A 57,172-nucleotide genomic window follows, 5' to 3' on the forward strand; every position below is an offset into this window, starting at 1 on the left:
GTCGTCAAGCTGACCCGCGCAAAGTTCGAGTCGCTCGTCGAAGATCTGCTGCAGAAGTCCATCGGACCCTGCAAGCAGGCGATGAAGGATGCCGGCATCGATGCCTCCAAGGTCGATGAAGTCGTTCTCGTCGGCGGCCAGACCCGCATGCCCCGCATGCAGGCCCTGGTCAAGGAGCTCTTCGGTAAGGATCCGCACAAGGGTGTGAACCCGGATGAAGTCGTCGCGATCGGAGCCGCGGTTCAGGGCGGCGTTCTCGGTGGCGAAGTGAAGGATCTGCTGCTGCTCGACGTGACCCCGCTGACCCTGGCCATCGAAACCATGGGCTCGGTTGCAACGGCCATGATCCCGCGCAACACGACCATCCCCACCAAGAAGACGGAGACCTTCTCCACCGCTGCGGATTCGCAGACGGAAGTGGAAGTCCACGTCATCCAGGGCGAGCGTCCGCTGGCTTCGCAGAACCGTACGCTCGGCAAGTTCAAGCTGAGTGGCATTCCTCCCGCACCGCGCGGTGTGCCGCAGATCGAGGTCACCTTTGACATCGACGCAAACGGCATCCTGAACGTGACGGCAAAGGACAACGCCACCGGCAAGGATCAGAAGATCACCATCACCAGCTCCTCGGGTCTCAGCAAGGATGAGGTCGAGCGCATGGCGAAGGAAGCCGAGGCACACGCGGGCGAGGACAAGGAGAAGCGCGAGGAGATCGAAGCGCGGAACCAGCTCGACAGCATGGTCTACAACGTCGACAAGATGTTCAAGGAGAACGGCGACAAGATCAGCGGCGACGAGCGTCAGCAGGTCGAGGAAGCTCTCAACGACGCAAAGACGACCCTGACCGGATCGCCCTCCGCGACCGAACTGAAGGCAGCCAATGAACGTCTGACCGCGGCAAGCCACAAGCTTGCTGAGGCCATGTACAAGACGGGTCAGGCCGGCGCGACCGGTGAAGCAGACGCTACTGCCGGTACGCACACCGAAGCACCGAAGGATGAGGGCGTGATCGACGCCGAGTACGTAGACGTCGACCACAAGTAAACGCGGGGAGGGGCACTAATGCGGGTGCCACCTTCGCGAAAGCTAAGGTGGAGATCGCGCGATGCGTGACCTTACGCCGAGGCCTGCAGACCCCAACAAGTGGAGCCGGGCATAGCATTATGCCCGGCCTCCTCCGCAACAAATGTTGTAGCTCGCTGGAACGAAAGTGCGAGTCGAAACGTAAGAAATCGTGTCTAAATAGATAGGAGAAACGCTGCTGCAATCAGCGGATTCTTCCTAGTCCGGCCGGGCACAACTGGCTCACCGGCATGATCACACCGCCGCTGCAATCGGCGATGCGTATCGCAATCACGACGGGGCGCTCGAGAGTCGCAAAGCGCATCGAGCGCCCTTCGTGTATCGAGACTTGTAAACAGAGCAGGGTAAGGGTCCGAAGGAGGAGAAGGCCATGAATACAGTTATCTGGAAGTGCGAACAGTACATCGCGGGCAAGCTCCACGAGAAGACGATCTTCGAGAGTGAACAGCAGGCAAGAGACTTCGCCCGCAAACTCTACGACGTCCGCCCGGACACCATCCTCCGCATCGAGCCTATGCCCATCCAGCACGTCTGGAACTAACGCGATCCTCCAAAAGTGTATTGGGTCCCGGTGAGTCACTCACCGGGACCCAATGCTTTGTAGACTGGTCTGCATGCAACGAGTCTGCTTCACCCTCAAACTCCGCGAGTCCACGCTCCCCGAATACCTGGACCGGCATAAGAACGTCTGGCCTGAGATGCAGGAGGCCCTGCGTGCCACTGGCTGGACGAACTACACCCTCTTCCTTGGGCCGGACTCCACGCTGATCGGCTACGTCGAGGTCCAAGACTTCAACGCCGCGCGCGAGGGCATGAAGGCCTTTCCAGTGAATGAACGCTGGCAGGCAGAGATGCTGCCCTTCTTCGACTCGTCCGCAAAGGCGGACGACGCGATGCAACCCCTCACGGAAGTCTTCCATCTCGACTAAAGAATGGTTCTGCGCTGAATTCGCACAGGACGCATGCTAGGGTTTTATTGTGCAGGGTTCTATCCATTACGGCATGAAGCGGCGCATTGAGTGGAGCGCGCTACTTTTGTTTGTGCTTGGGCTGTGCTCTATGGCGGCGCCGCACAAGATGGTGCATGCCACGGTTCACCACCAGCAGATGCCGTCTTCCGGTTCGGGCGGGACGCGCACCTCGCGCACGACACGACAGAATGGCCGGTCCGCTCGCGGTGGCATGACGACCGAGATGGACCACCACGGCGCTGACACGGATCGCGCCTTACGGGGCGTGCGTCCCCGTGAAGTAATCGTGGTTGCCATCAGCACATTGGGTGCGATGGTCACGCCACGCTTTTTGCTCGCGCCATCACCCGCGCGCGGATCGATCGCACCTGCAGACGATGCTGCGGTTGCAATCTCGTACGATGCACTGCCTTCCCGCGGCCGGGCTCCTCCAGCGCTGTAACCCCCTCCCCACCATCCAGAGTCAGTGCCTGTTGCGCCGTGCTTTCGCCGTGCGTATCCAGCGGTGCGACTGTCTTCCCTTCCGTGAGAGGCACAGTACTGCGGCGCGAAGACACTGGTCTGGAAACATCAGGGAAGTGAACCAGCAATGGAGTGAAGCAGATGCAGAATTTGTTAGAGGGTTACAAGAAGTTCCAGATTGAGGTTTTCCCGAAGCGCGCAAACCTGTTCAAGAGCCTGGAGAGCGGCCAAAAGCCGTCGACGCTCTTCCTGACATGCTCCGATTCGCGGATCGTGCCGGACATGATCCTTCAGAGCGATCCCGGCGAGCTCTTCATCTCGCGCAATGCCGGCAACATTGTGCCGCCCTACGGCGAGGTGAACGGTGGTGTGACCGCCACGATCGAATACGCCGTACTTGCACTGGGTGTGCAGAACATCGTGGTCTGCGGGCATTCTGACTGCGGCGCCATGAAGGCGGTTCTCAGCGGCAAGCAACACGCGCAGATGCCCACCGTCGATAAGTGGCTTCAGCACAGTGCCAGCGCCATGCAGATGGTGCCGCCCGTGAGCGACAACAGCATCGCAACCCCCAAGGAGCGCCTGCGCACCCTGACCCGTGCCAATGTGCTGACGCAGTTGCAGCACCTGCAGACGCACCCCTCCGTGGCCTACGCCACCAGCCGTGGGCAGCTACAACTGTTCGGTTGGGTCTATGAGATCCATACCGGCTCCATCGACACCTACGACGCGGAGTCCGGGCGCTTCCTGCCACTGACCGACGCCACGCTCAGGCCGTCGGTCGCACCGCCACGGCTGGAGCTTCTCGCATCGTAAGCGGTCACCTGTGTGCTGATGACTCGTGGCGATCAAGAAGGCGCGAAGATCTTCGATGATGTGAAGGCCTGTGCGGTTCCACTGAGGGAGAGTGGGCAGGGGATGCACCCTTTGCCTGCTCTCCCTCGTCTCTTTTATCTGGAGAACAGGAATGCCAGAGGGCAATGAAGTCCATCGATGGGCGGAGCGTCATACCGCCGCGTTTGCAGGCCGCAAGCTGAATGTTTTGCCGGGACCGAACCACCGCTTCAGTGACGCGCATCTGGTCGATGGAAAGAAGCTGCTGAAGGTGCATGCGGTGGGTAAGCATCTTGGCTATGAGTTTCCCGGAGAGCTTTATCTTCATGTCCATCTGGGTCGTTTCGGCGACTTTACGGAGGGTTGTGGTCCGCTGCCGGAGCCCAAGGGGCTGCTACGCGCGGTCATGCAGAGAGCGGATAGCGGCAAGGCATCGCGTTCGCAGAAGGGGCAGCCGCACAACCTGACCTGCGCGAAGGATGACGGCACGCAGCCCTTCCCCGCAGAGGATGTTGACTGGTGGGAGCTGCGTGGGCCCACGGACTGCTCTGTCTACGACGCGAAGAAGTGGCAGGCCTTGCTCGATCGTCTTGGCCCCGATCCGCTGGCCGATGAGCCGAATGGACACGACGATCCCAAGCGCGCATTCGATAAGATTCTCTCGAAAAAGAGCTCTATCGGCGAGCTGTTGATGGACCAGACGATCCTCTCCGGCATCGGAAATATCTACCGCGCGGAGCTCCTGTTCCGGCATCGCATCAACCCGTTTACGCCCGGAAACGAGATGGCGTTGAAACGTCTCAAAGAGATCTGGAAAGATTCGATTCCGCTGCTCAAGGCGGGCATGATCGATCGCCGAATCGTCTGCACGGAGCGCAAGGATCGGCCCAGCAAAAAGGCCCTGGCGGAGCGCGGCGAGGAGCACTATGTCTATCGCCGGCACGGCAAGCCCTGCTTTGTCTGCGGCGAAACGATCCTGCGCAAAGACGTCGCGGGCCGCACGCTCTACTGGTGCCCCAGGGACCAGGGAACCACGGCCGCTGAGAACGATTCCGCCCTGAGACAGGGCACCAGCCTCAGGGCCAGCCGGGCCGCAGCGAAGCGGCGGTGATCTGTTCTGCAACATCGGAACCCTGAGTGGGGAAGACTCATCTAATCTAGTAAGAAGACATGGCACCCACACCCAGCAAGGACTACTACGGCGCGCTTGGCATCAAGAAGACTGCCACGACGGATGAGATCCGGAAGGCCTTCCGCAAGCTCGCGCGCAAGTATCACCCGGATGTGAATCCGAACGACAAGAAGTCCGAGGAGAAGTTCAAAGAAATCTCTGAGGCCAACGATGTCCTGAGCGACGAGAAGAAGCGCAAGATCTACGATCAGCTCGGCTTCTACTCTGACAACATCGACCCTGCGCAAGCGGAGGCCGCGGCGCGTGGCGGCTACGGCGGTGGCGCGAATTACGGCGCGGGCCCATCCGCGGACGCTGGCGGCGTGCCGTTTGATTTTGGCGGCTTCGACTTTAGTGGCGGAGCCTCGCAACAGGGCGGCGGTGGCTTTGGCTCGTCCTTCCGCGATATCTTCGGCGGCATGTTCAATGGTGGCGCCGCGGGCGGAAGGCAGCAGGCGCAGCGTGGCCCACGTGCCGGCACCGATCTGGAATACCAGGTCGAAGTCGATTTCTGGACCGCGATTCGCGGTGGCACGACGCGCATTGAGATCACGCGGCAGGAGCCGTGCGGGACATGCAAGGGCGCGGGGGTGGTGGGACCACCGCAAAGCTGTCCTCAATGCAACGGCACCGGCCAGGTCACGCAGATGAACGGCCGCATGAAGTTCAACGTGCAGTGCCCGCGCTGCGGCGGTTCGGGCCGTATCCAGCAGGGATGCCCCACATGCCACGGCGAAGGTACCGTGACACGCCGCGACTCGCTTGAGTTCCGTATCAAGCCCGGCACGCGCGACGGTCAGCGCATCCGTTTGGCAGGCAAGGGCAATGCCGGCAGTATGGGCGCGCCCGCCGGTGACCTGTACCTCATCATCAAGGCGGGATCGCATCCCGTCTTCACGCGAACGGCTGACGACATCCGTGTGACGGTGCCCGTCATGGCCTTCGAAGCGGCGCTTGGGACGAAGATCGACGTACCTACTATCGACGGTCGTGCGCAGTTGAAGATCCCGCCTGGCACACAGACCGGGCAGAAGCTGCGCCTGCGTGAGAAGGGTGTCCCTTCGGCTGCAACGGAAGGTCTGCGTGGCGACCAGATCGTCGAAGTGCAGATCGTTGTGCCGAAGATCCAGGATGAGCGTTCGAAGGAGATTCTGCGCGAGTTGGCGAAGCTGAATCCGGAAGACCCACGCGAAGCGATGTTCTCGAGGGTCTAGCAAGGCAGGGTGCCCGATTCCTGCGCAAGGTTCGCGCAGGAATCGGGCACCCTATCTGTTGCTATTGCTTTGCTTCGATCTCGGCGCCCGTCGTGGTATCGCGGTTGCCGTTGGCCGCGGGCAGGCCGAGGTGATTCACCGCTGCAGCGAACTGTTGTGAGAAGTTCGGAGCGAGCCCGACCGCGCGCGCACCCAGCCATGCCTGCGGCGTAATGGTGATCTCCGCCTTACCGGCGACGGTGGCTGCAAAGATCTTGCGAGCTGCGGCGCGCGCACTGATAGAGACCAATGGAGCCTCTGCTCCAAATTTGAACCACGCATATTCTTTCTCCGCATTGCCGGCGAACTTGACCCCGCTCTCGGCACCCGTGCGCATCAGACCCGGGCAGACTGTCGTAACGCGGATGCCTTTGTGCCGCAGCTCGGCATGAAGACCTTCGCTGAAGCCCACCAGCGCAAACTTGCTGGCAACATAGGGCAGCATGTGCGGCACGGCGATCTTGCCGCCTACGCTGGCAATGTTCACAATGTTGCCCGAACCACGCTGCAGCATGTGCGGCACCACCGCCTGGATGGCATAGAGGGCGCCGAAGAAGTTGATGTCCATCGCCTTGTGGAAGGCCTCGGTGGTCATATCCTCAAAGGGCGCAACCTGCATGACAGCGGCACAATTTATCAGCACATCCACGCGACCGAAGCGTTCCATTGCGCTTGCGATGGCGCGCTCGCAGTCTTCCTGCCTGGAGACGTCTGCGACGACAATGTGGGCTGCAGCGCCATTGGGGATAGCACCCTCCGCCTGCAGTTTGCCCAGCGCATTGCGCAGTTCCTCTTCGTTGCGTGAAACCAGGACAAGGTGTCCGCCGCCGAGACCGAACTGCCTCGCGATCTCCAGTCCCAGGCCTCGGCTACCGCCCATCACAACGACGATCTTGCCGCACATCGCAGTGGCTCGCTGCTTCGCTTTATAGGCCTCGTTCGCTGTGATCGCTGCGCCCAGCAGGCCCAATGCGATGGATGTCTCCGTGCGATAGCCGCGCGCCGTGCGCTTGGCTGCCCACCATGTGGCCTTTGTGCCTAACGTTAAAACCTTTGCGATCATGCTTAGTAGGACGCACGATGAAGACGCGGCTGTTGCTGCATCGGCAAAACGATTCCTGTCCTGACAAAGTAGGTGACTGTGCACCACGAGTACAGCCTGTTCGAAGAAGTGCCGGACCCGGTGACGTTCTGCCAGCTTCGGGTTGATGCCGGCATGTCGCCGCGCAGCATCGAGGCCGCTACTGCGGGATTGCCGCGAACGATCTTTGGTGTCCTCGTAAGACATGCGGGCAAAGTGGTGGGGATGGGACGCGTTGTCGGAGACGGAGGGCTTTGTTTTCAGGTCTCGGATATTGCGGTGCATCCCGATCATCAGGCGCGCGGTCTGGGCAAAGCGCTGGTGAGTCGCATCGTGGCATATCTTCATGAAAACGTTCCCGCCGGGTCATTCGTCAATCTCCTGGCGGATGGTGAGGCTCACAGGCTCTATGCGCAATTCGGTTTTCGTCCCACTGCACCGGGTTCGATCGGCATGGACCTGGTCATTGATCGAACGACACGGGCAGCCAAACCAGTAAGATAGGGCAGAGCAAACGCTATGGCTACCAAGCGACGCAGCAAAGGCGCCTACATGATCTCTGCCGTGGCAGAGATGTACGCCATTCATCCGCAGACGTTGCGGCTGTATGAGCGTGAAGGACTTCTGCGCCCATCGCGGTCTGAGGGCAACACGCGCCTGTATACCGACGAAGACCTGGAGCGGCTGGAGTTCATCCTGAATCTGGCGCGCGATCTTGGCGTGAATATTGCCGGGATCGCCATCATCCTGCAGATGCGGGAACGCATGGAGCAGATGAACAGCGACATGCAGAACTTCGTCAGCTACATGCGGGACGAGATGTTGAGCCGCATGCAGCAACCGCCACGGTCCGAGGCGGGACTGGTGCCGATGAAACGCACCGTCGTGGTTGGTAAGACGGTCCGCAAGCGTTGATCATGTGTCACCTGATGCTTGCTGCCGCCACTCCCATGCACCTGGGCGATGTGCTTTTCTGGACCGCCGTTCTCGGGACCGTGACATCGCTCGTCTTCTGCGGCCTTGCGCTTGCGGCGGCGCTACGCTTCCATCGCCGCCGAGTAGTCTCACTTCGTACTCCCGCGACCTTTACTCCGCCCATCAGCCTGCTGAAGCCATTGCACGGCACGCAGCCTGGTCTGGAGACGAGCATTGAAAGTTTCTTTCAGCAGGACTATCCGGCGCCCTATGAGATTCTCTTCTGCGCGCGCCACCTTCAGGATGAGGGCATCCAGCTCGCGCATTCGATTGCGCAGCGCTATCCGAATCAGCCGGTACGGTATTTCGCCTGTGGCGAGCCGCTGTACCCCAACCCCAAGATGTTCTCACTGGGTGTGATGAGTGAGGGCGCGGCCTACCCGCACCTGGTAACAAGCGACGCCGATGCACGCGTGTCTCCGGACTACCTGCTGCAGTGTGTCCAGGCGCTTGCACCGGGTCACACCGTCAAGGGAAGACAGGTTGAACTGGCATCGTGCCTTTACATCGGTCACGTGGACAAGGGTGGCCTCTTCACACGACTCGACGCCGTCGGGAAGACGGTCGAAATGGGGTCCGGCGTGCTGGTCGCCGACATGCTCAGCGGCACAGATTTCGCGCTGGGCGTGACCATGGTTCTCCAGAAAAGGACCTTCGCCGATGGTGGCGGTTATGCCGATCTTGGAAATCACTGGGCGGAGGACTTCGTGCTGGGCAATCGGCTCGCTCACGCGGGCCGTGGCGTGGAGATGTCCACGCATGTGATCAAGCTGATTGTGGCGGACCAAGGTGTGGTCCGGTCGTTTCGCGATCAACTGCGGTGGATGCAGAGCACGCGGCGCTCGCGGCCCGCGGGACATCTTGGAACAGGATTGACGTTTGCCATGCCATTTGGTCTGCTCGGATTTGCAGTGGAGGCGGCGCGAGCGCATTGGGGCGCAGCGTTTGCGTTCCTTGCCATTGCAATCGTCAACCGTATGCTGCAGGCGTTTACCATGCTGCGCGTGCTGGGCGCTGAGGACGTGGCATTTCAGACGCTGATCTATCCACTGCGCGACCTGCTGGGATTCATCGTCTGGTGCAGCAGCTATCTGCCCGCGGACACCAGCTATCACGGCACCAGGTTCCGCATCATGCCGGACGGCACGTTGAAGGCGGACGGAGCGCAGCCTTAGACCTTGAGCATGCCGCGAAACCCCCTGGCGCGATAGAACGACTGTGGCGTGTTGTGATACACAAACACGCGACCGAAGCGGCGATCTCCAAAGATGCCTCCACCCAGTTTCGCGACCTCTGAGGGTGTCTTGAGCCAGCTCTGGGATTTGGTGTCGAAGCTTCCCAGAGACTGCAGCAGCCCGTAGTGTTCTTCATCCAGCACCTCAATTCCCATCTCTGCGGCCATGCCAAGCGCGCTGCCTGAAACGGGAAGGCCTTCGTCCCTTCTTTTCTCGTAACCCCTGGGGTCGTAGCAGATGTTTCTGCGTCCCTCCGGGCTCTCCGCCGAGCAATCGCAGAAGATGTACTGCGCGGAGTCCGCGTCCTGGCCGATGACATCAGGCTCTCCGCCCGAAGCTTCCATCGCGCTCAGGGACCGCAACGCTTCCGGCTGGGCTTCGAGTCTTACCTGGACATCGGCCCAGCTGAGTCCTTTGTGGCGCGCCTCATGCTTTGTAAAACGATCTTTCAGGATCGCGAGGAGTGCGTCCTGTTGCTTCTTCGAAAGCTTTCCTGCGGGCACGGCTCCGTCCTCTGACCGCGTCATTCTCCGAGGTGCATCGCAACGCCGTCAGGCAATGGAATATCACCCCGACATCGCACAGGCAACGGCAAACTTCTCCCGCCTCAGGGCTTGTTGGTGAGAATCATCTTGCCTCCGGAGGAGGCGAAGATGCGCACCGGCGCGAATCTCTGCAGGTCCGCGATGCGCGGCTTCTCATAGGTCAGCAGGTACACGCGTTGCGGGCTCGCCCATGCGCGGTGCAGGCTGGCCTCGTCTTCGAAGATGTGTGGCGCGTCGGGCCAAAACGAACCAAACCACGGTCCGTTGACGCGGCCATTCACCAGTTGCAGCGGGTGCCGTGTGTAGAAGAGGATCGTCGATCCGCTGGTGAGTTCTCCGTCCAGCATAACGGCGTCCTCCGGCTTTACCACCGTGGCCAGCTGCGTCCCCAATCCCTTCGATCCAATGATGGGATAGAAGCGTGCAAGGCCGGCGTGCACGCACAACAGGACACCGCACATGCTGACGGCGAGCACGGAATTCGCGGTACGTTCGCGATTGGCATTGCGCCGGTTGCCGTTTCGGCGCAGCCACCAGGCGATGGGCCCAACGCCGAGCATGCAGACAGCCATGCCCAGCAAGGGTGCGCGGAAGAAGCCCATGGCGCGGGTCGTCAGGTCATGCAGATGGCCGAGGGCCAGGTTGTACTGGTCGGGATTGCTTGTGAGCAGTTGCGAAATGTCGGCACCCGCTGGTGCTGACGGCGAGATGATGCCGAAGACGCCGCAGATGACGGCGATCACCGTGCAGAGTGGCAGCAGGAACCATGTGCTGGCGCGAAGAATGTTGCGTCGCAATCCTGCATCGCCATGCTCTGCACCGGCGACGACACCACCAGCCATCAGCGCCAGCGCGGGGAGCGCAGGCAGCGAGTAATACTCCTGCCGCGAGGAGAGTGTGAAGAAGCCAAGCACCATGCCGCTCCACAGCAATACTGTCAGTGCGGCCTGCTTGCGCTTGCTGTTGTCCAGGGAGCGGTCGCGCCACAGCCGCGCATACTGCGTCCATGCTGCGGGCAGGAAAGCAACCCACGGCATGAGCCACAGGAAGAACATCAGCCAGAAGAGCGGGATGGGCACCTGGCCGTAGTCATGCGGAATGCGCAGGCCGCGGAACCGCATGAAGTGCTCATTGATGATGTAGAACCAGAACCATCCAGCGTGCTCCGGGAGGCCGGTGCCTGCGGGCATGGCGATGGCAGGATTCCGTAATGCGGCAAGCACGTGCCACGGCAGAGCGATCGCTGCAAACATGGCCAGCGCGCTGAAGAGGGGCAGGCTCACCATGCGGCGCGTCTGCTTGGTCAGCAGTGCGTACAGCACCACGAAGCCGATGGGAAAGACGATTCCGATCAGGCCCTTCGTCAACAGATTGAGCGCCATCACTGCGGCGAAGGCCAATGTTGCCCAACGTGCCGCAGTGGCCTTTCCCGCCTGCGCGTGGTCGAGTGCGATGAGGAACAAGTGCACGCCAAGCGTCATCCACAGAGCGTTAAGGATGTCCGGAATGTAGAAGCGTGTGAAGAGGTACGGGCCCAGGCTGGTCGCCATGGCGAGCGCTGCGTAGAAGCCTCCTCGCTCGCCGAATAACCTGCGGCCCAGGGCATAGACGGCGAGGAAGAGTCCGAGTACCGCGAGGGACAGCGGCAGACGTGCGGCCCAGTCATAGGGGCCAAAGATCTTCATGCCGGCGGCTGCCATCCAGTACATCAGGGGTGGCTTGTCAAAGAAGCGTATGCCGTCGACGTAGGGCGTGACGTAGTCGTGGCGCTGCAGCATCTCGCGCGCCACTTCAATATAGATGCTGTCGACATCATCGAGCAGGCCGGGGGTAAACAGGCAGCCGAGGTGCAGCACAAGCCACACACAAACCAGGACCGCGAGAGAGCGGCGGCGGAGTTGTCGAGCGGGCGCGGTGGTGATGGGTGATTCGAGGCTGGAAGAAAAGGACATCAGTGCCTTCATCTGTACGGCAACAGACGTGTGGTGCGCAAGTCGATCCTGTGTGTGAGGTTAATTCTGCGGATGCAACGGACGATCCGTGATGAGAGCCTTGCCGGAGACTTCGGACATGATGATCCCGCGTGTGCCCAGCAGCCGGTCCACGACCTGGCGCTTCTCCTCCGGCACAAACAAGACCTTGCGCGGACCTTTCCCCCAGTTGCCGGTGAGGTCGGCGTTGGAAAGGAAGATGGGCGGCGCGTCCTGGAACGTCGATCCGAACCACATGGACGTCGAGCGTCCTTCCACAAGGGGCACGATGCGTCCGGTGTAGAAGGGCAGTGTGGAGCCATATGCCTGGTCGCCATAAAGCATCAACTGTGTGCCTGGCTCGATCACACCACTGTGTTCCGCAGCTATGTAGGTATCTGCCAGCGCAGCGGAAGACAGCATGGGTGCGAAACGAATCAGCGCGATATGTGCGGCAATCAGGAAAACGCCGGAGGTGAGCGCGACCGCAATGGTGCTCTGCACGGCCTGACCGCGACGGCGGAGGAACCACGCCAGCGTTGGCCCAATCGCGAAGACTACCGCAGCCAGCGCGGCGGGCAGTCGCAGTGCGGCGAAGGACGGTCCCGTGAGATCGAAGAAGTGGGACATGGACAGCGTGTAGTCGCCCACACCACGGTGAGCCAGCAGCGCGCCGATATCCGAGACGTAGGGCAGATGGCGAGAACTCCATAGGCCCGAGGCGAGTGTCGCCGCAATGGCCAGTCCAAGCACTGCGAATGCCGCGTGGGCAGCGGTGAGCCAGCCACGAACGCGTGCATGCCGCTCAGCCGCAGTCAGTCCTGCTGCGGTCAGTACGGCAAGCGGCAGGTAGGCCGGGAACGTGTAGTACTCCTGGTTGGTCGAGATCGAAAAGAACACCAGGATCAACGCTGCGAAGCTGGTCAGTAGCAGGAGCGTGCGGCCTTCATAGGTATGCCGCAGGCCCGAAAAACGGCCACGGCGCAGCCACGCAACAGCAAAGCCGGCCGGGAAGAAGAGGCTCCATGGGAAGAGCCATGCCAGGTGCAGCAGCCAGTACAGGCCACCCGGCAGTTTGTTGTAGTCATGCGGGATGCGGCGACCCAGGAAACGCATGAAGTGTTCATTGACAAAGTAGAACCAGAAGAAGCCATGGCCGCCGTACGCGCCGGTGTTCCGCAACCCCGCAAGGATGTGCCAGGGGGCTGCGATGGCCAGGAACAGCAGCGTGCCGGTGACCAGTCGAAGCTCGCGCCAGCGCCTCCACTCAGCCATGATCGTGGCATAGAGCATCAGCGCGCCGCCAACGAAGACGATGGCGATCAATCCCTTGGTAAGCACTGCAAGGGCGAGGAATGCCCATGCCGCGTAGATGTGTCTAGGACTTCTTTCTTCGAGGCCTCGCTGTACGGCATAGAGCGTGGCCGCGAGAAACAGGCTCAGCAGCACTTCCGGGATGAAAACGCGCGTAAAGAGGAAGACGCCGACCGACGTAAGGACCATCAGTCCCGCATACAGCGCGGTGCGTTCGTTCCACGCACGGCGCGCCCAGCGGTACGCCAGCAGTGCCAGTAACAGGACGCCCAACGCCTGGGGCAGATGGACAGCGAACGCATTGAAGCCAAAGATTCGGAAGACCCCGGCCACAAGCCAGTAGGGCAGTGGCGCTTTTTCCAGGTACCGAATGCCATCGACGCGCAGGGTAACGAAGTCGTGCGTCAGAAGAATGTTGCGCGCGGCACTCGCATGCGTGGCGTCGGCATCATCCAGCAGCGGTGGAGCAAAGAGCGCTGCTGCGTAGACTGCAATCCAGAGAACAACCAGAAGAAGCACATGCCTGCGGGCGGGCGTGGAGCTGGCCGCAGCCGTCACCGCCGGGGTCGATGCTATCTGTGCGGTGCTGGACATTCTGTTGGTTCGACGCCTCGCGATGCTTTCTGTGTACAGCATGAAGATGCAATGTCGTACGCGAAGTTTCATGCTGATTCGCGTCATAGCTACATCGTGTAGAGTGCAGATGTTGCACCCGGAAGCGCCGGCGGAGGTCGCCGTACACCCAGTGCAGGAGGAAGCGTTGCCCACTTTTGCAGCAATCGACATCGGGTCCAATTCTTGCCGGCTCGCCATTGCCACGGTGGAACAGCACAAAGTAAAGGGATTCCACGAGGACAGAGAAGTTGTCCGCCTGGGCGACAGTGTCTTCGAAACGGGTGAAATCTCCCCCGATGCGATGGCCAACACCATCCGCGCGCTGAAGCGATTTCAGAAGTCTGTGCAGGCGCAGCCTGTGGATCGTGTGCGTGTTGTCGCGACGTCCGCCATGCGCGATGCGCGCAATGCCGCCGCCTTTATTGCCTGGGTGAAGTCCGCGACCGGATGGGTTGTCGAGGTCATCTCTGGTCTTGAAGAGGGGCGTCTGATCCACTTGGGCGTGGTCACGCATGAGCCCGGAGCCCGAGGCCGCTGTGTCCTCATCGACCTTGGGGGCGGATCGTGCGAGGTCACCCTGTCCGATGGCGGACGCATTCAGAGCATGGTTTCACTGCCGCTTGGTTCCGTGCGTCTGCAGCAGGAGTTCCTGCACAACGACCCGCCAACGGCCGATCAGCAGAGCCAGCTCCACAGCTACATCGATCGCGAGATGCGCAAGCTGGAACGCAAGATGGGAAAGCCTGGCGCGCCGCTGGTGATTGCAACCTCCGGTGCGGCAGCTGCCCTGGCAGAGGCGAGCAAGCACCCAAGCATGTTGCCAAAGGCACTCGCCAAAGCTGCCAAGATGGTGAAGAAATCGACCATCGCACGGCGCGTCTCCACGAAGATCGTCCCACTGGAGACGGATACGGCTTCCGTTCGCCGCCTGGCCAACAAACTCGTCAAGATGAAGAACAGCGAGCGCCTTGTGATTCCGGGCATTGGACCGAAGCGCAGCGAGATCATCATTGGCGGCGCGTTCGTATATGCCGACATCCTGGAGCGACTGCACCTCAAGGGATTCCGCTACTCACCGCTGGGTCTACGCGACGGCATCCTCGCGCAGATGCTCTCGGACTCAGACGAGCGTGCGTCGGTCCATAAGGCTGTCGAGCAGGAGCGGTGGGAGGGCGTGCTTGAGGTCTGCCGCCGTTACAACATCGATCCCAAGCGTGCCGACTCGGTACGCGCGGATGCGGTGCGACTCTTCGACGCTACCGAGCGCGTGCATGGTCTGCCTGAGGAGTATCGCGAGCTTCTGAGTGCCGCAGCCATGATGAACGAGGTGGGCAAGTTCATGAACCACCAGGGCCATCACCGGCACACGCAGTACATCATCGAGAACTCAGAGATCTTCGGCTTCTCATCCGGTGAGCGTACGACCATGAGCGCCATCGCACGTTACCTGGGCAAGAGTCGTCCAGACCCGATGGATCGCCCCATGCGCAGCATTCCCGTGGAAGAGCATTCGAATGTCGGTCGCGCCATTGTGCTGCTGCGACTGGCCGTAGCGCTCAATCAGAACCGTGCGACAGAAGCGCTGCAGGTAGCAGTTCGCGTATATCCCAAGCGCGTGCTGGTAGAGCTTCACGCCGGCAAGAACGGCGCCGAGCTGGAGCGCTGGATGTTGAAGAAGGAAGCCGCTTACTTCCGGGAGATCTTCCGGCGCGACCTGATCGTCGAGTTGGCGTAGAGCGTACGCACCACGCGCGGATCCAGCATCCACTGCAGCGTGGCGGCGCCGCGCTCAAGGTTCAGCCTTGCAATGCCGCCCTTACGCAGGCGGACGCTGGCTGGCGGCCGGCTCGCGGTGGTCGGCTGCGCGGGCTGCATCAGCAGACCCAGGTACTGCACAAGGTTGGGACTGTGCCCGACGACGAGCAGTGACTCGTGCCCGGCGCATTCCACCAGCAGCTTCTCGAACTGTGCGAAGGTGGCGGATGGTGCAAGCGCGTCCGATAGAAGAATCTTCTGCTCGTAGCCGGTCTCCGTGCCGACGAGTGACGCGGTCTGCAGGCTGCGCTTGAGTGGACTGCTGACGATGAGGTCGAAGCTCACATTCATCGATGACAGGGTATTGCCCAGGAGCAGGCAGTCGCGCTTGCCTGCCTTATCCAGCGGGCGCTTCACGTCCAGCACGGGGTTGGAACGCCGCTGGCCAGCCGATGCATGTCGAAGCATGTAGAGATTCATCACCTACGATTCTAGCGGTTCCGGCCGTACCTCACAGCGCCACAGCTCGGCCGTAAGCAAGCCGCCCAGCATTACGGTCTGATCCTGCAAGACCAGTCCGTATGCCGACAGGGCGCTTCGATAGTCCGGCAGTTGTTGTGCCCTCAGGCCCGTAAGCAAGCGAAAGCTGAGGTAGAGACCGCGCACGACGATCCACGCGGGGAGCCGCATCGCACCGCGTGTTGGCACTGCAAACTCTGAGATGATCCACCGCGCATCCGCGGTCATGCGGGGGCGTACGTCTGCCACGAGCCGCTTCACCTCTTCGGTCGTGAGGCAGTCGAGGAAGAAGTGTGTCGTGATCAGGTCGAAGTGCTCTCCTCGGAGCACATCCGGCATGCCTTGCGAAAGATCGGCGACGTATGTTGCGAGCAGGTTGTCAGCGAAAGCACAGCGTGATCGAAGCAGCGCGAGCATCGCTGCGCTGCTGTCGACGGCTACGACTCGTCTGGCTTTTGGAGGCCGCGTCTCCTGGGCGAGACTTGGATCACCCGCTTTGGAACTGGGCGCACCGTGATCGACCAGTGCGCGTAGCAAGCGTTCTGCGAAGCGGCCGTCGCCATCGCCCAGCAGCAGGGCATGTCGCGTGCTGGCGAGTTGCGGCAGGAAGTAAAATCGGCACCGCTCGAGTGCGCGGCCGAAGGAAAGGTATTCCATCCACCGGTAGGGCCTTGAAAGGCGATCGAAGCCGCTCATCGAGAGAGCAGATGCAGCAATGGCCAGGTGAGCACTGGTGTGAGGAGTGCCGCATCCGCCAGCGCACGAAGATGTACAGGATTCCAATGCCGACACAACCTGTCCAGTAAAGCCAGCGCAATGCAGGCCAGGGCAAGGGGCACGGCGATTGCCGCTAAATGCATTGCAAGCAGACTTATGCCTGCAACGGCTGCGAGTGCGAGGCAGGCGATCTGCAGATGCTGCGATGCCCACGCAGTGCCGGCATCCATCGCAGTCCTTGGCGTGCTCTCCCATCGCGCAAGAGCGGCGCAGTTCAGCCAGCACAGCGCCCCGAAGAGCACCATTGCGACGATCGTCACAGCCGGTGGATCAACGAGCAACGCCGGCATGAAACAGGTGACTGCGAAGAAGATGCCGACCAGATGTTCCTTCGGCACGCGTGGCAGGCGCCATGCGTGCACTGCCGCGACATAACCAGCAAGGGGTAACGCCTGCAGCATCCATGCGAGGCGAAGCGTTCCGGGCATCAGGATCAGCAAAAACGCCAACACTGGGACCGCGCCCAGCATGGCGCCAAGGAAGGCATGGCGGTGGACCTGGTGAAAGTGGTGGCGCTCGCGCAGATCGGTACCGCGTGCTGCGTCGGCCACGCGGTCTGCCGCATAGAGCATCCAGACCGCAACCGCAAGAGCTGCCGGCGCTGTCCAGGGCAATGCCACACCGAAGCAGCGTGCCAGATAGACAGTCCAGATCGCAGCGACTGTGGGTGCATCCAGGCTCAGCAGATGCCAAAGGGCAAGCGGTGACCGCGCCTTCGAACCCGTCTGCTGCGCGGCGATAAGTGCGGTTGCCACACTTCAAGTCTACCGAGAGCTGTGGATTTACCGGGGAAGTCGATGCCGACGTTTAGCGCCCGTCGGCATCGGGACCCCGCAAAGACATCAGGCCTGAGGCTGCCATGCCGATGTCTTCAGATCGGCGAACAGGCAGTCTTCCGCCTCCATTTCGGCCAATCGGGCGGCATCGGTCTCTGCGAGCGATCCATTGGCCAGGAAGGATTCCCATGCCGCATGGGTCGCAGAGAAACTCTCAGCGTGGTATGCAAATCGCTTCTCCGCATAGTCTCGAGCGGCGCCCGTAGTGATCAGTGTCGGCCAGTCGCTGGATTCCATCAGCAGCAACTCACGGCACATCTGTCGCGCAATGCGCTCGCCCGTTCCGCCGTCGGTCCATGCGGCCTGTCGTGACGCAGCACGCACCGAAAGCTCCGCGGCGTACATGCGAGCCAGCAGGGAGGTGGTGTCGCCGTTGAGCCAGACGCTGTTGTCTCCGTTGGCTCCCCATGAACCTTCCGGCATGCGTATGCGCCCGTCCGTGCCGAATTCTTCGAGGTATGCAGCGCAGGTTGTGGGCCGGACTCCATGCTTGCCATCCGCCAGTACGCGCGCCACGTTTTCAAGGAACAGCATGCCTTCGTGCCACCAGTGGCCGAAGAGCTCCAGGTCAAACGGAGCGCACATCAGGGGCGGTGTGCCGTCCACCGTCGGTTGGGAGCGCAGCGTCTCCGCGACCATCTCCACGAAGTGCTCGGCGTGGGCGCGGCTGCGTTCCATGGCAGCTTCGGGGTAGTAGGGCTCCTTCGACTCCATGCCAAGACCGGCGCCGGTGACTCGCCAGTAACGATGGCCACCGGGCCACCGCTTCTTGTGGAAGTCGAGATAGTGAAAGTCGCCGGGATAGCCGTTCTGCGCGCTCCAAACCTGTACGGCAGTGAGAGGATCACGCGCGAAGACGGCGACGTCGCTCGCATCGATGCGGTAGGGCCGGTAAAGCGACTTCGCGTCGGTCGTCGGCGTGATTGCGACGGGCTTGCCTGCGCGGTCTGCCGGCGGCAACTTCTCCGCACCTTCCACGAGGTGGGTGTCGACAAAGGTGAAGCGCAGACCAGCTTCTGCCAGTGCCGTCTCAACGCCCACACGAGCGCGCGCAGGCTCAATCTTCGCGTCGCCCGCAGGAGCTACGGGGAACCGCCACAGACCCGCCGGACGGTATCCACACTCAGGCAGCCATACGCCTTGCGGAACGGTGCCAAGGTGCCGCTGATGTGCCCGCACCGCTGTCTGGAACTGGCCGCGGATGCTCTCATCGGTGCCCAGCAGCGGCGCGTAGCCGTGCGTCGCGGCAGAGGTCAGCAGATGCATGGAACCGGTCGCCTCTGCCTGCCGAAAACCAGCGATGAGGTCGCCTCCAAGGGCGTTGAGGTCATCAAGCGCGTCCTGGAAGAAGCGCTCCCAATGCTGGGCCAGGTAGAGCAGATGTTGTTCGTCGGCCTGCTCGAAGAACGCCGCATCTTCGCGGGCTGATGTGATCTTGCGCTGAAGGTAGTTGGGTAGCTCTGCGAGAAAGTCGGGGTGTGCGAGTTGCTCCAGCAGAACGGGAGAGACGCTGACGTTCAGGCAGAGGGGGATGCTCTCGGCATGCAGATGGCGGGCAGTGCGCAGCAGTGGCAGATAGGTCTCCGCTGCGGCCTCCAGCAGCCACTCCAAACCGTGGGGCCAGGTGCCATGATGCAGAACATAAGGCAGGTGCGCGTGCAGGACAAAGCTGAAAAATCCGGCGCTAGCCGGCAGGGAATTCTTCATGCGAACTTAAGTCTCTTGGTCACACCGGCGCCCTGCGGGGATTGGGCTACTTGTGACGGGTAGGGGCCCGAACGAAAGCTGCGCGGGCGGTTCAGAGGGAAATGTTAGCACTGCGAAGGAACAGTTGTCGTATTGCACTGTGTCGCGCAGGGACGGCCAGGAACGACAAAACGGGCCGGTGCGATGGGCACCGGCCCGTCTCGTGACTGCGCGAATCCTACTGGCGATCCTGCAAGGAAGGCGCGCCGTTGTATCCGCCTGCATGGGTCGAGGTGCGCACCGCGACCGAATTGGTGATGACGAAGCGCACGACAGATTCACTGGGAATCTGCACCTGCTGGCCGCGCGTGACGGCGTTGATACCCGCGCCGGTTCCGCCACCGGCAGCCGCGCCGATGGCCGCTCCTTTGCCGCCACCGAAGATGCCGCCGAGGACTGCGCCCGCCGCGGCTCCGACGCCGGTCTTCACGGCCGTGTTCTTTCCGCGGCCCTTACCTTCCACGCTGTACGGCTGCGTGGCCAGGGAGATGCGTTCGCCCCGGGCGTTCACACCGGTCAGTTCTACGGTCAGCAGTGAGGAGCCGCTGAAGTGACCTGCCTCGTGAACCTCGGTGACGCGACCCGTAACGGCGGAACCGCGCGGGATGATCAGCATGTCGTCCTGGACGATGTCGGTCGCGATCGCGCCCGTGAAGGTCTCGCCTGGCTGCGTGGTGGCGGAGTCGAGCGTCTGCGTCACGCGGACGGGAAGCGTGCTGCCGGCAGGGAGTGTCACCACACGTGCGACGGGCGGTGGCGGCGGCGCGGGCTGCTGTTGCTGTGGCGGCGGTGGCGGCTGCACACGGGCAATCGGCGCCGGTTGCTGTTGCTGAGGAGGTGGCGGCGTGTAGCGAGGCGGAGGCGGAGGAGCAGCAGCACGCACGCGCTCGCGAGGCGGCGGAACCGTTTGAACGGGAGCCACCGGCAGCGGTGTCGTCGCGGCCGCCGTGACGGGGGCTGTTGCCGCGCTTACCGTGATGTTGTTGATGACCTGTGTGACACCGGATACCGCCGCGGCGTCATTGGCCGCGAGACTGCGCGCGGCGGCATTGCTTACCGCTCCGGTCAAGGTCACGGCACCGCCCTGCGAGATGACCTGGACAGGTTCTGTCGCAAGTGCGCTATCGGAGGCGATGCGCTGCTGAACCTGCGAGGTCAGTGTGGCATCGTCCACCACGGGAGCCGTCTTCTTGCAACCCACGGCGCCTGTCATCATGACTGCCGCGAGGGCAAGTGCCGTCCCTCGCGATGCCTTCCTCATTGCCATTGTGTGCTTCATATCATCCCTTCGTTGCATCGGTTTCCGGATGCCGCGGTCTGGGCTGCCGGCTACCGACATGACTCGCTCTCATAAGACGTGTATCGGGCGTATGTCGTTACTGCAGCTACCGATACTCTCCCACCTGCCGCCTTATGCGGCAACCAGAATCCGATGGGCCGCATCCGTCCTGATAGGTGCGGCGAAGTCCCTGCGGCCTGCTTCCGTAAGATGAAGCGGGCGGCTCCGATGACAAAGCCGGCACAGCAGTGCACGGCCGTCCGTGCTCCGGTTTTTGAAGTTCACATTCGTTCCACAGGAGAAAACGAGATGGCAGACGAAAGCTCGATCAGCGGTCTGGGATGGTTCCTTGCAGGACTCGGCATTGGTGCCCTGGCCGGCGTTCTGTATGCGCCGAAGAGCGGCCGCGAGACCCGTGACGAACTGGCTGCACAAGCCAAGGACGCGAAAGAGAAGGCTGACCAGTACGTCGGTCAGACCAAGGACCAGGTCAATGAGTACGTTGATAAGGGCCGTGAGTACTACGACAAGGGCCGCACCCAGTGGAGCCAGTACGTCGACAAGGGCAAGGATTTCGTAGCCCAGCAGCAGGATAAGGTTGCGTCTGCTGTCGATGCCGGCAAGCAGATCTACCAGGAAAAGGTCGAAAGCCAGACCTACTAAGTTCCTTTTGATACAGAGGCCCGCGATGTTTTGTCGCGGGCCTCAGTATGTTTCAGGTCAGCTCGCGCCGGCTGATAGGCTTGCATTCACTCGCGCGAACGACCAAGACGATTTGCGCTACACGAAAGAGCCGCTGCCATGACTGAGTCGCAATTTCACTACCTGCTGATCTTTATCGGAATCATCGCGCTCGGCGCAGTGATCCAGGGCATTGCATTGCTGGCGCTCGGACTCGCCGGCGCCAAGCTGCTGAAGCAGGTCGCAGAACTGACCGCAGAAGCAAAGGGAAAAGTCTACCCATTGCTTGAGAGCGTGCAGAACATCACCGAGAAGGTAAACGACATCTCGCAGGTAGCGCGCGATGTTGCCATCGACACGGCACCCAAGATCCGTCGCGTCACGACCAACATCGCTGAGACGAGCGACGTCTACCGTGCGAAGCTGGCCGAGGTCGACTCGTTGATTACGGACACTACCGGCAAGGCGCGTCGCCAGAGCGATCGCGTCGACGGCATGGTGACCGATGTGCTCGATAAGACGACCGAGGTGACGCACACCGTCGCGCACGCGATCATGGTTCCGGTGCGGCAGATGGCCGGCCTGGTCAGCGGAGCGAAGGTAGGCATTGAGGCGCTGATCGCAAACTTTTCGGCCAAGCCTAAGACGCCCAAACCCGTGGCCTTTGAGGGCGAAAGCGTCTACACCGGCTACGAAGACGACTATCACGCGTAAACTTCACGCCTGAGCTTGAAAAAGGGGATGCGCGTTGCGCATCCCCTTTTAATTGTCTAGGAATCGCGACGCTAAACCAGCCAGCCGCCGCCGACCACCACATCGCCTTCAAAGAACATGGCTGCCTGGCCTGGCGTAATGGCGCGCTGTGGCTCGTCGAACAGGATTGCAACGCGACCGCCCTCCATCGGCTTGATGGTGGCTTCTGCGGGCTGATGACGATGGCGTACCTTAGCCTGCACGCGCATGGGGCCACGCAGTGCTTCGATGCTGATCCAGTTCACGCGGTCGGCAACGCCGTGGCGCGTATGCAGTTCCGGCTCCTGCCCCACCACGATGCGATTGGTCGCGGGCTCAATACCCAGAACGTAAAACGGCTCAGCATGGTGCTTGTGCAGCTGCTGTTGCACACCCTTGTGCTGACCGACGGTGAAGCTGTGGATACCCTCATGCGAGCCGACGACTTCACCGTCTGCCGTGACCATCTCACCCTTGGTCTCGGGCATCGTGCGGCCCTGCTCCTGCAGATATGCCGACAGGAATGCCTTGTAATCGCCGCCGGGAATGAAGCAGATCTCCTGCGAGTCAGGCTTGTGCGCGACGCGCAGGTTGTGCTCCTCCGCCATGGCGCGCACGGCGGGCTTTACCATCTCGCCCAGCGGGAAGAGCGTGCGGCTGAGCTGTTCCTGCGTGAGGCCGAAGAGGAAGTAAGTCTGGTCCTTCGAACGGTCGGCGGGGCGCAGCAGCAGCCAGCGGCCGCGTGCTTCGTCGTATGCGACACGCGCGTAGTGGCCAGTAGCAACGCGCTCCGCACCAATGCCGCGCGCGGTCTTTAGCAACTCGTCGAACTTCAGATGGTTGTTGCACAGCGTACATGGGATGGGCGTGCGGCCGGCCAGGTACTCGCTGACAAACGGCTGCACCACGTCCTGCTCAAAGCGCCGCTGTTGATTGACGACATAGTAGGGGATGCCAAGCTGCTCGGCGACGCGGCGGGCATCGTAGACATCGTCCAGCGAGCAGCAGCGGCCGGTAACCTGTTCCGGGATGCCGCCCTTGCCCGCGAGTCGCCGCTGATCCCATAACTGCAGCGTCAGGCCTACCAGCGTGTGACCCTCCATCTGCAGCAGTGCGGCTACCGCAGACGAGTCGACGCCACCGCTCATCGCGACCGCGATGGTGCTCGCAACATCCGGAGCCATTGGCGCGGCAGCGGAAGCGGCGTTCGTCGGAATGTCGATCGCAGCGATCATCAACCTTTATTTTCGCAGGTTTCGCAAATCCGGGTGGATGGCTTACCTGGAATCAGAGGGAGCGAAAGCGCGTTACGGCTGCCATGAGGATTGCCGTGGCTGCCTCGACATCCTCCTCGGTGCTCATACGAGACAGCGAAAACCGAACGCTGCTGCGGGCATCCGCTTCGTCCAGTCCCATGGCGCGCAGCACGTGCGAGGGTTCGATCGCGCCGCTCTGGCAGGCGGATCCACCGCTGATGGCCAGCCCTTGCAGATCGAGTGCGATGACGAGTTCCTCGGCGTTCACGCCGGCGAAGCGCAGGGATGCGGTATTCGGCAGGCGGTCAACATGCTCGCTGTTTACGGCCATTCTGGCGATGCGTTCGCGCAGGGAACTTTCAAGCCGGTCGCGCAGCGTCTGAAGCCGCTGCATTCCGCCCTCGAAAAGCCAGGTGCGGGTCATCGCTGCGGCGGTTCCAAAGCCGACGATGCCCGGAACATTCTCAGTGCCCGCGCGACGCTGGCGCTCGTGGCTGCCGCCGTGCAACATCGGCCGCAGCGTCAGGCCGCTGCGCATCCACAGGGCGCCCACACCTTGCGGGCCATGCATCTTGTGTGCGGACAGGCTCAACAGGTCGCAGCCCAGCGACTTCACATCCACGGGGATTTTGCCACCGGCCTGTACGGCATCCGTGTGCAACAGCGCACCCGCCGCATGGACGATGTCAGCGATGGCACGTATCGGCTGTATGGCTCCTGTCTCATTGTTCGCGAGCATAACGCTCACCAGCTTCGTGTTGTCGCGCAGCAACGCGGAGACAGCGCCAGGATCGACCACGCCACGGGCATCGCATGGAACACGTGAGACGATTACTCCTGTTGCTTCCAGCGCGTCCGCCGCGTGCAGCACGGCATCATGCTCGATGGCGCTGACGATCAGGTGATCCCCCAGATGCAGCGTGCCGAAGAGAGCGAGATTGTCGCTCTCCGTGCCGCCGCTGGTGAACGTAATTTCGCTGGCCTTGCCACCGATGAGCGCGGCTATCTGTTCGCGTGCACCGTCGATCGCTCCACGCGCACCCCGGCCAAAGCCATGCACGGCGCTGGCATTGCCAAAACGGTCGGACCAGAACGGTTCCATCGCGGCCACCACCTCCGGCAGCACGGGCGTGGTCGCGTTGGCGTCCATGTAGATACGGCGCATCGTTTGATTCTATTGGGCGGCGGATGACGAAATGAAATCAGCGAGATCTCGGCAGCCGCTGCGGACTGCGCAGCAGGAACGTGAACGCGAAGCCGACCGTATCTTCGTGCAGGCGGAAGCCGTGGCTGTAGAAGCCCGACCACATGGCGTGCGGCGCCACGGGTACGTCAAGGGACAGATTGACACCGTTGTCCTCAGCGAGACCGCTGTTGGTCTGTACCGTGGCCTGGCCTGGCCTGCCGCTGCGCGGATCGGTCTGGAAGACGGTCTGCGATCCCAGCGGCAGTTGCTCGTAGCCCTCCAGGTAGATGGTGGAGGCTCGCGGCAACTCCAGGCTGACGCCTGCGCCCAGGTTAAAAAGGTTTCCCCGCGAAGTCTGGGAGCGCTGCAGCCGCTGGTTCTGCAGACGGCTGGTGGTTCCAATGCCCACATCGATATAAGGCGCCAGGAACGCATCTGACTGCACGTGATCGGTGAAGTTGTAGGTCACCTTGCCTGCGCCGATGCCATCCTCGGACGATCCGGTGGGTGCCGATAGCGATCCGGTCAGCGTGTTGCCGAAGCTGCCTGCCTTGCCCATGTCGAAGTGCTTCGAACTCCAGTGCGCGGCCATTACGGTGTCTCCCGGGACGCCGTGACGAATATCCGTGAGGCGGGTGAAGGACGGAGCCTGGCCGGGAATCGTCGTATCGACCGTGTGTTGCGATCGCAGGTAGAGAAAGATGGGCGCGGATACGTCTGCGCTGAAGTAGCGGTTGAAGCGATAGGCGAGACTCGGCGTAAGTACGTTCGCCCAGCCGGTCACGGTATCGAACTGCGAACTGGTGATGATGCTGGCGTTGAAGCCGCTGCGAAAGGGGATGATGCCGGACGGGCCCAGGCTGCTGGCGACAGCCAGCGCCAGCTCATCGTCAGACATTGCGTGCCTCGTCTCTGCGGTCGTGGCGGATGGATCCTGCTGCGCGAAGCACGGTGACGCAGCCACACACAGCAGCAATGCCATGGCTGGAGTCCAACATCGAGAGAAACAGAAAGGCCCTGACCGCATCAGCGTAAGCCTATCGGTCAGGGCGATCTATGGCAATCAGGTGAGCGGCGATGCTCAGGAGCGTGCGCTCACCGGGATGTACGGTGCGGGATAAGCCGGGCCGGTGTAGTCGGCGCGCGGGCGGATCAGGCGATTGTTATCGTGCTGCTCAATCACGTGGGCAGCCCATCCGGAGATGCGGCTGACGGCGAAGATCGGTGTGAACAGATCCATGTCAATACCCAGCGTCGTGTAGGTCGATGCGGAGTAGAAGTCAACGTTGGCGTTCAGCTTCTTTTCGCCCTTCACGAAGCCTTCGATCTTCTCACTCATCTCGTACCACTTCGCATTGCCGGCGGCAGTGCCAAGGTCCTTCGACATACGCCGCAGGTGCGTTGCGCGAGGGTCTTCCGTCTTGTACACACGGTGGCCGAAGCCGGAGATCTTCTCCTTACGAGCCAGCAGATCGCGGACATACGTGACGGGATCCGCACCGGCAGCGTCGATCTGGTACAGCAGCTTCATGACAGCTTCGTTCGCGCCGCCGTGTAGTGGTCCTTTGAGCGCGCCGATGGCGCCCGTAATAGCAGAGTGGACATCGCTCAGAGTCGCTGCGATCACGCGCGCGGCAAAGGTGGATGCATTCAGTTCGTGGTCCGCGTGCAGGATCAGCGCCACGTCAAACGCGCGCTCTGCTTCATGAATCGGCTTGACGCCGTTCAGCATGTAGAGGAAATTGCCGGCGTGGCTCAACGACAGATCCGGCTGGACGATGTCCTTGCCCTTGCGGATGCGGTCGAAGTAGGCCACGATCATGGCGATCTGGCTGGTCAGGCGAAAGCTCTTGCGGACGTTGGCGTCGTGGCTGCTGTCTGCGTCATCCGCGTCGGTCATGCTCAACAGGCTGACCGTGGTGCGCAGGACTTCCATCACACTTGCATCCTTGGGCAGGCTCTTCAGAAAGTCGAGGACACTCGCGTCCATGATGCGGGAGGCGGCAAGGGTCTTCTTGAAGTCTGCGAGTTCTGCTGCAGTCGGCAACTTGCCGAACCATAGAAGGTAGGTACTTTCTTCGAAGGTCGACTTCGCCGCGAGTTCGTGGATATCGATGCCGCGGTAGGAAAGAACACCCGCGTCGCCATCGATCCAGCAGATTCCGGAGGTAGTTGCGACAACGCCTTCAAGCCCGCGAGGGGCAACTGCCTGCGACATGTGTGGGGTGCTCCTGATGCGAAGAAGGATAAGCCTATAAAACGCGTTTATAGCGGATGGATTGTGCGGTTGTCATCACGCTTGCGCGAATATCGCCTTCGCCCCCTGTCGCTCCTAGGAAACTACCGTGTCAAAGCGGTCCGGGCGAAAGGCCGTGAGTTCCACCGACGTCTCCATGCCCAGCATCAGTTGCATCATCAGGTGCGCCGTTGCGGGCGCCAGCAAGATGCCGTTACGGAAGTGTCCCGCCGCCACAAACGCGCGCGCATCCGTCTGACCCAGAATGGGAAGGTGGTCCGGCGTGTCGGGTCGCAGTCCTGCCCAGCTTGCAAGTTCCGGAGCGTTGGCGAGTGCCGGCAACAGATCGGCTGCTTCCGCGCGAAGATGCCGTAGGTCCGGCTCGTAGACGCTGCGGTCGAACTGCGCATCTTCAACGGTGGCGCCAACGACCACGGAACCATCCAGCCGCGGCACGAGGTAGACCCCCTTCGTGCGAATCACGACGTTTCCTACGGTTCCGGAAGCTAACGCACCGGGTGCGTGTACGCGCAGCATCTGACCCTTCGCGGGAGAGACCGCTGCGCTCCATGCGCCGGAGCAATCCAGGAACGTACCGGCGTGAATCGTCCCGTCCGGCACGCGAACATTGATGCTGGCGCCGCTCTGGTAGGCGGCGCGTACGGGAGAGTTTTCGATGACGACCACACCGGCAGCGGTTGCTGCGGCTCGTAGCGCGGGTACCAGCTTGCGAGGGTCCACGCTCGTCTCGGGCAGTCGTCGATAGCCTGCACCCTGCAGCGCCGGCAGCATGGCGCAATGATGCCGCCAGCCCGCTGCGGCTTCCAGCGTCCAGTGCGTTTCAAAGGGCACGCGCAGACCGGTGAGCGTCTCGATGCGATCGAGCAGCGCTGGGTAGAGCGCCACGCTGAGGTCGGCCATGGGGGAGAGCTGTCGCGGATTGGAGGGATCGTGCGCAGCCAGCATGCCAGCCGCCGCCCAGGACGCCTCGCGACCCGCGCTGCCTCGTTCAACCACAACTACCTGGAGGCCGCATTCCTGCAGCTCCAGTGCGCAGGTCAGCCCCGTGATACCCGCACCCGCGATCACTACGTCCGGAGAATGCATGCGTCTATTCTAAGTTTGCTTTCGTAACCCCGCTCGGACATGCGCGGACGCTGTGCGCCGTTCTTCATGCCGAGTGATTTCTGGAGGATCTGATGAACGATCTACGCTCGACCCAATATGTGGAAGTCGAGAAGAAGCCGTCGCCCCTGCTTCTCGGCACGGCAGTCGCCGCGGTGCTGCTTGCCATCGGCGGCCTCATCTGGTCGTTCCTGTTGCAGGGCCGTCTCAACAAGGCGGAGCAGCAGCTGGCAGCGCAGCAGCAGGCTGCGACGTCCTTGCAGTCACGCCTGTTGGCGTCGGATGCTCGTGCTCGGGCTGCGTCAGAGACGTTCGCACAGCGCCTGGGAACAACACAGGCACAGCTCGATGCGCGCACACAGACGATCCTGGCGAAGCAGCAGGCGGACGCAGCCCGCCTGGCCAACTCGCAGCAGGCGGCCGAGCAGCGGATCAACACCGAAGTCTCTGCCGTGAAGACGGATGTCGGCAGCGTGAAGTCGGATCTGGGCTCGACCAAGACGGACGTCGGCAGCGTGAAGGCAGATCTCGCAGACACCAAGTCACAGCTCCAGCGCACCATCGGTGACGCCGGTGTCATGAGCGGCCTGATCGCTCGCAACTCGACTGAGCTCGAAGAGCTGAAGCATAAGGGCGATCGCACCTACTACGAGTTCAATCTGCAGAAGAACGCACCGCCGACGCTGCTCTCAAGCATCAAGCTGCAGTTGAAGAAGGTGGACGCGAAAAAGGGTAAGTTCACGCTGGCTCTGAACGCAGACGACAAGGTCGTTGAGAAGAAGGACAAGACCCTGCTGGAGCCGGTGCAGTTCTACAGCGGCAAAAGTCCCGCGCTCTTTGAGATCGTTGTGAACAGCGTGGATAAGAACAATGTGAAGGGCTACTTGTCCGTACCGAAGGGCCAGTAAGTCGGCCGCAGCAGCCTGCCAATCCGTGCCCCATACCTGCGTTGCTCCATCGCGCCGGTGTGGGGCCTTCGCACGATGTCCTGAGGATGACCCACTCAGCTACTTCGGCAGGGGCACGGTCACGCGGTCCTGATGGTAGAAATCGATACTCACCTCTGCGGATTTGCGCTTGTCCCACACGGCTTGCGGCACGTTAAAAGCAAACACGACATAGCCACCGGCTGTCGCACCGGGAGCGATTGATTCCACGCTCTGCAACGGTGTCGGGCCTGCTGTATCGACGGCCGGCTTCATCTTCGGAAACATCGCGGCGAGCCGCGGCAGATCGGCCTTTTCAATTGCCGTTGCCTGCATCACCGAGCCGTCTTCCATGGTGAAGCTACCGTTGATGGACTTCACAAACAGCGGGACTTCCGTGTGGTCCGTGAGGACGACATTGGGGATGACATAGGTCACGTCCTCCGTCTGGTCGTCGCCAACGAGGATGCCACTCCCGCGCGCGTACACCGTATGCACAGGGAAGACGCCAACGCGGTCGACGGTGCCGGTCACTTCCTTGTGCAGATAAACCTTCGCGAACCACGCGCCGCCTGCCGCAAGCAGTGCCAGCGCGATCAGCACGGGGATCAGCATGCTGCGCTGCTTTCCTTCAGCGCCATTCAGTCGAATCTCAGCCATGACCCTATGCTCCCACACGCGCGGGGCGTGGCCGAAGCGTGGCAAGGAATGCATCGGATTCGAGTGTGTTGATGACGTCTTTTGGCTCCAGCCATGCGCGGCGAAGCTGGGTGATGCCGAAGCGCATCTTCGCGAGATCCTCGATGCTGTGCGCGTCCGTATTCACGCTGATCCTGCAACCCAGAGCCTTCGCCTTACGCAGATTCAGATCGCTCAAATCGGCTCGTGCCGGCGCGGCATTGTGTTCCACCGCGACACCGAGTTCAGCACAGCGTTTCAGGACCGCGTCCATGTCGAAGACATAAGGATCGCGGCGCAGCAGCTTGCGCCCAGTGGGATGGCCGAGGATGCGCAGGTAGGGATTCTCAATCGCCCGCAGCAGGCGCGCGGTCATCTCGTCGGAGGGCATCTGGAAGGCCGAATGCACGGACCCCACGACGACATCCATCATCGCGAGTGTCTCGTCTTCCAGGTCGAGTGAACCATCCTGCAGGATGTCGACCTCGATGCCGGCGAAGACGCGGATGCGGCCTTCCATCTCCGCATCGACTGCGCGGATGGCTCGCACATGCGCTTGCGCTCGCGCATCATCCAGGCCGTTGGTCATGGCGAGATTCTTTGAGTGATCCGTGATGGCGATGTACTGCAGGCCTCGCTCGAGTGCAGCGTCAGCCATCTCGCGAATGGTGAAGCTGCCATCGGTCGCAACGGTGTGCATGTGGACGTCGCCGCGGATATCGGCAAGCGTGATGAGCGACGGCAGCGAGCCTGCTTCCGCGGCTTCCAGCTCACCGCAGTTCTCGCGCAGTTCCGGCGCAATCCACTGCATGCCGAGTGCCGCGTAGATATCTTCTTCGGTTGCGGCAGCGACAATGCTGCTCTCACCCTCTTCAGGGTTCATGCGTGCGAGAGCATATTCACTCAGCGTGTAGCCGCGTTTGAGCGCCTTCTGCCGCAGCGTCACATTGTGCATCTTCGAGCCGGTGAAATACTGCAGCGCAGCGCCGTAGCTCGCGCGTGGCAGCAGCCGCACATCGACCTGCAGGCCAGTGCGCAGCGTGAAGCTGACCTTGTTCTGCCCTTTCGCCAGCAACACGTCGATCAACGGCAGGGAAGCGACATACTCGACTGCTGCAGCAACGACATCGGCTTCGCAGGCAGGGCCTGTGACGAGGAGGTCAAGGTCTCCGACCGTCTCCCGTCCGCGACGTAAGGAGCCCGCAGGCGTGATGGTTTCGATGCCCGGAAATTCGCGCAGAAGCGCGGCAATCTTGTCTGCGGTTTCAGCGGCATTGTCGATGCGGAAGCGGCCAGAGTTGCGGCGATGATCCTCAATGCCCTTAAGGAGTTTGTCGACCTGCTTCTGTCCGAAGCGAGGCAGCTTGGCGAGGTGACCTTCCTTGGCGGCGGTCTCAAGCTGGTCCATATTTTCGATTTGGAGCGCGCTCCAGAGCAGCGCGACGGTCTTCGGCCCCATGCTTGGCAACCGCAGCAGATCCAGCATGGACGGGCGATATTTTTGCAGCAGCTCGTCCCGCAGCGGCATGGAGCCGGTGCGTTCGAGGTCCACGATATTTGCGGCCATGCCTTTGCCGATGCCTGCGATCGCAAGCAATTGCTTTGGGTCGTCGACCAGCGACGCGAGCGCCGTCGTCTGCTGCTCGACCGCTTCCGCGGCGCGTCGGTAACTGCGCACGCGAAACGGATCGGCTGCGTCAATTTCAAGCAGCGCTGCCGTCTCATCCAGCAGTCGCGCCATGGTGATGTTGTCCATACAGCGATGAGATTACATGCCAGACCGTTCGGGCTGCCCGTACTTCCGGGCGACGCTGCCCATGCCCACAAAAAAGAGGACCGGCGAGGGTTTCGCCGGTGCTGCCTCTTAAGCCTGGGACTGGGTCAGAATCACTGCGTCTGCCTGCGGGCCTTTGCTGCCCTGGATCACGTCGAACTCAACGGGATCGCCTTCTTTCAGGCTCTTGTAGCCATCCAGCTGGATGGAGCTGTAGTGAACGAAGACATCTGCGCCGCCATCATCACGACCCAGAAAGCCATAGCCCTTAGCGTTGTTGAACCACTTCACTGTGCCCTTGTACTGTGCCACGCGTACTCACCACTTGCGCACCATCACTGTCTTCGCTCTCGAGAGGATGAGCCCTCATCGAGGATGGTGATGAATAGACGTTGAGGACGCTGTTTCGGCGTACAGGGAAGCGGCGGTTCTCACGGTTTTCCGCGTGGCTTCAATCGATGTCACAAATTGCCGTGACAACACGGATTTTGCTGACTACTGTTGGTCCGCGCGGCGCTGCGCGTAGATCATGGTGCCGACGATCGTTTTACCGTCATGAATCTGGCCGGACGTGCACATCTTCAGCAGCTGCGACAGGGGCATCAGGCTGACTTCGATGCGCTCGTCATCCTCCGGCTCAGCGGTACCGGCGACGATGCCGCTGGCGAGGTAAATCTCCATCCACTCGCCCACGAAGCCGGGACTGGCGTAGTAGCGGACGAGCTTCGTCCACTTCTTTGCCCGGTAGCCGGTTTCCTCGATCAGCTCGCGCTTGGCGGCGGCCAGGACGTTCTCGCCCGGTTCAACACGGCCGGCCGGCAGCTCCAGCAGGTACTGGTCGGCGGCATGACGGAACTGGCGCTCGATCACGATGAGCGGGTCGGCAGGATTTGTCGTCTCGTCAACGGCCAGCACGACGACCGATCCGGAGTGGCGCACAACGTCGCGGACGGCTTCTACGCCGTTTGGTTCGCGCACCTGCTCGGTGTACACGCTGAAGACCTTGCCTTGGTAGGCCAGCTTGCTCTTCAGGATCTGCGCCTTATTCTTTGGCACTTTGGGCTTTGCGACGGGGACTTCGGGCATCTCACGCGATCGCCCGGGGGCGGCCTTCGAACTCTTCGCTGGCGTCAACTTCTTATTCACGCTTTTGTTACCTGCTGACTGTGTCTTTGCCGCTGCTCGCTTCGTCATAGCAATCAAGCTATCAAAACTGCATCCAACCGCATTGCCGTGCCATCCTATATCGGGTCCCAGCCAAGCGGAAGAGTCCCTTCGAGTATGAGCGTAGAGTGTTACCCGATCACTGTCCTTCCGCACCTGGCGAAGCTGTTTCGCGAGTACACGGAACTGCGTACCGCGCCGGCCGACGCGCCCATTCGCCGGTTCTACGCCAGCAGCCCCTTCGACGACCGTTGGAAGCAGGGCACAAAGCCGTCGCTGCAGCCGGATCGCAAGCTACTGGTGGATACCCTTACCGCGCAGGCCGTCGGCTTCAACGCGGGTGAGTCGACCTTTGCCAACCTGGACAAGCTGCGGGACGGCGCTCGCGCCGTTGTGACCGGGCAACAGGTTGGACTGTTTGGCGGACCGCTGCTCACGCTGCTAAAGGCCGCAACAGCGATCCGGAAAGCACAGGTGGCCAGCGAAGCCGGAGTGCCGCACGTTCCTGTCTTCTGGATGGCTACCGAAGACCATGACCTGGACGAAGTGAATCAGGTGGCCCTGCTGGGTAAGCACGGCGTTGAGACGCTCCGCTCGACCTTCGCCGACCACAAGCAACAGCCTGTTGGCGACCTAAAGCTCGGTCCGCAGATTGAAGCAGTCGTTGCACAGGCCGAAGAGCTTTTGGCTTACGCGCCCATCACGGAACTGCTGCGCGAGACCTACACCCCGGCGGACACGCTGGCATCCGCCTTTGGCAAGTTTCTGACTGGCGTCTTCCGCGAGCATGGCCTGATCGTCATCGATGCCAGCACGCGTGCGTTCCACGCCATGGGCGCGCCCGTTCTTCGCTACGCCATTGAGCACGCGGACGAGCTGCATGTCGCTGTCACCACGCGCGGTGCGGAGCTTGCCTCAGCGGGGTACAGCTCGCAGGTGCTGGTGAATGATGACTCAACCCTCTTGTTTCTGGTGGACGATCACGGGCAGCGCTTGCCCCTGCGCCGTCCGAAGCAGGCAAGCGGCGAGCGTGCCTGGAAGGCCGGAACCCACGACTACAGCACGGAGGAATTGCTCGCGATCCTGGAGACTTCACCCGAGCGCCTGAGCCCGAATGCGCTGCTGCGGCCCATCTTTCAGGACGCGATCCTGCCCACATCCGCTTACGTCGGCGGACCGGCGGAGATTGCCTACTTTGCGCAGTGCCGCCCGATCTTTGAGGCCATCCTGGGGGCAGCGACTCCAGCTCTGCCGCGTCTCTCTGCGACGCTGGTACCGCCTGCGATTCGAACTGTGATGGATCGCCATGAACTGACCTTGCGCGATGCGTTGGTGACGAGCGATGAACTCTCGCAGCGCCTTGCGGCCCGCGCCATGCCTATTGAAGGCAAGCGCAAGATTGCCGCTGCGGGCAATGCGCTCGATGAGGAATTGAAGGACGTTGAACGCTGGATGTCCGCGATGGATCCCAATCTGGGCAAGTCCGCTGGAGTAGCCGCCAACAAGATGCGCTACCAGATGAACCGCCTGCGTCGGCTGGCTGCCAACTGGCAGTTGGAGCGCGAAGCCCATCTGCGCAAGCATGCTGACGCCATCACGCTGAACCTCTTCCCCAAGGGCATCGTGCAGGAGCGGCTGCTGGCCGGCATTCAACTGCTCGCGCTTAGTACCGGTGATCTCGCGAACCTTCTGGTTGAGAACGGCGAGCAGGATTGTCCCGGCCATAGGGTGTTCGATATCTAGTTCGATGCTTCGCGTAGAATCCTCTGCGTATGGCGAAGAAGCAAACCAAGGAAATCGGCTTTGAGGTGGCGTGCCCGGACTGTGGCGCCATGCTGCGCATTGACCCGGTGACGCAATCCGTCATCTCCCACACGCCGGCTCCGCGCAAGCGCACCTTTGAGGATCTGGGCTCGGCTGCGAAGGCTGCGCGAGAGCAGGACGCCCGGCGCGACAGTATCTTTGCGCAGTCGGTTGAGGCGCAGAAGAACCGCGACAGCATCCTATCCGCCAAGTTTGAAGAGGCCTTTCGCAAGGCAAAAGAGTCTCCGGATACGGGCAAACCACTGCGCGAATTCGACCTCGATTGATTTCCTGCAAGTAGTTCATTGCAAAGCGTTTATGTGCTTAAGGTGATTTCAATGAATCGTCTCAGTTTTCTGTTGCTTGCATTTGCCTTGCCGATACATGCGGCTACCGTTACAGCGAATAACTTTGGCGCCAAGGGCGACGGTGTGGCCGACGATACGAAGGCGATCCAGAAGGCGCTGGATGCTGCTGCGGGCAAACACGACACCGTCACGCTGAAGCCCGGCACCTACCGCATCGGTTCGATCTTTGTGAAGAGCGGGTCCCGGCTGGATGTCCCGAAAGGCGTCACGCTGCGCGGCATTCAGTCGCTTGATGCGTACCCGCTGATGCCGACGCGCATCGCAGGCATTGAGATGACGTGGCCGGCCGCGCTGGTCAACGTCTACAAGCAGACCGACGTGCAAATCACCGGCGAGGGCACGATCGACGGCGACGGTTCGTACTGGTGGAAGAGCTATTGGGATCTGCGCGCGCAGTATGAGCCCAAGGGGCTGCGCTGGGCCAGCGACTACGACGCGAAGCGGCCCCGGCTGATCCAGGTCTTCGACTCCTCGAACGTCAAGCTGGATGGACCGACTCTCACGCGCTCAGGCTTCTGGACGGTACACATCTGTTATTCGCATGACGTGACGATCGACCACGTGACCATTCGCAACAATGAGGGCGGCAAGGGCCCGTCGACGGACGGCATCGACATCGACAGCTCCCACGACGTGCTGGTACAGCATGCCGACATCGATGTGAATGACGACGCCCTCTGCCTCAAGGCTGGCCGCGACTCCGATGGTCTGCGTGTGAACCGGCCAACGTACAACGTAGTCCTGCGTGACTCGCTGATCCGCACCGGCGCCGCGGCTGTTACGTTCGGCAGCGAGACCTCGGGCGGCTTCCGCAACATCGAGGCATACAACCTGACCGCGATGCGTGGCGTAACGAATGGCGTGCTGATCAAGAGCGCGAAGGTTCGCGGCGGCTTTGGCGAGAACCTGCGCGTGCATGATCTGCACCTGGATGGTGTGAAGACACCCATCAAGGTGACGCTGAACTGGAACCCCGCGTACAGCTACACCGCGCTGCCTGCCGGCACCGATCCTAAGACCGTGCCGCCGTACTGGATTCCGCTCACCACAAAGGTCCCAGAGGCGCAGGGCCTGGCGCACTTTCATGATGTTCACTTCTGGAACATCGATGCAAGGGACGCGGAGACGGCCATCGACATGGCAGCGTACCCGAATGCAACGCTGGATAACTTCCAGATCGACCACGTAAACGTTGTAGCGAACACTGCCGGTTCCATCGCAAATACGAAGGGACTCAAGTTGAGTGAGATTCACCTGACCGTGGCGGATGGCAGCACGTTGAAGTCTGAGGACAATACCGGCATTGCGGGTCTGGGGGCGGTGAAGTATGTCGCCGGGCAGAAGACGCATCCGGGGAATGTGAAGATTCCGGATTAGCAGAATCGTAAGGGCACGCTTCAGCCGCCCCCTTACGACTCTTGCCTTGCCCCGGCTAACGGTCACCGAGTGCCACCAGTGCGGTCACGAGTGCCGTGAGTGCATGCGGCGCTGGCCTATGTCTCAGACGGGAGACACGGGGCACCCCATCCCGTGCTTGTCCAATGACTCCACGATGACAATGATGGAGAGGGAAGGTTGGCTTCAGGCCTTCACGGCTTGGCCAAAGATGCGGAGATAGTTGCCGCCGCCGATCTTTGCGATCTCATCGGCGGTGAAGCCGGTCTTGAGCATCGCGTCGACGACGACGTAGAGGAACCCTTCTGTCTGGCCGTTCCATGCGTAGTTGGTGCGTTCGCCGGCTCGTGCACCCTGTGGTCCGGGACGAGGGCCGCCCGGCATGCCGTCGCCAACACCACCCTGCGAAGGACCGCCTTGGCTGCCATCGGGCTTTGGTCCACCCGGAGGCCCACCACCCGGAGGCGGTCCGCCGGGGCCACGTGGTGCGGGCTGGGTCAGCTTGGTGTCCGTGCCGATGCAGACGTGATCGATGCCGATGACGTCGGCCATGGCTCGAAGGTTCTGCGCGAAGGCGAGTGGTGTATCGGCCAGATGCGTCCAGACACCGACCAGGCCACCCGCCTTCGCGACCATCGTTGCCTGTTCTTTGCTGATGAGGCGCGGGCGCATCATCTGGGCTATACGCGGGTTGTCTCCGAGCTGTGTGTCCAGGCCGGTGTGAGAGATGATGACGGGGCGCGTGCTGAGCCGGAGTGCGGCCTCCGTCGTCTTTGTGTCGGCATGGGCGAGGTCGATGAGCATGCCCAGCCGGTTGCACTCCTTGATGACAGAGGCACCGAAGGCAGTCAGGCCGCCGTACTTCGGCGTGTTGGTGTAGACGTCGCCGAGTGCCACGGTGGCATCGCTGTCATGCAGCAGGCCGAGGTGTCGCAGGCCGCGACCATAGGCCTCTTCCACTCGCTCGACGCGACCCTGCAGGAAGTGGCCACCCTCCACCGACTGGACCACGGTTGGCTGCTGCTGCTTGTGCGCGGTGCGGATGTCTGACACTGAAAGTGAGCGCCTCACTCCGCTGCGTTTCAACTGATGGTCCGCGGCCTCCAGCCCCTTAAGGAAGCGGTCATAGGCATCGCCCTGCTGGTAGTCCGTGGCAAAGGTCATGCAGATCGCGGACAGGCCGGATCTCTTCATCTCGCCGACGAGGTCGATATCGGGTCCAGGCATCTCGGCTGCGGTGAGCGGGAGGTCGACGTGGTTGTGGGTGTCGATGCCGATCATGTTGGCAACGATGCCGGAAACCTTCGGGTCGATCGTGCCAATAGCCCATCCTGACCGTCGCGCGAGCAGTGCGGCGCCTGTTGCCATGGTTGCGGTTGCGAGGAAACGCCGCCTTGACGCGCCTGCCTGAGACTTCATCCGAGCTCCAATCTGCGAAGTGATCATAGCGTTGGACGGTCGGGAGCGGTCGCAGATTCCCTTGAGTGCGTGTGGGGTTGCGACGGAGCGCCTGAACGTGAGAGGGGCGCACTGCGCGAGGCTCACCTATGGGGCGGCTCTCTCGTCTCACTGCGGACCTAGAGTTTGATGGTGACGAGGCCTTGCCTCGGTGCGCGGTCGAGGCCGAGTTGCTGGCGCGCGGCGGCGCTCATGCGGTCGGCGGTCCAGGCTGGTTCCCACACGAGAGTGACTTCGCTGCGGCTGACGTCGGGAAGGCCGGCGAGGCGGTTCTTGACCTGGCCGATCAGCATGGCCTCCCGCTCCTCGCTGGGTGCGCGCATGGTCATGACGACGTGTGGAACATAGCGCGGCTGGAAGCCGGGCCATTCGGTGTCCTGCTGGATGTCAACGCTGTAGACCAGGCCAAGATCGACGATGTTCACGGACAGCTCCGGGTCAAAGCAGACGCGGAGGGCTTCGCGGATGTCGTCCTGGGTGGGTGCGGAATTCATAGTTAGCGAGCTTGCGGTATTGCGGCTTGGCACTTACGGGTTGGCATCTGCGAGTTCACTGCTGAGGTCCATGCGGCCCGGGCAGTGAACTCGCGTTCGCTAGTTGGTGCGCTCGACGAGCGCGCGGGCTACGGCCTTCAGCGCATCGGCGCGTTGGCCGAAGATGTCGAGCTCTGCCAGGCCGTCGCGCAGCAGTTCCGCTGCGGTCTCGCGCGAGGCATCGAGTCCGAAGACAGCCGGCCATGTGGCCTTGTCGCTTGCGGTGTCTTTGCCGGCGGTCTTGCCGAGTTCTTCACTGCTCTGGGTGACGTCCAGGATGTCATCGACGATCTGGAAGGCGAGGCCGGCGCGCTCACCGAAGCGGCGCAGGTGGGTAACTTCTTCGACGGAAGCTCCGCCGATCAGGCCGCCTGCAACGATGGAGACCGTGATGAGTGCGCCTGTCTTGGAGCGATGGATCGCTTCGACAAGCTCTGCGGTCGGCTTCTGACCTTCGCCTTCGATGTCCATCACCTGGCCGCCGATCATGCCGGGTGCAAGGCCTTCGGAGCCCACACCAGTCCCGGTGGCGACCGCTACTTCCTTGACGATCTCGATCTTCGCTGCGGCATCGCCGGGCAGCTTCGCGAGTGTCTCGTAAGCGAGTGTCTGCAACGCATCGCCAGCCAGAATCGCCATGGCTTCGCCGTAGACGACGTGGCAGGTTGGCTTGCCGCGGCGCAGATCGTCGTTGTCCAGCGCGGGTAGATCGTCATGGATGAGCGAGTAGGTGTGCAGCATCTCGATGGCTGCGCCAACATCCGCGGCGCCGTCCGGCAGATCGCCGGCTATCATGCGCGCGCTTTCCATCACCAGCAGCGGCCGCAGACGCTTGCCGCCAGCGAAGACGGAGTGACGCATGGCCCTGTGAATGTTGTGAGGCTGTGTGGCGGTTTCGGGCAGCAAGCGCTCAAGCGCAGCGTCCGTCAGTGCGATTCCAGATTTGACGAGCTGCGCGTAATCAAAACTCATGGCTTGGACCCATGATAACCGGTGCCGCGGGCCAGGTTATCAGCAGGCGCCGGCAGGGACCGCTGGCTGCGTCAGCAGGGACTCAATCGGTTCGGGCCGACCTACGGCGTAGCCCTGCGCGTAGTCGATGCCAAGCTCCGTTACGCGCTGAAGAATCTCGTCATCTTCAACGAACTCCGCGATCGTCTGCGCGCCAACTTCGTGCGCAATGTTGTTGATGGATCGAACGATGGTCATGTCGACGGCGCTCTGCGGAATGTTGCGGACGAAGCTGCCTTCAATCTTGATGAAGTCCACGCGAAAGCTGCGCAGATAACTGAAGGAGGACATGCCAATGCCGAAGTCGTCCAGCGCAACTTTGCATCCTGTACATCGCACCTTCTCGATTACGGCGCTTGCATTCAGCAGATTGTTGATGAGGGATGTTTCTGTGATCTCGAAGGTCAGGGCCGAGGGCTGCAGCGGCGACCGTTGGAGCAGGTCGAGAAAGAAGGGCAGGAACTTCGCATCATTCAGTGAGTTCGCTGAAAGATTGATGCTGAGTTGAAGGTCTGGAACGGCGGCCAGCGCTGCGCCGCGGCGTTCCAACGCCTGCGTCAGCACCCATCGATCCAGGTCCGCCATCAGGTCATAGCGCTCGGCCGCCGGGATGAAGCTGCCGGGCGAGATCATCTCTCCCTTGCGGTCCTGCATGCGCAGCAGCAGTTCATAGCGTGGCGCAGTCTCACCGCGGGTGGACACGATGGGCTGGGCAAGCAGCGTGAAGCGATTGGCATGGATGGCGTCGCGAATCTCAGAGGCTACCTGGAGCTGGTGATGGCGGTCGTAGACCTCGCCATTGTCCGGGTGATAGACGCTCATGTGATTGCGACCGGCGTTTTTCGCCGCGTAACAGGCGACGTCGGCCTGCTTCATCACGTTGGCGATGTCGCTCTTATCTGTCATTTCAGCTACGCCAAGGCTGGCGGAGATGGGGAAGGAGCGCTCCTCCCACACGAAACCAAGCGCGCTGATCGCATCCATAATCCTCTGCAACGTCGGCTCAGCCTGGGCGGGCGTGCAGTCTTCCAGGATGATGGCGAATTCGTCGCCGCCAAGTCGTGCGATCACATCTGTCGTCCGCACGTGGCGCGTCAGCAGCTCCGCCACGGATTTGAGCAAGACGTCGCCTGCGGTATGGCCGGCGGTGTCATTCACGACCTTGAAGCGATCCAGATCCAGGAAGCACACGGTGCTTCGCGTTCCGGTGGAGATGGTTCGCATCAGCGACTCATTCAGGGCCGTTTCAAACTGGCGCCGATTGGGAAGCAGGGTGAGCGCATCATGTGTGGAGCTGAAGGCGATCTCGCGCTGGATAGATCGCATCCGGGTGACGTCCTGAAAGACGAGAACCGCACCGGCGATCCTGCCGTCATGCGCGTGGATGGGCGCGGCGGAGTCCTGCACGTCACGCGATGGGCCGTTACGGACCCGCAGCGAGACGCCGTCCTGCAGATAGAAGGGGCGATTGTGTAACAGGCAATCCCGGATAGGATTGCGGACGGGCATGCGGGTTTCTTCCAGGAAGAGGTCGAAGACCTCTTCAACCGGATGGCTCATGGCTTCCTCGCGCGGCCATCCCGTCATTGCCTCCGCGACCGGATTCATCATGGTCACGCGGCCCTCTGCATCGGTACAGATGACACCGTCCGCGATGGACAGCAACGTTACCTCCAGCCGGTCACGCTCCTCCTGCATGGAGCGCTCCGTGGCTTCCAGCGCCAGCTGCTGCTGCCGGTACCTGGTCTGATCGTGCGTTACTTTGGCGAAGCCGACGGGCGTACCGTCTTCGTCCCGCATCAGCGTCACGACAACGGAAGCCCAGAAAGTGGACCCGTCCCGGCGGACGCGCCAGCCCTCACCCTCGTAGCGACCGCGGTTGAGCGCGGTAGCCAAAATGGCGTCCGGCTGACCGCTCGTCGCGTCTTCTGGTTGAAAGAAAACGGAAAAGTGCCGGCCGATAATTTCGGCCTCGCTGTAACCCTTAATTCGTTGCGCACCGGTGTTCCAGGACGTTATGTCGCCTTCTAAGTTCAACATATAAATGGCGTAGTCCTGGACCGCGTCCACCAACAGATGGAACCTGTCGTGGTCGCGCAGATTGTAGGGAACCTTCAAAGGAATTCCGTTTCACGAACATATTTGTTTGTACTCGCGGATGGTATCTCATGTTCTCCGTCTGGGGAATTACCCAAACGGTCGTCCGGGATCGAAGGTCCCACGACTGGAGGTCACTTTCCGCTGTGCAGATATGCCGTTTGACGCTTGACCGGGCTCGGCGATTCAGCATAGCCTGACCGTGCGTCTGAGGGGCGAACAAATGGCGAAATACGAGCAGCGGGCGGCACTCTTTCCGATCCTTGCCACCCAGGCGGAGGCACCGCGCGGCCTGGGGCGCATGGCGGCAGAGAGCGAACACGTGGATGCGGGGCACGATGTCGAGTTCCGCTCGCTGGCGGTGCGATCGATTCTGAATCACTCAGTGTCCAAGCGCCTGAAGTGGATGGCGTGGTCGATCAATCCCTATCGTGGCTGCGAATTTGGTTGCCGCTACTGCTATGCCCGCTACACGCACGAGTTCCTGGCGCCCGCGGCAGGGGACGAGCCGCTCCGTGGCGTACTGGCGGACGCCGGAGAGGCCGGCTCGGTGATGGATCTGCGGCAACCCGAGGCATTTGAGCGACAGATCTTCGTGAAGGAGAACGCGGCGTGGCTGCTGGAGCAGGACTTGCGCCGCCTGGCGCGGCAGGGCAGGGCCGATGATGAGATCGCTCTGGGCACCGCAACTGATCCCTGGCAGCCGATTGAACGCCGGCTGGGTGTAACGCGCAGCCTGCTGGAGGTAATGGCGCGGCGGGACGGCCTGCGGCTGGGTATCGTCACGAAGTCGACGCTGATCGAACGGGACATCGACCTGCTGCAGGAGATCGGCCGTCGGTCGACGCTGGTGGTGCACATCACGATCACAACGCCGGATGCGGACCTGGCGCGCAAGCTGGAGCCACGCGCGCCACGGCCGGATCTTCGCTTTCAGACCGTGTCGCGACTGCGCAGGGCGGGGATTCGGACGGGGATTCTGAACTCGCCGCTGCTGCCAGGCATTACCGACACTCCCGAGGCGATCGATGCCATGGCGGCGCTGGCAAAGCGGGCGGATGCCAGTTTCTTTGCGGGCATGCCCCTGTTCCTGAAGCCGTGTTCGCGGCCCACGTACTTTGAGTTCGTCCGGGAGCACTTTCCGCATCTGCAGGTGCTGTACGCGGAAAAGTTTCGCGACATGGACTTTGCCGCACGGCCTTACCGCGAGCGCCTGCGCGCACTGGTGTCCGCAGCATGCACGCGGCACAACCTGCGCGAGCGAATGACGGATGCCCTGCTGACGCGTGATGCGGGTGAGGAGAAGAAGCGGGCGGCTTCGACGTGGTCTCCGCAGGCGCAGGGGAGGTTGTTTGGGTGAGCTGCAGATCGTGAAGTGCGCCCTTTCATTCTGAGCGGGGCGCAGCGGTGTCGAGGGACCTGCATTCCGCCCACGCCACCCACCCCTGTCATCCTTCGACTCCGCTGCGCTTCGTTCGCTCAGGATGACAAGGGAATTGAGAGCGAAGGAGACCGGGCGGCCGGCTGGCGCGCCTGCGGCATCTAGGATGGGTATCTATGGCAGAGCACGGAAAGCGCGCACTTGTAACCGGCGGCGCCGGTTTGATTGGATCGCACCTTGTCGATTTGTTGATTCGCGAGGGATGGACTGTCCGCATCCTCGACAACCTGGAACCGAACACGCACAAGCATGGCAAGCCCGCATGGGTGAATCCCGCTGCGGAGTTTCGGCTGGGCGAAGTCCAGGACTACGAGACGATGCGGTCCGCACTTGAGGACATTGATGTGGTCTTCCATGAAGCTGCGTACGGCGGCTACATGCCGGAGATGGCAAAGTATGTGCTCGTCAACAGCTTTGGCACCGCGCAGTTGCTGGAGATCATTCGCGACCATAAGCTGCCGGTGAAGAAGGTGGTCGTCGCCAGTTCGCAGGCGGTCTACAGCGAGGGAGCAGCCGAGTGTCCGGAGCATGGAGACGTTGTGCCGAAGCTACGGCCGGCAGAGCAGTTGCGTGCGGGGGACTTTGCGGTGCATTGCCCAATCTGCGGTAAGGCGACGACGTCGATCGCGACACCGGAGAGTACGCCGGGCGGTGGCGAGACGGTGTACGGCCTCACCAAGTTCGACCAGGAGCGCCTGGTGCTGTTGTGGGGCAAGCAGACTGGCATCCCGACGGTCGCGCTGCGCTACTCGTGCACGTATGGGCCGCGTCAATCGTTGTTCAATCCGTACACGGGCGTCATTGCCATCTTCTGCACGCGACTGTTGAATGACCTGCCGCCGGTGATGTACGAGGATGGTGGGCAGACACGCGATCTTTGCTTCGTGGAAGACATCGCGCGTGCAAACCTGATGGTGGCGGAGACCTCTGCGCTGGATGGCCTGCCGGTCAACGTCGGCAGCGGCGTAGCAACGTCGGTGCGAGACCTGGCCGAGATGATCGCGCGCAAGCTGGGCAGGAATGTTGCGCCACTGGCCCGCGGCGAGTTCCGGCCCGGCGAGATCCGTTCGCTGATCTCGGATACGAGCCGCATCCAGTCCATCGGCTACAAGCCTTCGGTCACCGTCGAAGAGGGGATCGGTCGTTACATCGATTGGGTGATGACACAGGGGCCGGTCAAGGATTACTTCGGCGAGATTGAAGCAGGCCTGCGCGCCAAGGGGATTGTGCAGAGCGTTAAGGCGTAATCGCGCTCTGAAATCAGCTGAGCCTCGCCCTCGTGGCGAGGCTTTTTCACGCAGCCTTCCCTCTTCGAGCGCATCCATATGCTGCACGTAGATTCAGCGCTGACACCGCGTCGACGCTGCAGGTCGAATTCGAACCCCGTTGCATGGAGTTTCCTTGAACCGTCTTAATCTCGCCCCCCTGCTCGTTGCGCTGACACTGTCCTGCAGCGTTACCGCACAGACTGCTGCACCCACTCCGACTGCGAATTTGCGTGACACCGTCGCACAAGACACGGTCGACGTGCCGACCCTGATGCAGGCTTACCATGATGCCGTCGTCGGGCGTGATGGCAATCGCCTTGCGGCTTTGTTCCTGCCGGATGCCACTTGGGTCAACGTCCTGAGCGATGAAGCATTCGCACGCTTGAAGAAGACCAAGCCCGATGCGGTGCAGGTCCGAATCTCAAATTACAAGGCGTTCGCTTCGCTCGTTTCGACCACGAAGGACAACTTCAATCCGACGCACACGAACCTGAAGATATCCACGGATGGCACCATTGCGTCGGTCTACTTCGATTTTGCTTTTCTGATTAACGGTAAGGAGCAGAATCGCGGGAGCGAGACGTGGCAGCTGGTAAAGGGTGCCAATGGCTGGCGCATCGCGGCGATCACTTACTCTTCGAATCCTCGCCCGTCCTAAGTCGCTTCGCCCGCTCATCGCGGGAAGCCTGGGTGTCCCACCCTTTTGCTTCGGAAAGGATGGGGCACCCCGATCTTTGCATCGATGACTTACGCGCTCACGGTTCCGCGCAGGATTGGTGCTACCTTGCTGCCGAGTAGATTGATGGCGTGCAGCAGTGGCTTGTGGCGCAGGGCTGCGACGGACATCTGGAAGGTGATGCGGTCAATGCCGCCCAGGTCGTCGCTCATCTGCCTCACCTTGGCTGCGACGGTCTCCGGACCGCCGACCATGAGTGCGCCGCGAGGCTGCAGGAGTGCGTCGAACTGGCGGCGGGTAACCGGCGGCCAGCCGCGCTCCTTGCCGATCTTGGTGAAGGCAGCGGCGTAGCCGGGGAAGAACTCGTCGGCAGCCTGCTGATCGGTGTCGGCAACGTAGCCCAGTGCGTGAATGCCCACCTTCAGGTCTGCCGGCTTGTAGCCAGCGCGTGCGCCGGCCTCGCGGTAGAGATCGACCAGCGGACGGAAGCGGTGCGGTTCACCGCCGATGATGGCGACCATCAACGGCAGACCCAGTGCGCCCGCTCGTGCGAACGACTGCGGTGTGCCGCCGACGCCGAGCCAGATGGGGATCTTTGCCTGCAGCGGGCGCGGATAGACGCCCTGGCCGGTGAGCGCGGCGCGATGCTTGCCTTTCCAACTCACATTCGTGCTGTCGCGCAGCGTCAGCAGCAGGTCCAGCTTCTCGATGAAGAGGTCGTCGTAGTCCTCCAGCTTCAGGCCGAAGAGTGGGAAGGACTCCACGAAGGAGCCACGTCCCACGACGATCTCCGCGCGTCCGCCGCTGATAAGGTCGAGCGTTGCGAACTCCTGGAAGACGCGGACGGGATCGGCTGCGCTTATGACGGTTACAGCTGAGCCGAGTCGTATCTGCTTCGTGCGTGCGGCTGCGGCGGCGAGGATGACGGCGGGTGCGGAGTCGAGATACTCCTCGCGGTGGTGCTCGCCCAGGCCGAAGAAGTCGAGGCCGACGCGGTCGGCGAGCTCGATTTCTTCCAGCAGGTTCTTCATGCGATCCGCGGCAGTGGGCATGGCGCCGGTGATGGGGTCCGCGACCAGCGCGGCGAAACTGTCGATTCCGATTTGCATGTGTCTTAGGATGCGACATGACAGCAAAAGATTCGAGATCGAACTATTGTCTTCGGAAGAGCCGGGGACAATGGTTCAGGGATAGTGCAGGAGATCGATGGAGTTATGCCGGCTTGAGTTGATCTGCCACCTGCGCCCTGAAGTGCAATTTGGAGGCGTCGCAGGATCCGGCGTGCAACAGGGCCTCCAGCGTCCGTGGCGGCAACGGCCGCGAGAAAATATAGCCCTGGATGAGGTCACACTTCAGATCGCGGAGGACGTTTAACTCCTCCGGGAACTCGACACCTTCAGCGATGACCTTCATGCCGAGAGCATGCGCGAGCGAGATGATGGCGGCCACCATCAGGCTGGTGGCGGGCGTGATCCCGGTGACGAACGAGCGGTCGATCTTCAGCGTGGAGATTGGCATCTGCTGCAGCCGGCCAAGAGACGAGTAGCCTGTGCCGAAGTCATCGATGGAAAATTCGAGGCCGCTGCTAGAGAGTTTCTCCATCTCTCCCAACGCGTCGGAGATGTTTTGCAGCACGGTCGACTCGGTCATCTCAAGGTGCAGAAGCGTGCACGGAATATCGAAGGCATCCAGCGCGCCCAGGATGCGACTGGAAAAGTCTGACTGCCGAAACTGCAGACCGGAGATATTCACGGCGACGGGGAAGAGAGGGACGCCTATCTGTCTCCACTCCTGAATCTGCAGGCAGACGCGTTCCAGGACCCACTGGCCCAGGGAGATGATGAGGCCGCTCTCCTCCGCAACTGGTATGAAGACGGCGGGGCTGATGCTGCCCAGCACAGGATGGTTCATGCGCAGCAGTGCTTCCAGACCGTAGATTTCACCGCCTGGCCGGCATACGGGCTGGTAGTACACCTCGAAACTGTCGTTCGCCAGCATCTCTTCGATGGCCGCGACGATCCGCAGATCTTTAACCTCGTCTGCGGCGTACTCCGGCACGAAGGGACATGCGATGCTGCCGCTCAGTCCGCAGGCCTTCCACATGGCGGTCTGCGCCTTGCTTCGTAGTTCGGCGGGGAAGTACCCATCCTTCGGCGTAGCAGCGATCCCAATGCTGATGCGCATGCGGATCGAGATTTCGCCAAGGACGATCGGTTCGCAAAGCTTCCGCAGGAGATCGTTCGTGAGTTGCTCGGCCTCTTCGGCGCCGGTCACACCGCTGAACAGGACCTTGAAGTGATCGCCCGAGGTTCGTGCGGCAATGCCCCGGTTGCATGTGAAAGCGGCGATGCGTTTCGCCAGTATCTGCAGGCACTGATCGCCGGTCACGTCACCGTAGGTGTCGTTCACGGCCTTGAACTGCCGCAGGCTGATGGAGGCGAGAGCGACGCCTGTGCCTTCGGCCCGGCATTTCTGGAAGAGTTGATCTTCCTGGTCCATGAGGCCTTTGCGGGAGTAGAGACCAGTGAGCGGATCATGGGCTGTTTCGTAGGCGAGCTGTCTCAGAAGGGCTTCGCGTTCGGTCACATCGACGCCCATGATCAGCCGCTGATGCCGGCCGCCCATCAGCACCTCACGCGATTCGACGTCCACTGGAAAGACGGTGCCATCTTTGCGTCGATGCAGCGAGGCAGTGATTGACCGCTCCTGCTGCCGGCGCCCTACGGAGAGCACGGGAAGCATCACAGGATCGACAAGCTGCTGCACACTGAGCTTTTCGAACTCTTCCAGCGAATAGCCATGCGCATCGGCCGCGGCCTGGTTCGCCAGTGTGGGCACCAGGGTTTCCTGATCCACGACCCACATCATGTGCGGGCTCACTGCGAAAAGGGCTTCCAGGTCAAAGGCAAGTTGGCGCGCACGCTCCAGACTCTCCTGCGCCAGGATCATGATCATGCCGATGCCGACGATTCGGTCGCCAATGACGACACTGCCTGCGAACAACGCCAGATGCGGAAAGAGATGGCCGGCTGCAGGCGAAGATACGATCCACACCGCGAGCCCGAAGAGCGTGACGTAGAGTCCAGCCGACCGCCGGGGATAGCTCCACCAGAACACCAGGGCACTGATGAGAACCGTCTGGACGAATACCAGCGAGAGAGCGCCTGAGATGTCACCGCGAGAGATGGCGGACACCATCGGAAGAGAGCTCAACGCATAGAGGAGTAACAGGATCGCGAGCGGCCGCCGCTCGCTTCGAAAGAACTGTGCCGTCGCGAAAGATCCACCCAGCAGCCCAAGCGTGACGGTGAGGTACAGCGGCCAATGGCTGCCATTGCCGAAGAAGACGAGCGTCGCAAAGGCGAACACCGGCAGGCCGAAGCCTGCTCCCGTCCAGTAGAGCTGTCGCCTGCTTTGCCGCAGGAGCGGCGAAGACAGGATGCAGCATACGTTGCAGGCTGAGGCGCCGATGGCCGAGAGAAAGAGCGCCCAAAGTGCCGGTCGGGCAGAGGTCGTAGGGAGCAGCGAAAGGAGGGAGAACACGCGGCAGAGCCAGGCGTAGATCCACCACCGCATGCGGCGGTCGTCGCGGCCTTGCCGCTGCAGAATGATCAGCACAACAAGGAAGAACAGTGGAACCATGGGGGCGAGCAGGTTCGCGAACAAGTGGGCCTCGGCGTAAGACCATTCTTTCCGAGAATGCTGGCTGACCGCGCCCTGTACCGGACATAGCGACGCATTGACCGCATGAATATGTGGCTAAGCAGCACGAACAATGGGGCCCGCCGCATTGATCTGAGGCGGCAACGCCGTCCCGTCCGGCACTGGGTGGAACGGCTGCTGCTCGACTCAAGAGGCGCTGCGGATAACTACCAGGGGACGCGGCCATTACGGTCGAAGTAGCCGCCGGTAGGGCCGTTTTCGTCCAGCGTGGCGAGGCGCACAATGGCTTCGGAGCCTTCTGCCACCGTCTGGTGACCGCCGTGGTTGTTCAGGTCGGTGTCGGTGTAGCCGGGATCGGCGGAGTTCACCTTGACGGGCGTTGCGCGCAACTCGTAGGCGAGTTGTACGGTCATCATGTTCAGCGCCGCTTTGGAGCTGCAGTAGCCGAGCGCTTTGACTTCGGCGAAGGGCCAGGCGGTGTCACCGTTCTGTGCGAGTGAACCAAGACCGCTGGAGACGTTCACGATGCGTCCGGCGGAGGACTTCTTCACGAGCGGTAGAAAGGCCTGTGTGACCTCAATGGTGCCGAAGAAGTTGGTATCGAAGATCTTGCGGACGGCGTCGACCTTCGTCGTGCTTGGCGGGCCGTCGGTCCAGTCGATCATGCCGGCGTTGTTCACCAGGACATCGAGCACGCCGTACTTCTCTTCAATCTGCCTTGCTGCGGCGGTGGAGGTCTCCGGCGAGGCGAGATCGATGTGGATGACGCTCACGTTGCCCTGCAGCTTTGCTGCGGCAGCTTCGCCCAGCTTCACATCACGCGCACCCAGCAGGACGGTGTAACCCTTCTCTGCTAGTTGCCGGGATACCTCATAACCGATGCCCTTGTTTGCGCCTGTGACCAGGGCAATCTTTGCTTTCTCAGCCATACGTAAATTACCTCTTGGCTTCAGATGAAGCATCGCTCCGGAAGATGTTCTTTTGCGTGTGAATTCTCATCGTGGACGGCCCAGGCGCTCTGCCTCGCATCCACCTTCCAGGAGAACCAAAGCATGTCAGCAAATGTAGAGCACGGACCCAGCAGCGAGACCGAGATCAACCCGAAGGTTTCGTCGGACATTCACTACTGGAGCAAGGAACTGGGCGTGACCGGCGAGGCCCTGCATGAGGCGATTCGCGTACATGGTACCCATGTTGTGAAGATTCGCGCAGCGTTGGCGAAGCACGAAGTATCGAGCCCGCAGCACCAGAAGCACGGCGCGTAGACCTCTCACCAGGCAAGGACGAAGGCCACCCCTGCGGGTGGCCTTTTGTCGTGCTGCGTGGTGTTTATTCCGCGTGGTAGTTAGGTGCTTCGCGTGTGATGACGACGTCATGCACATGCGACTCGCGCAGGCCGGCGCCACTGATGCGGACGAAGCGTGCGTTCTCCTGCAGGTCTGCAATGGTTTCGCAGCCCAGGTAGCCCATGCCGCTGCGCAGGCCGCCGACGAGTTGGTAGACCATGTCGCCGAGCGGTCCGCGGTAGGGAACGCGGCCCTCGATGCCCTCCGGAACAAACTTGGCCAGGCGGTTGTTCATGGACGGTTCTGGCGCAGTCAGGGAGCGGTTGGGCTCGTTCGATCCGTTGAGATCGTCCTTGCCCTGGAAGTAGCGCTCGCCTGAGCCCTGTGCCATGGCCGAGAGTGAGCCCATGCCACGGTAGCTCTTGAAACTGCGGCCCTGGTACAGGATGGTTTCGCCCGGCGACTCGTCAACACCTGCGAAGAGCGAGCCGATCATGATGCAGCCGGCACCCGCGGCGATCGCCTTGGTGACGTCCCCCGAATACTTGATGCCACCGTCTGCGATGACCGTAACGCCGCGTGACTTCGCTGCGCGATAGGCTTCGCTAATTGCGGTGATCTGCGGCATCCCGGCGCCGGTGACCATGCGCGTGGTGCAGATGGAGCCGGGACCGATACCGACCTTGACTGCGTCTGCACCGGCGTCGATGAGCGCGAGGCAACCGTCGTAGGTAGCGATGTTTCCGGCGAGCAGATCGATGTGCGGGAAGCGCTTCTTGCACTCGGTGACCGCTTCGAGAACGCGCGACGAGTGGCCGTGCGCGGAGTCGATGGCGAGTGCGTCGACGTGCTCTTCGACGAGAGCCGCGGCGCGCTCCAGGAAGTCGCCCGTTGCGCCGATGGCACCGGCCACGCGCAGACGGCCCTGCTCATCCTTGCAGGCGTTGGGATACTTCAGCTTCTTCTGGATGTCCTTGACGGTGATCAGGCCCTTGAGCTCGAAGGCATCGTTGACGACGAGGAGCTTTTCGACGCGATGCTGATGCAGGATATGCTCTGCATCTTCGAGCGTGGTGCCGACGGGCACGGTGATGAGGTTGGTCTTTGTCATCACCTCGCTGATCGGGATGTCCGTGCGGGAGACGAAGCGGAGATCGCGGTTGGTCAGGATGCCGACGAGCTTCTTGTTCTTGGTGACGGGCACGCCGCTGATCTTGTAGCGGCGCATGACCTCGAGGGCGGCTGCGATCGGCTGCTCCGGTTCGATGGTGACGGGGTCGACGATCATGCCGCTCTCAGAACGCTTGACCTTGTCGATCTCGCTGGCCTGCTGTTCGATGGAGAGGTTGCGATGCACGACGCCCATGCCCCCGGCCTGCGCCATGGCGATGGCCAGGCGAGACTCCGTGACGGTGTCCATGGCGGCGGAAAGCAGCGGCGTGTTCAGGGTGATGCGCGCGGTGAGTCGAGTTGCGGTGTTCACCTGCGTCGGAACCACGTCCGAAAAGGCAGGCACAAGGAGGACGTCGTCAAACGTCAGCGCTTCGGGAAGTGGACTAATCAGCATAAAGTTCTACAGATTGTAGCGCCATCCCATGCGACACAGCATGACTGCGACGCTTTGCGCCCCAGCGAAACCGACGTAAATCGGGGTCCTGGCAGCCCTTAGGAGCCGGGACTGCTTTGCCGTTCCAGTGAAAGTCAACCTGGGGGCCGGGATGCTAGACTCGCCTTGTATTTCCATACATATAGGTGATGCCCCGCATCTATGAAGCTGATCAGTGTAGTAAGCCCTTGCTACAACGAAGAAGGCAACGTTGAAGCGTTGGTCGAACGCGTTCGATCCCTCTTTGCGCAGCTTCCGCAGTACCGCTACGAGCACATCCTGATCGACAACCACTCTACGGATCGCACCGTTGAGTTGCTTCGTGGTCTCGCCGCCACAGACCCGCATGTCAAGGTCATCTGTAACGCACGGAACTTCGGCCACATTCGCTCACCGCAGCACGCGATTCTGTCGGCCACCGGCGATGCCGTAGTGGTCCTCCTGTCCGATTTGCAGGATCCGCCGGAACTCCTCTTCGAATTCCTGCGCGAGTGGGAGGCGGGCTATCCCATCGTGGTCGGTGTGAAGCGCACCAGCGATGAGAACGCCATGGTCTATTCGGTGCGGTCGATCTATTACAAGCTGATCGCGAAGCTGACCGACGTCAAGGTGATTGAGCACTACACGGGCTTTGGTCTGTATGACAAGAAGGTCATTGAAATCCTTCGCAACGACTTCAAGGATCCGAACCCTTACCTTCGTGGGCAGATCGCGGAGATCGGCCTGCCGCATAAAGAGGTTTACTACAACCAGAAGCGTCGAACCCGCGGCATTACGAAGAACAACTTCTACACCCTGTATGACATGGCGATGCTGGGCATCACCAACATGTCGAAGGTGCCTCTGCGGCTGGTAATGTTGGGTGGTTTTCTATGCGCCGCATTCAGCCTTGTGCTTGCGTTTGGGTACCTTATCGCCAAGCTGATTTTCTGGCAGCACTTTCAGTTAGGCCTGGCACCCATCATGGTCGGTCTATTTTTTCTTGGATCGGTTCAGTTGATCTCCATCGGCATCATTGGGGAGTATGTTGGGTCCATCCACTCGATTGTGCAGAATCGTCCGCTGGTCACCGAACGGGAACGCATCAACTTCGACTAAGTTGCGCCTGATCATCTTCCATCCAACCTTGAGTCCGGTAGAGGAGTGTTGTTCGCTTTGACCAGCCGCGTTCGCCAGCTTGTTCCTTCTGCCCAGGTGGTGCGGTATCTCCTGGTCGGTGTCGGGAACACCCTCTTCGGCTATGGCTGTTTCAGCCTGTTTACCTGGCTATTCGTTCGATCAGTTCCTGCGCACCCTGGCATCGCTGCGAGCGCGGCCAGCGTGGTTGCTGGCATTACCAACATCACCTTGTCGTTCCTGGGCTATAAGTTGTTTGTCTTCCGGTCGAAGGGGCGCTTTCTGCCGGAGTATCTGCGCAGCTTTGTGGTGTATCTCCCAACAATGGCATTTAGCGCGGTTGCGATTGCTCCGCTCACTGCGTTTCTTGGGCGCGTCCTCCCGTCGCAGCAGCAGCGGGCGCCCTATCTGGCGGGCGCCCTTCTGACTGCACTTACGGTCTGTACCAGCTTCCTGGGACACAAATACTTCTCGTTCCGGAAGCAGCCGGAAGCAACTGCGGAGTAACTCAGTTCGCCGCTTGTAAGTTGGGCAGGGTCGTACCTTTACGCAGATACAGTCGATACGCCTCGCCATGCTCAGCCGGAAACGTGCGGGTGAGCGCGAGATCGTACTCGGTGTTTAAGTAAGTGGCGAACGCCGGCCACTGCTGTAGCTTGTCGAAGCTGGGGGGATTGTGGTCGTACCACTGGTTGGTGACCACAATGACGGACGGCGGGTTGGCCGCAAGTTCTTGCTGGAACTTCTCGCGATACTGATCGACCACTGGCGACGGGATCGTTACGAAATACAGCAGATCGCCCATGCTGCCGCTGCTGGGCAGTATCTTCAACCGGTACAGGGCGCTATAGCATCCGTACACCAGGTCGACGCATTGCACCCGATGCTGCAGCCGCTCGGGTCCAAGCCGGTTCAGGTCAGCGACCAGCGATGGCGTGAACAGGTTCGGCGCCGGTATGCGATGGATGCGCACAAGATAGTAAGGCACGCCCACAAGAGTGCCAAGCGCGATCGCCCCTGCGCCCAGGGTCCGCAGCCAACGCTCCGGTCGACGCATGGCAAGCAGCAGTTCGATGCCGAGCCACAGCGGCAGGAACATGGTCATGGGGTACCGGTGGTGGGGGTAACCCTTGTGTTGAATGAAGTAGGAAAACGCGCCTGACAGTACCGCAAGCAGCAACGCCGGCCGCTCCCAGTTACGCCATGACCTGTTCTGAAATGCGGCAACGAGACCCAGCGGAACCAGCAATTTCAGAATGAATGGCAGGATGCCGTAGGTCACCTGCTTCAGGCTGTTCTGTGACATCTGCGCATAGAACGGCGTGATGGTGCGGCTGATGTATATCAGCCCTCCCAGTGAACCGTGGTGGACCAGATAACCCAGCACAAGTGCAGCGGAAGACATCGCCCCAGCAACGGCACATGCGAGATAGGGCATCGCCGGGATGTCCCGCTTGCGCAGCGTTAGCCACATCATTGCGACCAGCGCCAGGCCGAGCGGCGCAAACGTGGGCTTCATGGCACAGGCCATACCCATAAGGAAGCCGGGCGGCACCAGCATCCAGGGCTTTTTACGGCGCAACGCTTCAAACAGAAAGGCGTAGGAGACCATCAGGATCATGGCCATGGCCTCGTCGCGCTCAGATGAGGCTGCAGGGCCATCATCAGCATGGGTCAAAGCGAACAATACGCCGGCAAACAGACCTGCAAGCCAGTCGTACGGCGCAGCGATGACGATACCGGCAAGAATCGCCAGCAGAATCATGCTGAAGTCGTACGTCCGCCATGCCAGGTCGCTGCCGCCGAAGAGGTGCATCGCCGTGCCTTCTACAAGGTAGGTGCCTGGCAGATTCATGTCGGTGATGTCTTTGTATGGCTGGTATCCGTGGCTCACCAGGAAGTCCGTGTAGTGGAAGACCTGCGCGTCAGAGATCAGCGGCCACCGGTAGGTGAACGCGATCACGAGAACAAAGCCCAACGCGAGTACCGCCGCGATGAGCGGACGGAACCATCTTGGATAGAACTGCATACGAAGAGCTACCTCTCGCCAATCGATGCCGCGAAGAACCGCGAGCTTCGCCTGATCATACATACGGCGATACTGCCGAACGATTGGCCGCAGCCGCATCGCTGGCGTTCTTGTCGGACGGACTCCGGAGTCACAGGTTGGGAACGACGATCCACTACTGCGCCCGCACGGGAACTCCCTTGGCTGCGGGAGACGGCTCTGTGCTCAGGGCAGATTCCACGCGGTTTCGGCCGCTGTTCTTCGCCTTGTACAGCAACGCGTCGGCCTGCGCGATGTTGTCCGCGAGCGATCCGCGTGTGATGCAGAGCATGCCGGTGCTGATGGTTGCGGCGATTGTTTGAACACCAACCGTGACGCGCGTTTCCGCAAAGGCGACGCGCAGTTTTTCCGCTGCCTGCATGCCTCCTGCCAGGTCCGTCGCGGGCAGCAGCAGAGCGAATTCTTCGCCGCCCAACCGTCCGAGGATGTCGCCGCTGCGCATCGATCTCCTTGCCACGGCGGCGAAGTTCTGCAGCACCAGGTCGCCCGCGGGGTGGCCATAGGTGTCATTGATGGTCTTGAAGCGGTCCAGGTCGATCATCAGCAGGCAACACGTCATCTGGGTACGACCGGCGTTTGCCAGTTCCCGTTCCGAGCTGGCCAGAAAGGCGCGGCGATTCAGGATGCCCGTCAGGAAATCGGTCGTCGACGCGGCCATGAGTAACGAGATTGCCTGCGTCAACCGCTTGAACAGCGGCCGATAGATCAGCAGGGCCTCAAGCACCAGCACGATCAGCATGGTGCCGGTGAGCGTGTTCATCATGTGCTTCAACCGGCGGATATCGTGTTCCGAGGCCGCCTGGTATTCGGCGACGGCTGCGTCGAGACCGTTGAGCAGCGGTGCGGTAGCTGCAACGACCATGGCCTGCAGATGTTCGTCCGAGAGCGTTGGCGAAGATTCGTCGGCGAAGGCCCGTGAGTCGGAGACGAAGTCCGTGACCTGTTGTTCCAGATGGACCTCCGGCCCAAAGTAAAGCTCGTGCAGACGGCCCGAGTTGGACGGCGGCAGACCTGCGGTGGTGTCGCCGTAGATCAACTGGTGCTGCGCCAGCTCCATCCGGCCGGCGAGAGTCCTGATCTCGGTGGCCGCCGCCCGATGCTCTGCCGTACCGTCGGCGGACTGCTCCGCGATCCGCGTAATGCGTTGGGACAGCATGCGCTGCCGACCTGCCGTGTTTACCAGCAGGGCCGTGCTGGCCTGCCTGGCGATGATCCGATTCGTCAGCACGTGCGAGGTAAGCGAGATCGATGCGATCACCAGCAGCGCGACCAGGTAGGTCACGGTAGCGGCTTTCGGAGCGACAGGCGAATTGTCCTGCGTAGGGATTTCGCTTAGGGAAGCCGTGGTCAATCAGTGTTTCCTGGGATGAAGTCTTCAAAGGATGGCATGCCCCAACGCACGGCACCATGGGGCTTCCGGGTCATTTGACCATGCCGAAAATATTGTGGAGGACACTGCGGTCGACTGAAAAGTGCAGACTCAGATCGCCCGGATTGAACAAAGGGCGAAGACCGGGTAAAATCAAGTGGTTGGCAAGTTATTCCGCCAGGCGACTCAGCGCTGGCGAAACAACTGGTGGGCGAGAGCCCGCCATTTTCTTTGGCCGGGACATCCGCCGGCCGGCACTTTACCCAGTAACTGCGAGGAGGTTCCCGCATGGCAATTTCGATGGATGCAATTCGTTCCGCGGCGGACCGCGTCGCTGCGAGCCACGGCCTGGAGGTTGTGGACGTGGAGTTTCTGGGAGCCGGTAAGGCGCGCTCGCTGCGGGTCTACGTGGAAAAGGACGCCGCAGGCCGTGAGGCACTGAAGGCGAAGGCTGCCGCTGCTGCCGCCGATCCGGAGGCAGAGGCGCTTGGGCTGCCCAGCGGCGTCCCGGTGGAGGCGCTTTCCGGTGTCACGCATGAGGACTGTGCGAGCTTCGCCATGGACTTTGGCACTGTGCTGGACGTGGAAGACCTGATCCCGGGATCCACGGAATATACGCTGGAAGTCTCGTCCCCTGGCATCGAACGGAAGCTCTACCGTGCGGCGGACTACGAGCGTTTCAGCGGATTTGTGGTCACCGCCAAGCTCTTCACCGCCATCAACAGCATGAAGACGCTGACCGGCCGGATGACCTTTGCCGATGACGTGGTCACGCTGGATCTGGCTGCTGTGAAACAGAAGGGCAAGAAGAAACAGGGCGCCACACCGCCGCCGGAGAAGGTCAGTATTCCGCTGCGGGATATTGAGAAGGCGAATTTAGTCGCAGAGATTTAGAGCAATACGGATGCAGGAATGTTGGAATCACTCATCCTGCCCTTACGATTCTTCGCTCGACTGGAATTTGTTCTACGCATCCGCATTTCTGTTCTATGCATCAACGTTTTCGTTCCGCGTATCAGTCTTCGCAGAAGGCGCGACGGCATCCGCATCGTGGCAAAAGGCACGGCAGGCAACAAGCTCTACGCACGACGAATACCCACAACTGAATAGAAGAATTCGAGGTAATGAAACAATGGCAAGCGCACTTTATCAGGCAATTGAGACGATGAGCCGCGACAAGGGAATTGATCCTGAGATCGTGGTGGGCGCCGTGGAAGACGCCATCGCACTGGCAACTCGCAAGTTCTACAAGACGCAGGAAAACATGCGCGGCGAGTTCGATAAGGAGAGCGGTGAGATCCGCGCCTATGTGTACAAGACCGTCGTCGAAGACGATGCAGAGATTGAAGATCCTGAGAACGTTCTGACGCTGACCGAGGCCCGTGAGCTTGCTCCGGAGGTCGAAGTGGGCGCGGAACTGCGCTTCTACAAGGACACGTCGCCGCTGGGCCGCATTGCCGCGCAGATGGCGAAGCAGGTCATCTTCCAGAAAGTGCGCGAGGCTGAGCGCGACACTGTGTTCAACGAATACAACCACCGCGTGGGCGAGATCATTAACGCCACGGTGAAGCGCATTGAGCCGATGGACGTGATCTTCGACCTGGGCAAGGCCGAAGCGCGTATGCCGAAGCGCGAGCAAAGCCGCCTGGAGCAGTTCAGCGTCGGCGAGCGCATCCGCGTGGCACTGCTGCGTGTCGACCGCGCAGCCAAGGGCCCGCAGGTCATCGTGAGCCGTGCCGCCCCGTCGCTGGTGCAGACACTGTTTCAGAGCGAAGTGCCGGAGATCTACGACGGCACCGTCATGATCCGCGCGATTGCGCGTGAGGCTGGCGAGCGTA

General features: G+C 61.5%; 52 protein-coding genes and 1 pseudogene (2 of these 53 cut by a window edge). 25 read left to right on the forward strand and 28 right to left on the reverse strand.

Going from position 1 to position 57,172, the window contains the following annotated elements; all coding sequences use genetic code 11:
• From dnaK to BLW03_RS14890, 7 genes are all read left to right on the forward strand, one after another.
• Positions 1-1,041, forward strand: the 3' portion of a protein-coding gene (dnaK, locus tag BLW03_RS14865) for a molecular chaperone DnaK (RefSeq protein ID WP_074654766.1). Its footprint begins 870 nt before the window's first position; only the last 1,041 of its 1,911 coding nucleotides appear in the window; the start codon falls outside the window, past its left edge; the stop codon is at positions 1,039-1,041.
• Positions 1,042-1,450: 409 nt separating this feature from the next.
• The gene (locus BLW03_RS20665; RefSeq protein WP_170835046.1) at positions 1,451-1,621 is read left to right on the forward strand and encodes a hypothetical protein; all 171 of its coding nucleotides are present in this window, start codon (positions 1,451-1,453) and stop codon (positions 1,619-1,621) included.
• Positions 1,622-1,694: 73 nt separating this feature from the next.
• Complete coding sequence (locus BLW03_RS14870; RefSeq protein ID WP_074654767.1) at positions 1,695-2,009, forward strand: L-rhamnose mutarotase; 315 nt, start codon at positions 1,695-1,697, stop codon at positions 2,007-2,009.
• A 73-nt stretch (positions 2,010-2,082) separates the two neighbouring features.
• Positions 2,083-2,493 (forward strand): hypothetical protein, encoded by a 411-nt coding sequence (locus BLW03_RS14875; RefSeq protein WP_139285220.1) that lies wholly within the window; start codon positions 2,083-2,085, stop codon positions 2,491-2,493.
• 161 nt (positions 2,494-2,654) lie between these two features.
• Positions 2,655-3,329 (forward strand): carbonic anhydrase, encoded by a 675-nt coding sequence (locus BLW03_RS14880; RefSeq protein WP_083350748.1) that lies wholly within the window; start codon positions 2,655-2,657, stop codon positions 3,327-3,329.
• Positions 3,330-3,480: 151 nt separating this feature from the next.
• The gene (locus BLW03_RS14885) at positions 3,481-4,458 is read left to right on the forward strand and encodes an Fpg/Nei family DNA glycosylase (RefSeq protein WP_074654770.1); all 978 of its coding nucleotides are present in this window, start codon (positions 3,481-3,483) and stop codon (positions 4,456-4,458) included.
• Positions 4,459-4,517: 59 nt separating this feature from the next.
• The gene (locus BLW03_RS14890; protein WP_074654771.1) at positions 4,518-5,732 is read left to right on the forward strand and encodes a DnaJ C-terminal domain-containing protein; all 1,215 of its coding nucleotides are present in this window, start codon (positions 4,518-4,520) and stop codon (positions 5,730-5,732) included.
• Between the two features lie 61 nt (positions 5,733-5,793).
• Here BLW03_RS14890 and BLW03_RS14895 read toward each other — a convergent pair whose 3' ends face one another.
• On the reverse strand, positions 5,794-6,834 hold the full coding sequence (locus BLW03_RS14895; protein WP_074654772.1) for an SDR family NAD(P)-dependent oxidoreductase: 1,041 nt from the start codon (positions 6,832-6,834) through the stop codon (positions 5,794-5,796).
• 78 nt (positions 6,835-6,912) lie between these two features.
• Here BLW03_RS14895 and BLW03_RS14900 point away from each other — a divergent pair, with 78 nt between their 5' ends.
• From BLW03_RS14900 to BLW03_RS14910, 3 genes are read left to right on the forward strand one after another with little or no spacing between them, the layout of a single operon-like run.
• Positions 6,913-7,356, forward strand: a complete 444-nt coding sequence (locus BLW03_RS14900; RefSeq protein ID WP_074656050.1) for a GNAT family N-acetyltransferase — start codon at positions 6,913-6,915, stop codon at positions 7,354-7,356.
• A gap of 15 nt (positions 7,357-7,371) precedes the next feature.
• Positions 7,372-7,767, forward strand: coding sequence for a MerR family transcriptional regulator (locus BLW03_RS14905; protein ID WP_074654773.1), 396 nt, complete (start codon positions 7,372-7,374; stop codon positions 7,765-7,767).
• A gap of 14 nt (positions 7,768-7,781) precedes the next feature.
• Complete coding sequence (locus BLW03_RS14910) at positions 7,782-9,002, forward strand: glycosyltransferase (RefSeq protein WP_244502105.1); 1,221 nt, start codon at positions 7,782-7,784, stop codon at positions 9,000-9,002.
• On the opposite strand, the gene BLW03_RS14915 is transcribed toward BLW03_RS14910, so the two are convergent.
• The 3 genes and pseudogenes from BLW03_RS14915 to BLW03_RS14925 form a co-directional block, all read right to left on the reverse strand.
• Positions 8,999-9,565, reverse strand: a complete 567-nt coding sequence (locus BLW03_RS14915; RefSeq protein ID WP_212733205.1) for a DUF4256 domain-containing protein — start codon at positions 9,563-9,565, stop codon at positions 8,999-9,001. The two genes, BLW03_RS14910 and BLW03_RS14915, sit on opposite strands and share 4 nt — an antisense overlap.
• A 1,286-nt stretch (positions 9,566-10,851) precedes the next feature.
• Positions 10,852-11,571, reverse strand: a pseudogene (locus tag BLW03_RS21365) (ArnT family glycosyltransferase); the annotation flags it as partial.
• A 48-nt stretch (positions 11,572-11,619) separates the two neighbouring features.
• Positions 11,620-13,485, reverse strand: a complete 1,866-nt coding sequence (locus BLW03_RS14925; RefSeq protein WP_074654776.1) for an ArnT family glycosyltransferase — start codon at positions 13,483-13,485, stop codon at positions 11,620-11,622.
• A 166-nt stretch (positions 13,486-13,651) separates the two neighbouring features.
• Here BLW03_RS14925 and BLW03_RS14930 point away from each other — a divergent pair, with 166 nt between their 5' ends.
• On the forward strand, positions 13,652-15,241 hold the full coding sequence (locus BLW03_RS14930; RefSeq protein ID WP_074656052.1) for a Ppx/GppA phosphatase family protein: 1,590 nt from the start codon (positions 13,652-13,654) through the stop codon (positions 15,239-15,241).
• Here BLW03_RS14930 and BLW03_RS14935 read toward each other — a convergent pair.
• The 5 genes from BLW03_RS14935 to BLW03_RS14955 all read right to left on the reverse strand — a co-directional run bounded on the left by BLW03_RS14935 (position 15,193) and on the right by BLW03_RS14955 (position 20,400).
• The gene (locus BLW03_RS14935) at positions 15,193-15,741 is read right to left on the reverse strand and encodes a SixA phosphatase family protein (RefSeq protein WP_074654777.1); all 549 of its coding nucleotides are present in this window, start codon (positions 15,739-15,741) and stop codon (positions 15,193-15,195) included. The genes BLW03_RS14930 and BLW03_RS14935 overlap by 49 nt on opposite strands.
• Positions 15,742-15,744: 3 nt before the next feature.
• Positions 15,745-16,476, reverse strand: coding sequence for a class I SAM-dependent methyltransferase (locus BLW03_RS14940; RefSeq protein WP_074654778.1), 732 nt, complete (start codon positions 16,474-16,476; stop codon positions 15,745-15,747).
• The gene (locus BLW03_RS14945) at positions 16,473-17,312 is read right to left on the reverse strand and encodes a hypothetical protein (RefSeq protein ID WP_074654779.1); all 840 of its coding nucleotides are present in this window, start codon (positions 17,310-17,312) and stop codon (positions 16,473-16,475) included. Before BLW03_RS14945 ends, BLW03_RS14940 begins: the two co-directional genes overlap by 4 nt.
• Positions 17,313-17,399: 87 nt before the next feature.
• Positions 17,400-19,100, reverse strand: coding sequence for a glycoside hydrolase family 57 protein (locus BLW03_RS14950; RefSeq protein WP_074654780.1), 1,701 nt, complete (start codon positions 19,098-19,100; stop codon positions 17,400-17,402).
• A gap of 217 nt (positions 19,101-19,317) precedes the next feature.
• Positions 19,318-20,400, reverse strand: a complete 1,083-nt coding sequence (locus BLW03_RS14955; RefSeq protein ID WP_244502107.1) for a BON domain-containing protein — start codon at positions 20,398-20,400, stop codon at positions 19,318-19,320.
• 327 nt (positions 20,401-20,727) lie between these two features.
• Between BLW03_RS14955 and BLW03_RS14960 the strand changes: the two genes are divergently transcribed.
• Both BLW03_RS14960 and BLW03_RS14965 read left to right on the forward strand, forming a co-directional pair.
• A complete protein-coding gene (locus BLW03_RS14960; protein ID WP_074656053.1) occupies positions 20,728-21,081 on the forward strand; it encodes a YtxH domain-containing protein in 354 nt (117 codons plus the stop codon).
• Positions 21,082-21,219: 138 nt separating this feature from the next.
• The gene (locus BLW03_RS14965; RefSeq protein ID WP_074654782.1) at positions 21,220-21,813 is read left to right on the forward strand and encodes a hypothetical protein; all 594 of its coding nucleotides are present in this window, start codon (positions 21,220-21,222) and stop codon (positions 21,811-21,813) included.
• Positions 21,814-21,884: 71 nt separating this feature from the next.
• Here the strand turns inward: BLW03_RS14965 and mnmA are convergent, their stop codons facing one another.
• From mnmA to BLW03_RS14990, 5 genes are all read right to left on the reverse strand, one after another.
• Positions 21,885-23,015 carry a tRNA 2-thiouridine(34) synthase MnmA gene (mnmA, locus tag BLW03_RS14970; RefSeq protein ID WP_074656054.1) on the reverse strand — a complete coding sequence of 377 codons (1,131 nt, stop codon included), beginning with the start codon at positions 23,013-23,015 and terminating at the stop codon, positions 21,885-21,887.
• Between the two features lie 103 nt (positions 23,016-23,118).
• On the reverse strand, positions 23,119-24,252 hold the full coding sequence (locus BLW03_RS14975; RefSeq protein WP_074654783.1) for a cysteine desulfurase family protein: 1,134 nt from the start codon (positions 24,250-24,252) through the stop codon (positions 23,119-23,121).
• Between the two features lie 37 nt (positions 24,253-24,289).
• On the reverse strand, positions 24,290-25,255 hold the full coding sequence (locus BLW03_RS14980) for a hypothetical protein (RefSeq protein ID WP_212733206.1): 966 nt from the start codon (positions 25,253-25,255) through the stop codon (positions 24,290-24,292).
• Between the two features lie 99 nt (positions 25,256-25,354).
• Entirely contained in the window at positions 25,355-26,491 is a 1,137-nt protein-coding gene (locus BLW03_RS14985) for a citrate synthase (RefSeq protein ID WP_074654785.1), read from the reverse strand.
• 114 nt (positions 26,492-26,605) lie between these two features.
• Complete coding sequence (locus BLW03_RS14990) at positions 26,606-27,616, reverse strand: NAD(P)/FAD-dependent oxidoreductase (RefSeq protein ID WP_074654786.1); 1,011 nt, start codon at positions 27,614-27,616, stop codon at positions 26,606-26,608.
• A 92-nt stretch (positions 27,617-27,708) separates the two neighbouring features.
• On the opposite strand from BLW03_RS14990, the gene BLW03_RS14995 reads away from it, so the two are divergent.
• On the forward strand, positions 27,709-28,542 hold the full coding sequence (locus tag BLW03_RS14995; RefSeq protein WP_074654787.1) for a hypothetical protein: 834 nt from the start codon (positions 27,709-27,711) through the stop codon (positions 28,540-28,542).
• A 99-nt stretch (positions 28,543-28,641) separates the two neighbouring features.
• On the opposite strand, the gene BLW03_RS15000 is transcribed toward BLW03_RS14995, so the two are convergent.
• The 4 genes from BLW03_RS15000 to BLW03_RS15015 all read right to left on the reverse strand — a co-directional run bounded on the left by BLW03_RS15000 (position 28,642) and on the right by BLW03_RS15015 (position 32,158).
• Positions 28,642-29,220 (reverse strand): hypothetical protein, encoded by a 579-nt coding sequence (locus tag BLW03_RS15000; protein WP_074654788.1) that lies wholly within the window; start codon positions 29,218-29,220, stop codon positions 28,642-28,644.
• 4 nt (positions 29,221-29,224) lie between these two features.
• Positions 29,225-30,994 (reverse strand): DNA polymerase/3'-5' exonuclease PolX, encoded by a 1,770-nt coding sequence (gene polX, locus BLW03_RS15005; protein ID WP_074654789.1) that lies wholly within the window; start codon positions 30,992-30,994, stop codon positions 29,225-29,227.
• A 108-nt stretch (positions 30,995-31,102) separates the two neighbouring features.
• Complete coding sequence (locus tag BLW03_RS15010; protein WP_074654790.1) at positions 31,103-31,324, reverse strand: cold-shock protein; 222 nt, start codon at positions 31,322-31,324, stop codon at positions 31,103-31,105.
• 183 nt (positions 31,325-31,507) lie between these two features.
• Positions 31,508-32,158 (reverse strand): NUDIX hydrolase, encoded by a 651-nt coding sequence (locus BLW03_RS15015; protein WP_244502108.1) that lies wholly within the window; start codon positions 32,156-32,158, stop codon positions 31,508-31,510.
• Positions 32,159-32,293: 135 nt separating this feature from the next.
• Between BLW03_RS15015 and bshC the strand changes: the two genes are divergently transcribed.
• From bshC to BLW03_RS15030, 3 genes are read left to right on the forward strand one after another with little or no spacing between them, the layout of a single operon-like run.
• Entirely contained in the window at positions 32,294-33,919 is a 1,626-nt protein-coding gene (gene bshC / locus BLW03_RS15020; protein WP_074654792.1) for a bacillithiol biosynthesis cysteine-adding enzyme BshC, read from the forward strand.
• 29 nt (positions 33,920-33,948) lie between these two features.
• On the forward strand, positions 33,949-34,266 hold the full coding sequence (locus BLW03_RS15025; RefSeq protein ID WP_074654793.1) for a hypothetical protein: 318 nt from the start codon (positions 33,949-33,951) through the stop codon (positions 34,264-34,266).
• Between the two features lie 51 nt (positions 34,267-34,317).
• A complete protein-coding gene (locus BLW03_RS15030) occupies positions 34,318-35,724 on the forward strand; it encodes a glycoside hydrolase family 28 protein (RefSeq protein ID WP_074654794.1) in 1,407 nt (468 codons plus the stop codon).
• 204 nt (positions 35,725-35,928) lie between these two features.
• Here the strand turns inward: BLW03_RS15030 and BLW03_RS15035 are convergent, their stop codons facing one another.
• The 4 genes from BLW03_RS15035 to BLW03_RS15050 form a co-directional block, all read right to left on the reverse strand.
• Positions 35,929-37,161 carry a dipeptidase gene (locus BLW03_RS15035; RefSeq protein WP_074654795.1) on the reverse strand — a complete coding sequence of 411 codons (1,233 nt, stop codon included), beginning with the start codon at positions 37,159-37,161 and terminating at the stop codon, positions 35,929-35,931.
• 158 nt (positions 37,162-37,319) lie between these two features.
• On the reverse strand, positions 37,320-37,694 hold the full coding sequence (locus BLW03_RS15040) for a metal-sulfur cluster assembly factor (protein WP_074654796.1): 375 nt from the start codon (positions 37,692-37,694) through the stop codon (positions 37,320-37,322).
• Between the two features lie 99 nt (positions 37,695-37,793).
• Positions 37,794-38,705, reverse strand: coding sequence for a polyprenyl synthetase family protein (locus BLW03_RS15045; protein WP_074654797.1), 912 nt, complete (start codon positions 38,703-38,705; stop codon positions 37,794-37,796).
• Between the two features lie 39 nt (positions 38,706-38,744).
• On the reverse strand, positions 38,745-40,862 hold the full coding sequence (locus BLW03_RS15050; protein ID WP_074654798.1) for an EAL domain-containing protein: 2,118 nt from the start codon (positions 40,860-40,862) through the stop codon (positions 38,745-38,747).
• A 202-nt stretch (positions 40,863-41,064) separates the two neighbouring features.
• On the opposite strand from BLW03_RS15050, the gene BLW03_RS15055 reads away from it, so the two are divergent.
• The 3 genes from BLW03_RS15055 to BLW03_RS15065 all read left to right on the forward strand — a co-directional run bounded on the left by BLW03_RS15055 (position 41,065) and on the right by BLW03_RS15065 (position 44,208).
• Positions 41,065-42,201 carry an SPL family radical SAM protein gene (locus BLW03_RS15055; protein WP_074654799.1) on the forward strand — a complete coding sequence of 379 codons (1,137 nt, stop codon included), beginning with the start codon at positions 41,065-41,067 and terminating at the stop codon, positions 42,199-42,201.
• Positions 42,202-42,398: 197 nt separating this feature from the next.
• Positions 42,399-43,529, forward strand: coding sequence for an NAD-dependent epimerase/dehydratase family protein (locus BLW03_RS15060; protein ID WP_074654800.1), 1,131 nt, complete (start codon positions 42,399-42,401; stop codon positions 43,527-43,529).
• Between the two features lie 154 nt (positions 43,530-43,683).
• The gene (locus BLW03_RS15065) at positions 43,684-44,208 is read left to right on the forward strand and encodes a YybH family protein (protein WP_074654801.1); all 525 of its coding nucleotides are present in this window, start codon (positions 43,684-43,686) and stop codon (positions 44,206-44,208) included.
• Positions 44,209-44,297: 89 nt separating this feature from the next.
• On the opposite strand, the gene BLW03_RS15070 is transcribed toward BLW03_RS15065, so the two are convergent.
• The 3 genes from BLW03_RS15070 to BLW03_RS15080 all read right to left on the reverse strand — a co-directional run bounded on the left by BLW03_RS15070 (position 44,298) and on the right by BLW03_RS15080 (position 48,818).
• Entirely contained in the window at positions 44,298-45,335 is a 1,038-nt protein-coding gene (locus BLW03_RS15070; RefSeq protein WP_074654802.1) for an LLM class flavin-dependent oxidoreductase, read from the reverse strand.
• A gap of 103 nt (positions 45,336-45,438) precedes the next feature.
• Positions 45,439-47,868, reverse strand: coding sequence for a putative bifunctional diguanylate cyclase/phosphodiesterase (locus BLW03_RS15075; protein WP_212733207.1), 2,430 nt, complete (start codon positions 47,866-47,868; stop codon positions 45,439-45,441).
• Positions 47,869-48,095: 227 nt separating this feature from the next.
• A complete protein-coding gene (locus BLW03_RS15080; RefSeq protein WP_074654804.1) occupies positions 48,096-48,818 on the reverse strand; it encodes an SDR family oxidoreductase in 723 nt (240 codons plus the stop codon).
• 123 nt (positions 48,819-48,941) lie between these two features.
• On the opposite strand from BLW03_RS15080, the gene BLW03_RS15085 reads away from it, so the two are divergent.
• Entirely contained in the window at positions 48,942-49,154 is a 213-nt protein-coding gene (locus BLW03_RS15085; RefSeq protein ID WP_074654805.1) for a DUF3606 domain-containing protein, read from the forward strand.
• Between the two features lie 64 nt (positions 49,155-49,218).
• Here the strand turns inward: BLW03_RS15085 and guaB are convergent, their stop codons facing one another.
• A complete protein-coding gene (guaB, locus tag BLW03_RS15090) occupies positions 49,219-50,742 on the reverse strand; it encodes an IMP dehydrogenase (RefSeq protein ID WP_074654807.1) in 1,524 nt (507 codons plus the stop codon).
• A 201-nt stretch (positions 50,743-50,943) separates the two neighbouring features.
• Between guaB and BLW03_RS15095 the strand changes: the two genes are divergently transcribed.
• Together BLW03_RS15095 and BLW03_RS15100 are read left to right on the forward strand one after the other, a co-directional pair.
• Complete coding sequence (locus tag BLW03_RS15095; protein ID WP_074654808.1) at positions 50,944-51,879, forward strand: glycosyltransferase family 2 protein; 936 nt, start codon at positions 50,944-50,946, stop codon at positions 51,877-51,879.
• Positions 51,880-51,936: 57 nt separating this feature from the next.
• Entirely contained in the window at positions 51,937-52,404 is a 468-nt protein-coding gene (locus BLW03_RS15100) for a GtrA family protein (RefSeq protein WP_170835047.1), read from the forward strand.
• A gap of 1 nt (position 52,405) precedes the next feature.
• Here the strand turns inward: BLW03_RS15100 and BLW03_RS15105 are convergent, their stop codons facing one another.
• Both BLW03_RS15105 and BLW03_RS15110 read right to left on the reverse strand, forming a co-directional pair.
• On the reverse strand, positions 52,406-54,025 hold the full coding sequence (locus BLW03_RS15105) for a DUF2339 domain-containing protein (RefSeq protein WP_083350559.1): 1,620 nt from the start codon (positions 54,023-54,025) through the stop codon (positions 52,406-52,408).
• A gap of 55 nt (positions 54,026-54,080) precedes the next feature.
• Complete coding sequence (locus BLW03_RS15110; RefSeq protein WP_074654811.1) at positions 54,081-55,316, reverse strand: diguanylate cyclase; 1,236 nt, start codon at positions 55,314-55,316, stop codon at positions 54,081-54,083.
• Between the two features lie 306 nt (positions 55,317-55,622).
• Between BLW03_RS15110 and rimP the strand changes: the two genes are divergently transcribed.
• Both rimP and nusA read left to right on the forward strand, forming a co-directional pair.
• The gene (rimP, locus tag BLW03_RS15115) at positions 55,623-56,228 is read left to right on the forward strand and encodes a ribosome maturation factor RimP (protein WP_074654813.1); all 606 of its coding nucleotides are present in this window, start codon (positions 55,623-55,625) and stop codon (positions 56,226-56,228) included.
• Positions 56,229-56,466: 238 nt separating this feature from the next.
• Positions 56,467-57,172, forward strand: the start of a protein-coding gene (gene nusA, locus BLW03_RS15125; RefSeq protein WP_074654817.1) for a transcription termination factor NusA. It continues 1,049 nt past the right edge of the window; 706 of the gene's 1,755 nt are visible here — the first part of the coding sequence; the start codon lies at positions 56,467-56,469; its stop codon lies beyond the right edge, outside the window.

The sequence above is a fragment of the Terriglobus roseus genome (genome assembly GCF_900105625.1).
Taxonomy (GTDB): Bacteria; Acidobacteriota; Terriglobia; order Terriglobales; family Acidobacteriaceae; genus Terriglobus; species Terriglobus roseus_B.

Excerpts from the sequence above, each read along its gene's own strand:
- guaB (WP_074654807.1), bottom strand. The coding sequence starts at position 50,742 with ATGCTGATTAGTCCACTTCCCGAAGCGCTGACGTTTGACGACGTCCTC.
- rimP (WP_074654813.1), top strand. The coding sequence starts at position 55,623 with ATGGCAATTTCGATGGATGCAATTCGTTCCGCGGCGGACCGCGTCGCT.
- BLW03_RS14880 (WP_083350748.1), top strand. The coding sequence starts at position 2,655 with ATGCAGAATTTGTTAGAGGGTTACAAGAAGTTCCAGATTGAGGTTTTC.
- BLW03_RS14980 (WP_212733206.1), bottom strand. The coding sequence starts at position 25,255 with ATGGCATTGCTGCTGTGTGTGGCTGCGTCACCGTGCTTCGCGCAGCAG.
- BLW03_RS14960 (WP_074656053.1), top strand. The coding sequence starts at position 20,728 with ATGGCAGACGAAAGCTCGATCAGCGGTCTGGGATGGTTCCTTGCAGGA.
- polX (WP_074654789.1), bottom strand. The coding sequence starts at position 30,994 with ATGGACAACATCACCATGGCGCGACTGCTGGATGAGACGGCAGCGCTG.
- BLW03_RS14895 (WP_074654772.1), bottom strand. The coding sequence starts at position 6,834 with ATGATCGCAAAGGTTTTAACGTTAGGCACAAAGGCCACATGGTGGGCA.
- BLW03_RS14940 (WP_074654778.1), bottom strand. The coding sequence starts at position 16,476 with ATGAGCGGCTTCGATCGCCTTTCAAGGCCCTACCGGTGGATGGAATAC.
- BLW03_RS15070 (WP_074654802.1), bottom strand. The coding sequence starts at position 45,335 with ATGCAAATCGGAATCGACAGTTTCGCCGCGCTGGTCGCGGACCCCATC.
- bshC (WP_074654792.1), top strand. The coding sequence starts at position 32,294 with ATGAGCGTAGAGTGTTACCCGATCACTGTCCTTCCGCACCTGGCGAAG.
- mnmA (WP_074656054.1), bottom strand. The coding sequence starts at position 23,015 with ATGGCTCCGGATGTTGCGAGCACCATCGCGGTCGCGATGAGCGGTGGC.
- BLW03_RS14990 (WP_074654786.1), bottom strand. The coding sequence starts at position 27,616 with ATGCATTCTCCGGACGTAGTGATCGCGGGTGCGGGTATCACGGGGCTG.
- BLW03_RS14890 (WP_074654771.1), top strand. The coding sequence starts at position 4,518 with ATGGCACCCACACCCAGCAAGGACTACTACGGCGCGCTTGGCATCAAG.
- BLW03_RS15035 (WP_074654795.1), bottom strand. The coding sequence starts at position 37,161 with ATGAAGTCTCAGGCAGGCGCGTCAAGGCGGCGTTTCCTCGCAACCGCA.
- BLW03_RS14935 (WP_074654777.1), bottom strand. The coding sequence starts at position 15,741 with ATGAATCTCTACATGCTTCGACATGCATCGGCTGGCCAGCGGCGTTCC.
- BLW03_RS14975 (WP_074654783.1), bottom strand. The coding sequence starts at position 24,252 with ATGCGCCGTATCTACATGGACGCCAACGCGACCACGCCCGTGCTGCCG.
- BLW03_RS14910 (WP_244502105.1), top strand. The coding sequence starts at position 7,782 with ATGCTTGCTGCCGCCACTCCCATGCACCTGGGCGATGTGCTTTTCTGG.
- BLW03_RS15075 (WP_212733207.1), bottom strand. The coding sequence starts at position 47,868 with ATGGTTCCACTGTTCTTCCTTGTTGTGCTGATCATTCTGCAGCGGCAA.
- BLW03_RS20665 (WP_170835046.1), top strand. The coding sequence starts at position 1,451 with ATGAATACAGTTATCTGGAAGTGCGAACAGTACATCGCGGGCAAGCTC.
- BLW03_RS15080 (WP_074654804.1), bottom strand. The coding sequence starts at position 48,818 with ATGGCTGAGAAAGCAAAGATTGCCCTGGTCACAGGCGCAAACAAGGGC.
- BLW03_RS15060 (WP_074654800.1), top strand. The coding sequence starts at position 42,399 with ATGGCAGAGCACGGAAAGCGCGCACTTGTAACCGGCGGCGCCGGTTTG.
- BLW03_RS15045 (WP_074654797.1), bottom strand. The coding sequence starts at position 38,705 with ATGAGTTTTGATTACGCGCAGCTCGTCAAATCTGGAATCGCACTGACG.
- BLW03_RS14985 (WP_074654785.1), bottom strand. The coding sequence starts at position 26,491 with ATGTCGCAGGCAGTTGCCCCTCGCGGGCTTGAAGGCGTTGTCGCAACT.
- BLW03_RS15030 (WP_074654794.1), top strand. The coding sequence starts at position 34,318 with ATGAATCGTCTCAGTTTTCTGTTGCTTGCATTTGCCTTGCCGATACAT.
- BLW03_RS14955 (WP_244502107.1), bottom strand. The coding sequence starts at position 20,400 with ATGAGGAAGGCATCGCGAGGGACGGCACTTGCCCTCGCGGCAGTCATG.
- BLW03_RS14965 (WP_074654782.1), top strand. The coding sequence starts at position 21,220 with ATGACTGAGTCGCAATTTCACTACCTGCTGATCTTTATCGGAATCATC.
- BLW03_RS15105 (WP_083350559.1), bottom strand. The coding sequence starts at position 54,025 with ATGCGGCTGCGGCCAATCGTTCGGCAGTATCGCCGTATGTATGATCAG.
- BLW03_RS14870 (WP_074654767.1), top strand. The coding sequence starts at position 1,695 with ATGCAACGAGTCTGCTTCACCCTCAAACTCCGCGAGTCCACGCTCCCC.
- BLW03_RS14995 (WP_074654787.1), top strand. The coding sequence starts at position 27,709 with ATGAACGATCTACGCTCGACCCAATATGTGGAAGTCGAGAAGAAGCCG.
- BLW03_RS15085 (WP_074654805.1), top strand. The coding sequence starts at position 48,942 with ATGTCAGCAAATGTAGAGCACGGACCCAGCAGCGAGACCGAGATCAAC.
- BLW03_RS14905 (WP_074654773.1), top strand. The coding sequence starts at position 7,372 with ATGGCTACCAAGCGACGCAGCAAAGGCGCCTACATGATCTCTGCCGTG.
- BLW03_RS15025 (WP_074654793.1), top strand. The coding sequence starts at position 33,949 with ATGGCGAAGAAGCAAACCAAGGAAATCGGCTTTGAGGTGGCGTGCCCG.
- BLW03_RS14885 (WP_074654770.1), top strand. The coding sequence starts at position 3,481 with ATGCCAGAGGGCAATGAAGTCCATCGATGGGCGGAGCGTCATACCGCC.
- BLW03_RS15055 (WP_074654799.1), top strand. The coding sequence starts at position 41,065 with ATGGCGAAATACGAGCAGCGGGCGGCACTCTTTCCGATCCTTGCCACC.
- BLW03_RS15000 (WP_074654788.1), bottom strand. The coding sequence starts at position 29,220 with ATGGCTGAGATTCGACTGAATGGCGCTGAAGGAAAGCAGCGCAGCATG.
- BLW03_RS14925 (WP_074654776.1), bottom strand. The coding sequence starts at position 13,485 with ATGTCCAGCACCGCACAGATAGCATCGACCCCGGCGGTGACGGCTGCG.
- BLW03_RS14875 (WP_139285220.1), top strand. The coding sequence starts at position 2,083 with ATGAAGCGGCGCATTGAGTGGAGCGCGCTACTTTTGTTTGTGCTTGGG.
- BLW03_RS14950 (WP_074654780.1), bottom strand. The coding sequence starts at position 19,100 with ATGAAGAATTCCCTGCCGGCTAGCGCCGGATTTTTCAGCTTTGTCCTG.
- BLW03_RS15040 (WP_074654796.1), bottom strand. The coding sequence starts at position 37,694 with ATGAATTCCGCACCCACCCAGGACGACATCCGCGAAGCCCTCCGCGTC.
- BLW03_RS15095 (WP_074654808.1), top strand. The coding sequence starts at position 50,944 with ATGAAGCTGATCAGTGTAGTAAGCCCTTGCTACAACGAAGAAGGCAAC.